This window comes from Vibrio sp. 1069, from assembly GCF_033340555.1.
Genome location: NZ_JAWOWP010000010.1, coordinates 57,672 through 115,342 on the forward strand (window position 1 = coordinate 57,672; position 57,671 = coordinate 115,342).

The following is a 57,671-nucleotide window of genomic DNA, read 5'->3' on the forward strand; positions in this document are numbered from 1 at the left end:
CTCCAGGTAAAGGTGGCCAAACTCACCTAGGTCTTCCTGTATTCAACACAGTTCGTGAAGCAGTAGAAGCGACTGGCGCAACAGCGACAGTCATCTACGTACCAGCACCTTTCTGTAAAGATGCAATCCTAGAAGCGATTGACGCGGGTATCGAGCTAATCGTAACGATTACTGAAGGTATCCCTACTACAGATATGATCGACGTAAAAGTGAAGCTAGAAGAAACTGGCGTTCGCATGATTGGTCCTAACTGTCCGGGCGTTATCACTCCTGATGAGTGTAAGATCGGTATCATGCCTGGTCACATCCACAAGAAAGGCAAAGTAGGTATTGTATCTCGTAGCGGTACTCTAACTTACGAAGCAGTTAAACAAACCACTGACGAAGGTTTCGGCCAGTCTACTTGTGTTGGTATCGGTGGTGACCCAATCCCGGGTTCAAACTTCATTGATATCCTAAAACTGTTCCAAGAAGACCCTGAGACAGAAGCGATCGTTATGATCGGTGAGATCGGTGGTACTGCAGAAGAAGAAGCAGCAGCATACATTAAAGAAAATGTAACGAAGCCAGTGGTTTCTTACATTGCTGGTGTAACTGCGCCTCCTGGTAAGCGTATGGGCCATGCTGGTGCGATTATCTCTGGTGGTAAAGGTACTGCTGAAGACAAATTTGCTGCACTAGAAGCGGCTGGCGTTAAAACTGTGAAATCTCTAGCAGAGATTGGCCAAGGTCTACGTGAAGTGACGGGTTGGTAATCGACCACACTACTTAATAAGTATTAAAAAGCCTGCGATTTCGCAGGCTTTTCTTTTTCCGTTTCCGTGGATTTATGTTTGTTGTTAGCAAGGTCTTTCGCGTTTAATGCTCAATGCGATTATGCTTTGCTTTTAATCAGCTGGCTCAGCATAAATAAGGATGTTGCGCTGATCACTACGGAAGGGCCGGCCGGTGTATCGAAGTGCCATGATAGGCTAAGCCCCATCAGTACTGCCACTGAGCCAATAATGGATGCGAACAATGCCATTTGCTCTGGTGATGAAGAGACTTTACGTGCTGTTGCTGCTGGGATAATTAGGAGCGAAGTCATGATCAACGCGCCAACGAACTTCATACCTACTGCGATTACTACACCCACCATTAGCATTAACACCAATCTAACTAAGTCTGTATTCACGCCCTCAACAGCGGCAAGTTCTTCACTAACAGTACTAGAAAGCAGTGGGCGCCAGAAGACGTACAAACACGCACTTACCGCAACAACACCTGCGTAAATAAACATCAGATCTTGTGGAGAGACGGCAAGTAAGTCCCCAAATAGGTAGCTCATTAAATCGACGCGCACGTTTTCCAAAAAGCTAACCGATACTAAACCGATAGAGAGTGCACTGTGTGCCAAGATACCTAACAACGTGTCTGTAGCCACAAGTTGTTGCTTTTGCAGAGTGACAAGCAAAACGGCCAGAGCTAAACAGCAGACGAGTAGGGCAAGGTAGAGATTTACATTGAGCAAAAAACCCAGCGCTAGGCCCATTAATGATGCATGAGCTAGGGTATCTCCGAAGTAAGCCATTTTACGCCAAACGACAAATGACCCAAGCGGACCGGCAATGATCGCGATACCAATACCAGCAAGAATAGAAGGTAGGAGAAACTCAATCATGATGGTGATGTCCGTGTTTATGGTGGGAGCATGATATCGCATCACCGCTTACTGGCGTTCCGGATAAATCGTGATGATGATGCTCATGGTCGTGATGATAAAACGCGAGAGACTCTCTCGCAGCATTGCCAAATAGTGCGATGTAAGAAGGGTGCTGAGTAATAGTGGCAGGTGAACCTGAGCAGCAAACATGGTGATGCAGACAAATAACATCGTCCGTTTTCGCCATCACTAAATGTAAGTCATGCGACACCATAAATACGCCACAATCAAAGCGGTGACGAATGCTCTCAATTAAGTCATAGAGATCGATTTGACCTTGGATATCCACACCCTGAGCTGGTTCGTCTAATACCAACAGCTGAGGACGCTGAAGCAGAGCGCGCGCCAGTAACACTCGTTGGTTTTCACCACCGGATAAGCGATGCATATTACTATTAAGTAAATGTTCAGCGCCAACAAGCCTTAATGCATCAATGCACTCCTGCTTACTGTATTTTCCTGCTAAATTTAGGAAGCGGGTTACATTCAATGGAAGGGAGTCATTGAGCTTCAACTTTTGAGGAACGTAACCAATTTTCAGTTTTCTTTGTCGGTTCAACTTGCCGCTTGTTGGCTTTTGAAGACCTAAGATAACTTTGACTAACGTTGATTTTCCCGCTCCATTGGGACCAATTAGGGTAGTTATTTTGCCCTTTTCTAATTCCATACTAATGTTATCGAGAACTCTGCGGCCATCGAACTCGACGCATAACTGCTCAAGATGGACTAAGGAAGACATGAATGAAACTCATTTGCAAATCAATAATGTTATAATGTAACATTATCTCACTTTCCACGCCATATCCCAAGTAAAACTATGAAAAGAGCATTAATTCTTGCTGCCTCAGCAATGTTAACACTTCCAGCACAGGCAGTAACGGTACTGACGAGTATCAAACCTATTCAGTTGTTAGTAACAGAGCTTACTCAAGGAGTAACTTCACCAGACGTGCTATTGCAGTCTAACACATCACCCCATGACTATGCTTTGCGTCCATCGGATGTTAAAAAGGTCGCTTCGGCTGATTTGGTTATTTGGTACGGACATGATCTTGAACCGTTTCTAGAGAAAGTTGTTTCGGATAGATCGAATACTTTGACTATTAGTCAAATTCCAAATCTAGAATTGCGTGAATTTGATAGTGAGCACAACCATGACCATGATGGGCACGATCATGGCTCACATGATCCGCACTTTTGGCTAGGTGTAAGCCAAGCACAACAAGTGGCCAAGGCTGTTGTGAATCAACTTGTATCACTTGATCCGGAAAATGCAGCTCAATATCAAGCGAACCTCAAAAAGTTTGAACTCGAGCTAAAAGACACTGACCAACAGATAAAGCAGAAGCTGGCACCAGTAAAAAACAAAGGTTACTTTGTATTCCATGATGCTTACGGTTATTTCGAAGATCGTTATGAACTAAATCAAATGGGGCATTTTACTGTGAGCCCAGAACGAAAGCCAGGAGCGAAGACCTTAATTCAAATTCGTCAAAAGCTAAGTGGTGGAGATGTGGCTTGTGTATTTTCTGAACCTCAGTTTACCCCGGCTGTCGTTCAGAGCGTAATGAGAGGCAGTGACGTCGCTAAAGGCGAGCTTGACCCGTTAGGGAGTACAATTGAAGCAAAACCTGGCAGTTACTTTACTTTTCTCAACAATATGGCGAATAGTTTTGAGCAATGCTTGAACAAAAAGTCAGATTAAGTGCTGTCGTAATGTAGGAGTAGTCTTTTTAACGTGATCCAGTAGTAAGAATTACAACCTTTGGTAAGGCGAGCCTTTTCTCAGAAAGTAATTGAGATATCATTACCAATAATTATCAGCTCAAAATAACCGTATCAATCCATGCTTTACAAACGATGAACGGTCACTTTCCGAGCACAAATTGATACAAAAGGTTTTCGTCTTGCTACGCCAATTAGCCCTTGCTCTGTTGGGCTTTGTCTTATCCTACCAAGCATTTGCGCTTCATAATGCAAATGCAATCTTTTACCCTTTGCCAACTCAGGCAAAGGGTACTTTTATCGCGGCTAAAAAGTTGTTCTTGGGTGAAAAGGGCGGTTTGTGGATTCATGACGTACACGGACGAGTCCTGTTTTACGATGGTCAAACTATATTACCTAAATCAGGTAGCTTCCTACAAACGTCGGCTAAGCAGTTGGCTTATCATAAAGGTGCTTTTTGGACCTTTATTGAAAATGAGGTCTATCGAACCTATCCAAATCAGGAACGACGTTTAGTCTTTAGTTTAAATCCAGGCTCACAAATAAGAAAAATAGGGTCTTCAAAGAACTATATTTGGGTGAGTGATGGCGCGCATTTCTATACCTACAATATCGACACTAGCGAATTAAACTCTTTCTCTCTATTGCAGCTCTATCAACATAGTAATAATAGCTACGTTTACATTAATGATGCGGTGCTAGTTGAAACGAAGTGGGCACTAGCAACGACTTCCGGCTTCTATCTTTCTGAAGGTGATAAGTTTGACCATGTCGCTGCCTCAGGTCAAAACTACATTGAGAAAGTCTATTATTCACACACGCGAAGAGAAATTTTGATAGGTACATTGCGCGGCGCTTTAATTTTCAACATTTACCAGCCTGATAAAGAAGTGATTAGAATTGGCGGCTCACATGTTTTGACATTCGCAGAGACAAATCAAGAGTATTGGGTGGGGACAGAGCATGGCCTTTATTTGTACTCATTTTTTTCAGGTGAGGTCACCGAAGTCGCGCCTGCAAGTTTTCTTGAGTTAGAGTTAGACAACACGAAGATTTATTCGTTGTTGAGCGACAATATAGGAGGGATGTGGATTGCGACTAACCAAGGTATTCGTTATTACTCGCTATTTAGTAAAAAATTTGAACGAGTGACCTTTAGTAGTTATGACTCACACACCCTATCAGGACGAATTCGGCAAACTATTGAAGGTCCTGATGGTGCGCTTTGGTTTGCTGATGACCGAAAGATTTATCGTTCAGGAAAGAGTGGGATTAACCAAGTCTTAGAGTTGGAGTCGCAGATCAATGAATTTGCGTTTCAAAACGGCAAGCTTTGGCTTGCAACCTCAAAAGGGCTGGAAATATTTGATCTAAATGGTCTCAACAAGATTACATTTCCTTATTTACAGGTTATGGCCGGACATGCCGTAGAGCATGTGACCGTTGATGGTGATGACCGTCTTTGGGTATCAAGCGGATACCATCTTTACAATGTTGATACTGCTGCACAAAGCGTACGAAACTTTGGAAGTGAGTGGCTAGTAAGTCAGTATTTGCCTGCTAAGGTTACGCGCCTATATGATATTGAAGATGCCCTATTAATAGGCACCGATCATGGCGTATACCAATACAGTAATGACAACATCCAGTTTATCCGTTTTTCAGAAAAGTTTGGTGAATCATTAGACATGACCACGGCGGTTGATGGCAGCCAGTGGTTTGCTTCATCTTATGGTGTGTTTAAAACTGATACACGAAGCGATGAAAAACGTGTTGTTGAAATGAGTGAACCCAACGCCAGACCTGCTTGCTTGATCAGAGACAGGCAAGGTGTATGGTTAGCTTCCTCTGTCGGTTTAAGCTATTACCACCTTTCGGGTGAGTTAGTGAAACATTACTCATCGTCATCAGGCTTAATGAACAATGAGTTCCTCCCTGGTATTTGTAGCGTTATACAGCAGACAGAAATTGGTGAGCGAGAGCTTGTTCTGGGGTCGAAGTACGGACTCGTAAAAGCAGAAGCATCCAAGCTGCTTGTATCTAATCCCCCAGAGTCTAAGTTTATTGTTAGCCAAGTTGTGCTTGAAAATGAAGTTCTGCAAGTTGGTAGTGCCGATCTGAATGGGCTCACACTGCCATATGGATCTTCGCTGAGTTTTTTATTCGGTGTGATGCCAAAACCAGACAGTCAAAATTTGTACTATCGATTGAACAACGATGACCCATGGCAAACGTTAGAGGGGGGCCAACTGACACTCGAGCACCTTAGTTCCGGTGAATATCACTTGCAGGTCAGTAATGCGTCTCAAGTTGCCGCTGGAGTCGTTGGTTTAGAATCTCACTTTATCGTCCTTCATCCTTGGTATCTATCGCGATTTGCTATTTTAGGCTTTGTCGTAGCTAGTATTGCGGTCGTTGCAGTACTCGTATTCTGGCGCTCGCGCTACGTTGTACAGGCTAACCGTGATCTAGCAGCTCAAGTGACCCTCAAAACGAATCAGTTAAGACATCAAAGTAGAGTGTTGCTTACGAGCAACCAGCAATTACGTAAACAGATTCAAGTTAGAAACCTACTCGTAGACCATGTAGCTCTATCCATAAAATCAAGCGTCGACTTTATTGTGGCGAAACTACCTATGCCTCTCGATACTGCGACAGAGGATCATTTGGCTAAAACGAATTGGCAGTTAAATGAACTCAAAAGTGTTCCAAGTGATGTAAGTGGTGGGAGTCAGAACTACAACTTGAGTCAGATAACTCAGTCAGTGGTTGATGTATGGCAAGATGACTTTGCAAAAGCGGGTATTTTGGTAGAGCTAGAAGATGAGAGCAAGCAGAGCCGGGTTGCTCTGGAAAGTTTTAATCTTGATGTTATTTTCAATAGCATTTTTGCCAATATCATCAAGCGCTCTTTCCGGGGTCAAACGGTTAGAATTATGCTAGAAAAGGGGCATGATATTGTGTCATTGAGCTTTCTTGATTACGGGACGCAATTACCTAATAAAGTCGCGACTGGGCTTCCATCTAACTTAAATCACTCTGAGTTGAGTATTGACCACCTTGCCCAACTAGTGACAACGAGTGGTGGTTATTTGGCTGTCTTCTCTTCTGATGCTCAAAACAAAGTCGAGATTACATGGCCATCTGCGAAGGAAAGGAGTTATCTGGATGAACCGCAGCAAGAACTCAATCCTGTAACTATTGCAGAAGATCAAGTCACACCAGAGAAAGAGTGGTTGCAAAAAGTCTATCAATTAGTGGCAGAGCATTACCATGATCCTGAATTTGGCACTGCGTCAGCCGCTAAAATGCTGTATATGTCTGAACGCTCTTTGCAGAGGCGTTTTAAATCTGCCTCGTCAAGAACGTTAAAAGACTATGTCACAGAGGTTCGTTTAGAAACGGCGTGTGAACAGTTATTGGCGGGTGAGAAAATCAGTGAAGTCGCCTTTAACTGTGGCTTTAATGATCCATCTTACTTTAGCCAAAAGTTTAAGCTGCATTTTGGTTTGCCCCCTTCCAAGTTTGCTTTGACTCAAGAAAGCCAAGAAATTAACTAGAAAACCTTCATTATACGCTCCCTAGTTAATAGTTAAGATGCTGGGGAGCTGCATACAGTGCTCTATTATTGCTGCAGTTGCTAACGCAGTAAGTTTCATTGTTTCTTCATCACATCTAGCCTACAAATCCATTCTCAACACGTAAGCACGATCACGTTCTATCTGTTAGTCGCGATGTTCATAGCAATAAGCATAAATGGCTTCAAGAGAATGATTTACTGATAGTTGCAACAAATAAATGACAGTTGTATTGCTGTATCAAAAGAGCGTGGTTCATTTGGGGGAGTGATGGCATGCGACATTCGTGAAAACGAAAACTGTGTTGAAAAGATGAATAAGGTAAAGAAGTTTTGAAAGAGGTGAAAAAAAATATCGTGGTATAGCCGGGGGGACTATACCACGGGTGTCAAGGACACCTTCGCTTGCTGCCGGAGTGACATGTTGCCATGCCACCTCTGGAATTTATTAGAGAAGTTGCCCTCTCGATGGAGTAACTATACGAGAGGTTACTTATTTTTCTTATAAAAATAACGCCATGTTTATATGAGAAAAGCGACAACGTTTGGCTTTTTGCTTAAGCCATTGTTTTAATTTGAATTTTTTGTTTTCTGTCTTGGTTTGTGACATTTTTGTTTCGTTAGGTGTCATTTGTAATTGTTAATTTTGACGTAAATAACGAGAGGAAATTTACGAAGTTAACGTTTGAAAGCGTGAAAACATTTACGGAATCTTTGATTTCACACAAGGATTGAAGGGGTATAGGGGAGTAATATTGGCAACCTAAACTTATTAAATAATAATATTTCTCATTAGCAATACTCTTAAGGGCCACTATGAAGTTATCAGAGATTAATCCTGGCGATACGGTGACGATTCGGTTGTTAGATGGTCTTTCATCAGATATCAGAAAGAAACTCATGGTAATGGGGCTGCTTCCCAATACAGAAGTCAAAGTGATTCGACGTGCGCCAATGGGCGATCCTTTACAAGTCGAAGTCCGTGGTGTGTCTGTCGCATTGCGAGAAACAATTGCTCAGAAAATTGAAGTGGAGCGAGTGTAATGCAATATCAAGTGCTAACCGTAGGTAACCCTAATAGTGGTAAAACGACGCTATTTAATGGTTTAACTGGCGCAAAACAGCAAGTTGGTAACTGGGCAGGCGTCACGGTTGAAAAGAAAACGGGACAATTCAAGCATGCTGGGGATGAGTTTTTGCTCACTGACCTTCCGGGTATTTACTCATTAGACAGTGGTAATGATAGTAATAGTATTGATGAATCCATCGCATCGCGTGCGGTTCTAACTCATCCTGCTGATCTCATTATTAACGTGGTGGATGCTACAAGTTTAGAGCGCAGCTTATACATGACGCTGCAACTTCGCGAACTTGGTCGCCCTATGATTGTTGTCCTCAACAAGATGGATGCGCTAAAGCGTGAACGTCAGATGATTAACGTTGCAGAGCTTGAGAAAACGTTAGGTTGTCCGGTTGTCAGTTTATCTGCAACCAATAAAACTCAAGTGGCAGAGTTTAAAGAAAAGCTCCATAAATCCATCGTTCAAGGAGTGCCACTTAAAGAATTGTCTTTGCATTACGGTGAGAAGATGGAGTCGGCAATTCAAACGGTTTCCGCACTTTTTAACGACCAAAACGTCGCTCATCGTGCACTAGCGATTCGTGCGCTTGAAAAAGACACAATGGTGCTCAATAGTCTTTCTGATATTGATAGAAGCAAAGTCTTGGAAGTCATTACGACGTTAGATTTGGATATCGATTTGCATGTCGCGGATACTAAGTACACGCATCTGCATGAACAGTGTAAAAAAGTTCGCCGAAGCGAAGGCAAGTTAAGTCGTAGTGTGACTGAAAGACTCGACCAGTTTATTTTGAACAAGTGGATTGGAATTCCTTTCTTCTTTGTTGTTATGTACCTGATGTTTATGTTCTCGATTAACATCGGTAGTGCATTTATCGACTTTTTTGACATTGGTGTGGGCGCATTATTGGTTGATGGTGGGCATCACTTGTTAGACGGTCATTTGCCTGTGTGGTTAGTGACGGTTCTTGCTGATGGTATCGGTGGTGGTATCCAGACGGTTGCAACCTTCATTCCGGTTATCGCGTGTTTGTACCTCTTCCTAGCGGTACTTGAGAGCTCAGGTTACATGGCTCGTGCAGCATTCGTACTAGATAAAGTGATGCAGAAGATCGGCCTACCGGGCAAAGCATTTGTACCGTTGGTTCTTGGTTTTGGCTGTAACGTACCGTCAATCATGGCAACTCGTACTCTAGACCAAGAACGTGAGCGTAAACTGGCTGCCTCTATGGCACCATTTATGTCATGTGGTGCTCGTCTGCCTGTATACGCGCTATTCGCTGCGGCATTCTTCCCAGGTTCTGGCCAGAACATTGTATTCGCACTTTACCTACTTGGTATTGTGGCAGCGATCTTCACAGGTCTTTTCCTTAAGCACACGCTTTACCCAGGTAGCAGCGACAGCCTAGTGATGGAAATGCCAGATTACGAGCTTCCGACGCTACAAAACGTGGTGATCAAAACTTGGCAAAAGCTAAAGCGCTTTGTACTTGGTGCAGGTAAAACCATCGTTATCGTTGTTGCTATTCTGAGTTTCTTCAACTCATTGGGTACTGATGGCAGTTTTGGTAACGAAGACAGCGAAAACTCGGTGCTTTCTAAAGCTGCGCAAGTTGTTACTCCAGTATTCGCGCCAATCGGTGTTCAAGAAGATAACTGGCCAGCGACGGTTGGTATCATTACCGGTATCTTCGCAAAAGAGGCGGTAGTTGGTACGCTTAACAGCCTATACACCACGCCAAGCGACGGTGAAGACGCAGAATTTGATCTAATGGGCAGCCTAGAAGAGGCAGTAATGAGTATCCCTGAAAACCTAGCCGGTTTGAGCTACTCAGATCCACTAGGCATTGAAGTGGGTGACTTAACTGACTCAAATGCCGTTGCCGAAGAACAAGAAGTCGATGCTTCTATCTTCGGTAACATTAAATCGCAGTTTGCTTCTGGCAATGCCGCATTTGCTTACCTAATCTTTATCCTACTGTACACTCCTTGTGTGGCGGCGATGGGTGCTTACGTACGTGAGTTTGGTCATAAGTTCGCACGCTTTATCGCGGTTTGGACAATGGGCTTGGCTTACCTATGTGCGACGTTCTACAACCAATTGACGCATTTCGCAGATAGCCCAGTAACAAGTGGTATTTGGATGGCTGTGATCGTAGCTATCTTCTTTGGCACATACCGTGTGTTCAAACAAGTTGGTAAGAAACAAAACGGTGCATTAGAGGCGCAAGTAGCATGATTTTAAAAGAGCTTTATCAATACATTGCAGACAAAGGAACCGTCTCCCAGTCAGATCTGGCTAAACAGTTTGGGATGAGTGAAGATGGCGCCGACGCGATGTTAAACGTGTGGATTAAGAAGGGCAAAATTAGCCGCCTAGTCGACACTAATAAAGCTCATGACGTGACTCGTGTTCGCTACTCAGTGACTAAACAAGATGGTTTGTCTCTGACAGTCACCATGTAGCGACTATCAAAATTAGTCACCTAAAAATTATCACGTAAAAACGACAAAGCCGCATCAGCAATGATGCGGCTTTTATTTTGCTGGTTATTGTTTGTGAATACAGCGAAATTAATGTTCTTCAGAGTGTTTAGTCGCGCCTAACTCTAGGAACTTTAAACCAAGACTTAAAACTAAAATCGAAATAGGTAATGTTAAGATCGTCCAATCTAAGCTGTCGAAGTTAATCAGCACGAGCTCTAAGAACTTCACAAACAAGATCACGATGATGACTTCAGCCAAAATGTTTTTTAGATGGCCGATGTTTGGGGTTCTGATCCAATGCAAAACCGACTGCTCTTGTGTTTTCGCTTTAGCTTTGTTGGAAATAAATAGTGTGTAGATGCCGTGAGCAAAGATGAACAAAACTAGTGCGACAAGAAACGTATCCAGTGACTTGATCAAATAAGCGATCGCGATGTCTGCTTTATCTAAATGTGCGAGTGCTTCTGGAGGTGTTTGATTGAGAATGAAGACCGCAAATGCCGAATAGGTTTTTGCTGCACCCATAAGAAAAAGCAAGAATGAAGCAGCCATAGAACAGATAATGGCGATCCAGCTGACGTATCGGAATGTGTTGAAGACTTGTTTCATGATGACCCTCTCTAACTGAGCTGGTAGTCTAAACAAGTTTTATTTTAGTGATAATCCCAGAAAAATGAGAAAGATTGTTACAAATACGTATTAATCTTTCTCTGTCTATTTCAGCCGTATTCAAAGGCGAATTATTTTCGCTAGCAGTGCTTATGCTTTTTGGAAAATAGAACTCAGTGACAGCACATTTTTAATGCGACCAAGCAATTCGTTTTGCTCTTCTTCTGTACGGAATTCACCTTTGGTGTTACCCCAAACCGGTCCCGGCCATGCTACGTCATCTTTGAAGCGAGCAATATGGTGAATGTGCAGCTGTGGCACCATATTACCTAGCGCACCAAGGTTTAGCTTGTCTGGACGGAATGTTGCTTCCAGTGCTTGGCTTACCGCTTGAGACTCTAGCAAAAACTGTTGCTGTTCTTGCATTGGCAAGTGGTGAAGCTCTTTTAGGTTTGCACGTTTAGGGACCAAGATAACCCATGGCACGGCGTTATCTTTATGCAGAAGCGCCACACACAGTGGGAAGTGGCCGATAACGGTGGTGTCTTTTGCCAGTTGAGGGTGCAGTTCAAAACTCATTATGTTGTCCGATTTGAATTGAATGACATCAGTATACGCCAGATAAAACAAAAGGTTGACGCTTTCACGTCAACCTTTGTCATCATTTAGCTTGTGCTACTTAAGCTACCTACGTAAAAGCGGATTACATACGCTCTAGAGTATCAATACCTAGTAGAGACAGACCTTGCTTGATGGTCTTCGCTGTTAGCGCTGCTAGTTTCAGGCGGCTTTGTTTCACTGCTTCGTCTTCAGCAACTAGGATAGGGCATGCTTCGTAGAAGCTAGAGAACTGACCTGCTAGTTCGAATAGGTAGCTACACATGATGTGTGGTTGGCCTTCGCGAGCGACAGATTGAACCGCTTCTTCGAACTGCATAAGCTTAGCAATAAGTGCTTTCTCTTTCTCATCAGTGATTTTGATGTCACCTTGGAGAGCGTCCATAGCAACACCAGCTTTAGCGAAAATAGAAGCTACGCGAGTGTATGCATATTGCATGTATGGTGCTGTGTTACCTTCAAACGCTAACATGTTGTCCCAATCGAACACGTAGTCAGTCGTACGGTGTTTAGATAAGTCAGAGTATTTAACCGCTGCCATTGCAACTGTTTTAGAGATCTTCTCTTTTTCTTCCGCATCTAGTTCAGGGTTTTTAGATTCGATCAGCTGTGCTGCACGAACTTCTGCTTCATCTAGAAGGTCGGCAAGGCGAACGGTACCACCCGCACGAGTCTTGAATGGCTTACCATCTTTACCAAGCATCATGCCGAACGCGTGGTGCTCAAGAGATACTGACTCAGGTACGTAGCCTGCCTTACGAACAATTGTCCAAGCTTGCATTAGGTGCTGGTGTTGACGTGAGTCGATGAAGTAAAGCACACGGTCTGCGCTTAGCTCTTCATAACGATATTTTGCACATGCGATGTCTGTTGTTGTGTATAGGAAACCGCCATCGCGTTTTTGAACGATAACGCCCATTGGTTCGCCATCTTTGTTCTTGTATTCATCTAGGAATACAACTTGCGCGCCATCATCTTCAACGGCAAGACCTTGTTCTTTTAGGTCTGCAACGATCTTAGGAAGCATGTCGTTGTACATGCTCTCGCCCATCACGTCGTCACGAGTCAGTGACACGTTTAGACGGTCGTAGTTGCGCTGGTTTTGGATCATGGTTACATCAACGAGTTTTTTCCACATTTCTGCACAGTACTCGTCACCGCTTTGCAGTTTCACAACGTAGTTTCGCGCCTTTACTGCGAAGTCTTCATCTTCATCGTACAGCTTTTTCGATTCGCGGTAGAAGCCTTCAAGGTCCGCAAGCTCCATAGAAACTTCGCCAGACTCTTGTTGTACACGTTCAAGGTTTGCGATAAGCATACCGAACTGAGTACCCCAGTCGCCGATGTGGTTCGCACGGATCACTTTGTGACCTAGGAACTCAAGAGTACGTACCACCGCATCACCGATGATGGTTGAACGTAGGTGACCAACGTGCATTTCTTTAGCTACGTTTGGTGCAGAGTAGTCAGCAACGATAGTTTGAGCTTCGTCTGCTGCAACGCCAAGACGTGAGTCAGCCAGTGCTGCTTCCGCTTGTTTTGCTAGGAACTCTTCGCTTAGGAAAATGTTGATGAAACCAGGACCAGCGATTTCTGTCTTGCTTGCAATACCATCTAGGTCTAGAACATCCAGTACTTTCTGTGCAAATTCTCGTGGGTTAGTACCCAGTTTTTTAGCAACGCCCATTACGCCGTTTGCTTGGTAGTCACCAAATTGTGGCTTTGCTGATTGGCGTACTGCCGCAGGACTGCCTGCAGGTGCGCCAGCGGCTTCTAGAGCCTGAGATACTTTGTCATTAATAAGTGCTTGGATATTCACACGCGTTTCCTTCAATTCAAGGACGAAGAACTCGGCGAAGTAAGTGCCGAGTTCTGTTGGAGTTCACAAAAATGGGGCTAATGATAACAACTTTATTGCTTTTCATACAGAGAGGAATTGGGGAAATTTATACTTTTTCGATTGAATGGAAATGTGGTTTGGTTTGCGTTTACTATTGCGCTCAGAGTAATGAGATAAATCGCCCCAAAAGAGAACCACAATGACGACTCAACTAGTTGAAAAACGCCTAGCGCCTGAATTGATGATCCAAGATTTGGATGCATTTATGGCGAAGATTGAAGAGTTTGCATCCCTGTTAAAACTGGATCTGAGCTTTGCTCAAGCTGACCATATTGCGTTGCGTATTAACGATACTGATACCGCAAAAGCTGCGCATGAGGCTTGGAGTCAATACGGAAAGGTGATTTCACAAGCGAAAATCAACGGTCGCCCAATTATTGTTATTGAGTTCGATAAAGCGTTGGAAAGTCGTGGCTGGAAGATTGAGTGTCTGGAGCTGCCATACCCTGCGGAAGGCAAAATCTACCCAACTGAAAGCTGGGAACATGTGGAGTTTGTGATTCCGTCTCATGCCGAAACCGCAGATGAGTTTCTTGCTGATTTGAGACACACTTATCCAGCGTTTGGCGCACGCTTTAATGAGTTAGAAGAGCTGGGTGTGAAGATCAAACTGTCGAGCCCGAAAGGGGATGGCGAACGCTTGAACAACCCAACGGTGGCGTTTAAGTATCAAGGCATTTGTATCAAGCTGCACCCGCATTCACTTAAGCGTATTGTGGAGTCTGAGCAGGCGTAACTTGCTTTACGTCGTGCGCTGTTAGTCAGAGGGGTCACTTAAACTCACAGTGTGCGGATATGAGATTCCTGATCTCGCTTAAGCTCGTCGGAATGACGCGCTTGAGTTGTTTGCGTTTGGTTAAGTGATGCGTACTAATTAGCTTTCATGCTCATGCCTCATTTACGTCATTCCCGAAAGCGACGAAGGAGCGTAGTCGGGAATCTCTTACAAGCACTTCAATAAAACATCCACCGACAGATAAAAAACGCGTAACGAAAAGACAATGCCTTCTCAAATTACGCGTTTTTAGCAGCTAGCAATCAGCTGCGAATTTAAAGAATAACCGTCTTATTGCCGTAAACAAAGACGTGGTCATTGATCACTTTATTCAAAGCCTTACTCAATACGTTCTTCTCTACATCGCGTCCCGCTTGCGCCATATCTTGGGCATTGAATGTATGGTCGACAGGAATTACGTCTTGCTTGATGATCGGCCCTTCATCTAAATCATTAGTCACGAAGTGTGCTGTTGCACCGATGATTTTCACACCGCGATCGTAAGCTTGTTGATATGGCTTCGCGCCAATAAAAGCAGGTAAGAAGCTGTGATGAATATTAATGATTTTGTGGTGATATTTCTCAACAAACGTCGGCGTTAATACGCGCATGTATTTAGCTAGCACCAAAAAGTCAGCATCGTATTGATCGATCACTTCTAGCATCTTCTGCTCGTGTTCTTCACGGCTAAGGTTTTCATGGGTCACATGGTGGTAAGGAATGTCGAAGCGTTCAGTGAGAGTTTGCAGTTTGTCGTAATTCCCCACCACAGCGGCGATCTCAACATCTAGGCTTCCATCGTAGGTTTTCATCAGAATATCGCCTAAACAATGCGCTTCTTTTGTGACGAGAATGACGATGCGCTTACGGCGAGAGCCAACCAATTTACGCTTAGCACCTTGCGGGAGAGCTTGGTCCAAGTCGGCAAGAAACGTTTGATCGTTGAAGTACCCCTCCAACTCCGTTCTCATGAAAAAGTGGCCACTGGTATTATCAACAAATTCGTTATTGTGAACGATGTTGAGTTGGTGCTTGTAACAGATATTAGTAATTTTCGAGATGAGACCCGGGGCGTCAGAACAGTGGGTCAACAGTGTTTTCTTTTCCATAAATCAGGTACTTCCATGCATTAATATTTTAGCGTACGAATTTGTTATTATTCCCTGGCGGGTGTAACTGTACTGCCATGTTTCACCATAAATAATCTATTCTTACGTTGGTTTCAACAAAATATCCGCGTGTCGCCGCAAGCTGGTCAGATTGTGGGCTGATGTCACTCCTATTCCTCTGATATACTCTCGATAATTTTTCAAACTCAATACCAAGCATGATCGCAAAAACTTTTTCCTCTGATGGCGCGTTAGGTAAGGCCATTCCTGGCTTTCAAGCTCGTCAGCCACAAATCGATATGGCGGAAGCCGTCAGCAGTGCGATCAAAGATCAAACCCAGTTGGTGGTGGAGGCAGGAACCGGAACCGGTAAGACCTTCGCCTACTTAGTCCCTGCGCTGTTAAGCGGTAAAAAAGTGATCATCAGTACAGGCTCGAAAAACTTGCAAGAGCAGTTGTACCATCGTGACTTACCGCTCATGGTCAATGCGCTTGGTTTTTATGGCCCAGTGGCGTTATTAAAAGGGCGTTCTAATTATCTGTGTTTGGATCGTTTGAGCCGCCAAATGGTCGAAAGCCACACTAATGAATCTGACCCGACGTTATTAACTCAACTGGTTAAAGTGCGTACTTGGTCATCAGAAACCAAAACAGGTGACCTTGGTGATTGCGATGATCTGCCAGAAGACAGCATGATCATTCCGACTATCACCTCAACCAATGATAACTGTTTAGGTAAAGAGTGTCCGAGCTACACCGATTGCTTTGTATTGAAAGCGCGTAAGCGAGCCATGGATTCCGACATTGTTGTGGTGAACCATCACTTATTTCTTGCTGATTTAGCGATCAAAGAGACAGGATTTGGTGAACTGATTCCAGAAGCCGATGTGTTTATTTTTGATGAAGCTCATCAGTTGCCAGATATTGCGAGCGAATATTTCGGCCAGTCAGTTTCAAGCCGCCAAATTCACGATCTTGCCAAAGACATTGAAATAGCCTATCGCACCGAAGCCAAAGATATGCGTCAATTGCAAAAAGTGGGCGACAAACTCATGCAAAGCGCAATGGACATGCGGATTGTATTGGGTGAGCCAGGCTTTCGTGGCAACTGGCGTGAGGCGTTGCAATCAGGTTCTATTAAGCGAGAATTATTGCGCTTAACTGACAGCCTCGAATTGGCGATTGATGTACTCAAAATAGCTTTAGGGCGCAGTCAATTACTGGATACGGCCTTTGAACGAGCCAATTTGATCAAAGGCCGTATCGACCGGGTATGTGATGTCGATATTACCGGTTACTCATACTGGTACGATACCTCACCTCGTCATTTCGCTCTGCACATTACGCCTCTTTCTGTCGCGGACAAGTTCCATGAGCAAATAGAGATTAAACAAGGCGCGTGGATTTTCACGTCAGCAACCCTAGCTGTATCGGGCGACTTCAAGCACTTTACTGAGCGCCTTGGCCTCAAGCCTACAAAGCAATTTTCTCTGCCGTCCCCCTTTGATTATCAAAAACAAGCGCGCCTTTGTGTGCCAAGGTATTTGCCAGAGCCAAACAGTAACGGCTTAGCGGATAAGTTAGTCCGAATGCTTGCTCCGGTGATTGAAGAAAATGATGGTCGCTGCTTCTTTTTATGTACCTCGCACAGCATGATGCGTGAACTAGGTGAGAAGTTCCGAGAAGTACTTGAGCTGCCTGTGTTAATGCAAGGGGAGATGAGTAAGCAGAAAACCTTGGCGGAGTTTATGGAACTGGGTAACGCTTTACTCGTGGCGACGGGCGCTTTCTGGGAAGGGATTGATGTTAGAGGTGATGCGCTGAGCTGTGTTATTATCGACAAATTACCGTTTACCGCCCCTGACGATCCGTTACTCAAAGCCCGTATCGAGGATTGTCGATTACGTGGCGGTGAACCATTTGCTGAAGTACAAATCCCGGATGCAGTGATTACGTTAAAGCAGGGAGTCGGGCGATTAATTCGAGATCAGAAGGATCACGGTGCGTTGATCATTTGTGATAATCGCCTCGTCACGCGAGACTATGGTGGTATTTTCCTCGGAAGTCTACCACCTATCCCAAGGACGCGAGACTTAGATGGAATCAAAGCATTCCTGAAAGCAGAACAATCTGTCACAGACGCAAGTGCTGAGGCATAACCCAATAAATGAGAGTTGTAGAGAGTTAAATGAGCGCAAAAATTCTTGCTATCGATACAGCGACTGAAAACTGTTCAGTTGCGTTGTTGGCTAATGATCAAGTGATTTCACGTAGCGCGGTTGCACCACGCGATCACACCAAAAAAGTACTGCCAATGGTTGATGAAGTACTCAAAGAAGCTGGCCTGACTCTACAAGAGCTGGATGCGTTAGCGTTTGGACGTGGTCCAGGTAGCTTTACTGGCGTTCGTATCGGTATTGGTATCGCACAAGGTTTGGCGTTCGGTGCTGACTTACCTATGATCGGCGTTTCAACGCTGGCTGCAATGGCTCAAGGTAGCTATCGCTTACATGGTGTGACCGATGTCGCTGTGGCTATTGACGCACGTATGGGTGAAGTTTACTGGGCACGTTACACTCGCCAAGCAAACGGTGAGTGGGCAGAGATGGATGCAGAGTGCGTAATTCCACCAGCACGTCTCGTTGAAGAAGCACAAGCAGACGACAAAACGTGGACGACAGCAGGTACTGGTTGGGATGCTTACCAAGAAGTATTAGCAGACCTACCGTTTAATTTGACGCATAGTGACGTTCTGTACCCTGATTCACAAGACATCGTGATTCTTGCTGAACAAGAATTTAAAAAGGGTAATACCGTGCCGGTCGAAGATTCGAGCCCTGTTTATTTACGTGATAATGTGACATGGAAAAAACTTCCTGGTCGCGAATAGTCCGTTTTTCATTAACCTGACAAAAAGCAGGGCGTTTGCCCTGTATTTTTATGGAGTGCTATGGCGTCGATTAATGGCTTGCCTCCTTCTTTGATTCCCGGTGCAAATCGCACTCATAAAGCCAGTCAAAAGAAGCAGGTAAATAAATCACAAACAAAGCAGCCTGTAGGTCAGCCTTCAAAGGTTGCTAACGCCGTGGCGCACTCCATAAAACACGTGGATGAGTCCCAAATTCACCGAGCTCAAGTGCAATATGACCTTCCTGAAGGGGGCGCACGTAAAGCAATGGAGCAGTACATGGATGTCATGAATCGAGCTAAAAAAGAGGAACTGGCTCAATTACTTGGTGTCGATATTTACGTGTGAGATCTCCCCAGCTTGGGGTTACTAATATTGAAAGGTGGTTTATGAAGGTTTTTGGACGGTTTTTTCTCGCATTATTTGCTACGGTTGGTTTGTCTGCGTGTAGCTCTTTGCCAGAGGAGCTAAATGCAAGCACAGAATTGGTCGTTACAGACTATAAAGCGTTTGCTGAGTCTCAGGGGCAAGTGAGTGAAGATGTTCGCCTTGGTGGAATCATCGCTAAAGTGGATAACTTTAAAGATAAAACGCGTCTAGAGATTGTAAACCTTCCTATCAGTGAGTCTGGTAAACCTGATATTGATGAAGAGCCTACGGGGCGTTTTGTCGCCTATTTTGATGGCTATTTAGAGCCTGTCGCCTTTAGTGAAGGCCGTTTGGTGACGGTTGTAGGCAAAGGAGCAGGGGAAGAAGAAGGAAAGATCGGTGAGCACGGTTACATCTTCCCAGTAATTAAGGGGGAAGGGTACCGTTTATGGAAAATTGAAGAACGTGTACGCATGTATGACTCGCCAACCTACTTTTACCCATGTTACTCGATTAACTGCCGCATGTGGCGTAATGATTTCCCGCAAGACGGTAAAGTGATAAAACAGGTCAAATAATCTGCGATGCATGAGCGTCAATTCGAGCTTCCTGCCGGCAAAATGGCAGCCCTTGAGATAGGGAACGAGAAAACGGCTGACTTGTCAGTCGTTTTTCTTCATGGGTGGTTAGATAATGCGGGCAGCTTTAAAGCGCTCATGGAGCAGTTGAATCAACTTAATCCTCACTTACACCTCCTCGCCATCGATCATTTTGGTCACGGTTTATCGAGTCATAAATCTCACGATAATTATTACCCCTTTCACGACTATATTGCCGATTTGTATCAGTTTTTGGACGAATTATCACCAAACAGACTGATATTAGTAGGGCATTCACTTGGTGCTTTAATCGCAAGTTGCTATAGTGCAGCGTTTCCAGAGCAGGTCGAAGCTCTTGTGCAAATTGAGGGAGCAGGACCTCTTACTGAAGATCCTACTAACAGTTTGCCTCGTCTTCGCGATGGCGTTTTAAGTCGAATAAGACAGCAAAACAAGCCAGAGCGAGCCATTGCCTCCTTCGATCTGGCGTTAAAATTACGCATGCAAGCCAACCAATTAACCGCTGAGCAGCTTCTACCGATAGTAGAGCGTGGAACAGAGCAGCGAGGAGATAAATGGTATTGGCGGCATGACGCCAAGTTAAAATGTGCGTCGCTTTACCGAATGGCGCAAGCGCATGCTAACTCGATTACCAGCCAAATACGTTGTCCTCATTTGATTGTATTAGGCGATCAAGGATTTCAGAATTTACCATCTAACCAAGCTGATTGGGGAGAGAACCCACCGCAAGTGGTTTCTGTCAAGGGTGGTCATCACTGTCATTTAGAGCAAATACTCGAGGTCGCAACGCGAATTCTTGGTGTAGTTAACAAAATTTAAACAAGTGTTTGAGAGTTGCGTGCTCAAGCACGTTCGCTGTGCTGTAATAGCTTTCAAAATAAAAAGGACGCTATTTTTTAGCCAGTTATAAACGAGGAGTAACATCGTGGATAAACCATGGCTTTCACGTTATCCAAGTGACGTACCTGAAACCATTAATCCAGAGCAATATGAGTCTTTGGTAGAAATGTTTGAACAGTCTGTACAAAAATATGCAGACCAACCAGCATTCATGAACATGGGCTCGGTTATGACCTTCCGTAAATTGGAAGAGCGTAGTCGCGCATTCGCAGCGTATCTGCAAAACGAGTTAAAACTGCAAAAGGGTGACCGTGTTGCTCTGATGATGCCAAACCTACTGCAATACCCAGTGGCGTTGTTTGGTATTTTGCGTGCAGGTTGTATCGCCGTAAACGTTAACCCACTTTACACTCCTCGTGAACTTGAACACCAATTGAATGACTCAGGTGCGACGACGATTGTGATTGTGTCTAACTTTGCGAATACGTTAGAACAAATTGTCGATAAAACACCAGTCAAACACGTAGTGTTAACCAGTCTTGGTCAAATGCTGCCACGAGCGAAAGGTACGATTGTCGATTTTGTCGTGAAGTACGTTAAGGGCATGGTGCCTAAGTACGATTTACCTGGTGCAATCTCAATGCGTCAGGCTCTACGTAAAGGTCGTCGTCTACAATACGTTAAACCGTTTATGTCTGGGGATGACATTGCATTCCTGCAATATACGGGGGGGACGACAGGTGTCGCGAAAGGCGCGATTCTGACTCACCGCAACATGATTGCGAACGTTCTACAGGCAAAAGGCGCGTACGGACCGGTTTTATCTCCGGGGCGTGAATTAGTCGTAACAGCATTACCGCTGTATCACGTATTTGCTCTTACCGTAAACTGTCTGCTGTTTGTCGAAATGGGTGGTCGTAACTTACTTATTACCAACCCTAGAGATATTCCAGGGTTCGTGAAAGAGCTACAAAAGCATCCGTTTACTGCGATTACGGGCGTGAATACCTTATTTAATGCATTGGTCAATAATGAAGATTTCCACGAGTTGGATTTCAGTAATCTACGTTTAGCCGTTGGCGGCGGCATGGCAGTGCAGCGCTCAGTGGCAGAAAGATGGCAAAAGACCACGGGTTGCTATTTGCTCGAAGGTTACGGTCTAACAGAGTGTTCTCCGTTGGTGGCGGCATATCCGCATGATCTTGTTGAATACAATGGCTCTATTGGTCTGCCGGTACCATCAACAGAAGTTCGTATCGTGGACGAAGAAGGCAACGCTCTTGCGAATACTGAAACTGGTGAACTTCAAGTTCGTGGTCCTCAGGTTATGCAAGGTTACTGGCAACGACCTGAAGCAACGAAAGATACGATTAACGAAGACGGCTGGCTATCAACTGGCGACATCGTTAAGTTCGATGACGAAGGCTTCCTGCATATCGTTGACCGTAAGAAAGACATGATCTTAGTATCAGGCTTTAATGTTTACCCGAACGAAATTGAAGACGTTGTAGCACTACACGGCAAAGTACTTGAAGTTGCTGCTATTGGTCAGCCGCATGAAGTGTCTGGTGAATTAGTGAAGATTTATGTCGTGAAACGTGATCCGAGCTTGACCAAAGACGAAGTGATCGCGCATTGTCGAGAACACTTAACTGGCTACAAAGTTCCGAAGTTGGTTGAGTTCCGCGAAGACTTACCTAAAACCAATGTCGGTAAGATCTTGCGTCGTGTTTTACGCGAAGAGAATGACGCTGAACTTGCGAAGAAAAGCGCATAAGCCGATTTCGTCGAGTCGAGAGATTTAAAAAATGATAGAATGCCAGCGTTTTGCTGGCATTTTTATAGCGAGAAGTATGTGAACTATCAAATTATTACTAAAAACAAAGACCTAGAAGAGGTTTGCACTCATGCCCGAGAGGCAGACGTAGTGATGCTGGATACCGAATTCGTTCGTATTCGCACTTTCTACCCGCAGTTAGGTCTGATTCAGCTTTTCGATGGTAATCGCCTCTCGCTGATTGATCCGACTGAATTAACGGATATGACGCCGTTTGTAGCGCTATTAAAAGATACTTCTGTGCTAAAAGTGCTGCACGCATGTGGTGAAGATTTAGAAGTTTTCCAAAACGCTTTTGGTTGTACACCATTCCCTATGGTGGATACGCAGCTGATGGCCGCTTTTCTCGGTCACGGCCTATCGACAGGCTTCGCATCGCTGGTGGAAGAATATTTAGGCGTAGAGCTCGACAAAAGTGAATCACGTACCGACTGGATGGCTCGTCCACTGACACAAAAGCAATTAGATTATGCTGCCGCAGATGTTCATTACTTGTTACCGTTATACGAAAAGCTGTTCGATAAGGTGACGCAAGCAGGTTGGTGGGAAGCTGTACAGCAAGAAAGTGATTTACTCGTTTCGAAACGTATTCGCGTAACCAATGAAGAGAATGCCTACCTTGATATTAAGGGCGCTTGGCAATTAAAACCTTCTGAGCTGGCGATTTTAAAGCCATTGGCGACGTGGCGTTATCGTGAAGCAATCAAACGAGATTTAGCGCTGAACTTTATCTTCAAAGAAGGTGATCTATTAACGGTCGCTCGTCTTGGTTTAACGAACTTTAAGAAGATGGAAGCAGAAGATATTGATATACGAGCGATTAACCGCCATGGCGCGAAGATTGCCGCGATTGTTAAACAAGCGAAGCAAACACCTTCTGAAGAGTATCCTGCGAAAATTGAGCGTTTAATGGACTATCCGGGTTACAAGCAGGTCTTCAAAAATATGAAAGACTTGGTGAAATCGGCTTCGCAGAAGTCTGGTTTAGCCACGGAGTTCCTTGCCTCTAAAAAGCAGATCAATCAGTTGATCAGTTGGGTTTGGAAAAAAGATCGTGACCCAGAAGTGTTGCCTGATTTGATGCAAGGGTGGCGTTTGGATTTACTCGGCGACAAGATGAACAAAGCATTAAAGTAATGAAAGATGAAAAAGGTTGGCCTCGATGCCAACCTTTTTCGTTCTAATTAGAGCATTCGTCTGGCGAGAGAAACTGATTACTTTTCTTCGTCTGGTAGCTTCACATTTAGCTCAAGAACTGAGATATCGTCGTCTTTGTGCTCAAATGTTAAGTCAACCATATTTGGATCAATTGCCACGTACTTGCTGATCACCTTCAAGATGTCTTCTTTTAATTGAGGCAAGTAAGACGGCGCAGGATCATTTTGGCTGCGGCGCTCTGCGACAATGATTTGCAAACGCTCTTTAGCTAGATTCGCAGAAGTTTTCTTCTGTGGACGGAAAAATTCTAATAATGACATGTCTAGCCTCCAAAGAGTCGTTTAAAGAGTCCTTTCTTCTCCTCAGTAAGGAAACGAAATTCAACCTGATTGCCTAATAAGCGATCAACGGTGTCAGAATAAGCCATACCCGCATCGGTGTTATCGTCAAAAGTGACTGGCACACCTTTGTTTGATGCGTTAAGCACGGCTTGGCTTTCTGGAATCACGCCCAGTAGTGGAATATGTAAGATCTCCTCAACGTCTTCAACGCTTAGCATTTCGCCTTGAGTGACGCGAGATGGGTTGTAGCGAGTCAGTAGAAGGTGCTGTTTTACTGGCTCTAGCCCTTGTTCTGCACGCAGTGACTTAGAATCTAAAATACCGAGAATGCGGTCAGAGTCACGCACAGAAGAGACTTCTGGGTTCGTTGTGACAATGGCTTCATCGGCATAGTACAAGGCCATTAACGCGCCTTGCTCGATACCTGCTGGTGAATCACAAATAATAAAATCAAAGCCCATTTCATCAAGTTCACCGAATACGCGCTGAACACCATCTTTTGTCAGTGCGTCTTTATCACGAGTTTGAGAAGCAGGAAGAATAAATAGGTTGTCCGTGCGCTTATCTTTGATCAGCGCTTGGTTTAATGTCGCTTCGCCGTTAATGACGTTTACAAAGTCATACACGACGCGGCGCTCACAGCCCATGATTAGATCGAGGTTACGCAAACCGATGTCAAAATCGATCACCGCGGTCTTTTTTCCCTTAAGAGCTAGACCAGAGGCGATGGCTGCGCTTGAAGTGGTTTTACCAACGCCACCTTTACCAGACGTTACTACAATAATGCGTGCCATTTTTTTTCCTTTTTAGATTAAATCGCGAGAACTTCTAAATGTAATGATTCATCGGCTTTACTGATCATTACTTTCTTTTGCCAGTACTCGCTTTCAATTTGATCGCTTAACCAGTAGTCACCCGCAATGGATACCAGTTCTGCTTGTAAATCGTGGCAAATAATACGCGCTTCCTGCTGACCACTTGCTCCTGCAATCGCACGACCTCGAAGTGTGCCATGGATATGAATAGAGCCGTCAGCAATGACTTCAGCACCTGCACTTACGTGCGCTAGCACCACCAAATCACCATCTTTTGCGTAGATCTGTTGTCCTGAGCGGACAGGCGTACGAACTACTTTCGTTGGTGCCATTTTGGCAGGTGCTTGGCTTGGCGATTTGCTCGCCGACATAATGGCGAAGCCAGCTTCGGAAGCAAGGTTTTGTACACGCTTGTCTTTACAGCCCGTTACACCGACCGGAATAAAACCGGCATCTGAGATGCCTTGTTTAAGCTTAGGGAAATCAATGTCGCCTTGTACTTTTGCTATATTGATTACCAAAGGCGCGGATGCAAAAAAAGAAGGTGCTTGAGAAACTTTTTCTTGCAAAAATTCGACAGTCTTTGCGATCTCATTGTCAGAAAGGTGTAAAACTGACAATGTAAAACTGCTACCTTTAAGGTCTGGTGAATGGGTCATCGTGGACTTCTTGCCTTTATTGAAAGAGCGTTGCCTTAAACTAGGTATGTCATGTTATATTTCATCCTTTGACGCAGCAAGTTCTCTCGTGGGCAAATAGGTGAATTAATCTCAAATTTGCTATTAAGTTTGCGAGAATTTGACGTTTTCAACCTAATCCGCACTCAACGCGGCTAAATCAGCATAAAAGGCGTGTCATGCTTTGTTCTATTTATAAAAGCTCGAAAAAAGAAGGTACTTATCTCTATATTCCGAAAAAGGATGATTTTTCACAGGTTCCTGACACCTTAATGCAGATGTTCGGTAAGCCTATCGCTGTCATGACGATTAAACTTGATGGCCGTAAATTGGCACAAGTTGATATCGAAAAAGTGAAGGCTTCATTACAAAATGATGGCTTCTTTCTTCAGGTTCCACCGCCGCCGGAGAACCTATTAGAAAAGTACAAAGAACAAAAAGCCCAGCAGAAAGGCGAATAACGTCATCGTTTTTCATCTGGGATTTCTGCCTTGCTCAAGGAGGGCAATATGAAAAAGATACTGGCTACCATGCTTAGCGTTGGTATGTGTACCTCGGCTTTTGCAAGTAGCGAGGGTTTTGATGAATACTTGAATAAGCTGCGTGCTGAAGCTCGTGATAAAGGTATCTCAGAGCAGGTCATTAGTGCTGCTTTTGCTAATGTTGAGTACAAGCCCCGAGCAGTAAAAGCGGACCGAAACCAACCAGAAAAGAAACTGACATTGGATGAGTACATTCCTCGCGCGGTGCCTGAATGGAAGGTGAAGCAAGCCAGACAACTCTACAAAGAGCATTACACCGAGCTAAAGCGTATAGGCGATGAGTACGGTGTCCACCCGCGCTTTATTGTGGCACTTTGGGGAGTTGAAAGTAACTTTGGTAAGTTTACCGGCAACTTTAAAGTGATTGATGCACTATCCACAATGGCATTTGAAGGCCGTCGTGAAGAGTTTTTCCGTAAAGAGACTATGTCGGCACTTCAGATCCTCGATCAAGGCCATATTGAGCTAGAGAACTTTAAAGGCTCATGGGCTGGTGCGATGGGTCAATGCCAGTTTATGCCAAGCTCTTTCCTTCGTTTTGCTGCTGACGGCAACGGTGATGGTAAAAAAGACATATGGCAATCTGAAGCGGACGTGTTTGCATCAACCGCTAACTATTTGAGCAAGTCTGGTTGGGATGATAAATATACTTGGGGTCGCCAAGTTAAGGTTCCTAAAAATATTGATCGCAGCCTAGAAGGGCGCACGGCTGAAAAAGGCAAATACCTTCAAGAGTGGAGCCAATTAGGTATCACAAAATATGACGGTAGCCCGTTGCCAAAACTGGATGAAGACATCAAAGCATGGTTGATCATGCCGGACGACGAGAATGGTCGTACGTATCTGGTTTACAATAACTACAACGTATTGATGAAGTGGAACCGCTCTTACTACTTCGCACTTGCTGTGAGTCACTTGGCTGACCGCATTAAATACTGATCTGCCATCAAACAATTTGGCATTCAGTCTTCAATACAAGGGCTCTTCGGAGCCCTTTGTTTTTTCTATAACCAAATCGAGGTAAAGCGTGTTATCTGAACGTGCCGCACAAATGGTGATTTTCTCCGCTCTTCTTAAACACAAAAGCTTCACAGCTGCTGCAAAGAGCTTAGGCGTGTCGGTGTCTCATGTGAGTAAACAGTTGAGTCAGTTAGAAGCGTCTCTTGGTATCAAGCTTGTTCAACGTACTACGCGAAGCTTTACGCCGACTGAGGCAGGGAAAACCTTTTTTCATCACTGTGAGCAAGTGGTACAAGCGGTGAGCAGCGCCACATTAGAGATGGAAACCCAGCGGGATGAAGTAGCAGGTTTGGTACGTCTTGGGTTGTCGCAATCATTTGGTACCTTACACATTATTCCAGCGATTCAAGAGTTACGCGAACTGTATCCTCAACTTCAAGTGGAAGTACATCTGTTTGACTATAAGGTCGATATGTTAGCCGAAGGGCTCGATTTATGGGTAACCAACAACGAGCATTTGCCTGAAGGTTACATTGCGCAGCGTTTGACGGATTGCCAGTTTGTTGTTGCGGCATCGCCAGATTACTTATTGAAACATGACACGCCAGCAGAACCGGATGACCTATCTGCTCACAACTGCCTCATATACAGAAGCTGGGAGCGTGACTATACGGGGTGGGCGTTTACCAAAGATCAGCAAGAATTGAACGTAAAAGTCTCGGGTAACTATTCAGTGGATCTGGCAGAAGCCGTTCGGGATGCGGCTATTGCAGGTTGGGGTATTGCCTACCTTGCCACTTACTTGCTGGGGGATGAGTTTAGAACGGGTAAGTTAATACAGCTGTTACCTGACTGGAAAGCCAGCCAGTCGATGCCGTTTTATGCGGTATACCCAAGCCGCCAGCATATGCCAAAAAAAATATCCGCAGTGATTAACTTTATCAAACAGAAGATCGGCAACCCTTGTCATTGGGACCAACGTTTGGCGCCTTACATCTCTATTCCTAAATAACAGGATCAATGACGTTGTAGAACGACACATAAGGTGATTCACTTCACAAAAATTTTTCCTGAACCAGAAACATATTTTCCATATGGAAATAATTAAAATAAGCAAACGTTTATCTTCAATAAATTCAATTGGTTATTTTGTTGGTCAGTTATTGGTCGCTTAAACTTTTCACACTGTTAACATCCTCAACTTGCAGCATTTTGAGTCCGCTATACAATCCGGTGCCTTCCATATCCCCCTTCTGTCGGATTCATTTTATGAACTCAATTATTGGTATCGTAGCCATACTATTCCTAGCATGGCTACTTTCTACAAATAGAAAAAATATAAAGCTGAGAACGGTGTCGTTTGCGTTTGCTTTGCAGGTACTGTTTGCGTTGTTGGTTTTATATGTACCAGCAGGAAGAGATGCGCTGAATTCAGTGAGCAGTGTTGTGTCGAATTTGATCAACTATGGTCAAGAGGGCATTGCGTTTTTATTCGGTAATTTGGCGACAGGGGGCTTCACCTTTGCGATCAATGTTCTGGGTATCATCGTTTTCTTCTCCTCTCTTATCTCAGGTCTTTATCACATTGGTGTGATGCCAAAAATCATTAACTTTATCGGTGGTGGTATTCAAAAGCTGCTGGGTATCGGTCGTGCGGAGTCTTTGTCTGCAACAGCAAACATTTTTGTCGGTACCATTGAAGCACCATTGATGGTAAAGCCTTACCTAAAACACATGACTGACTCGCAGTTCTTTGCAGTTATGACAGGTGGTTTAGCGTCAGTTGCTGGCGGAACGTTGGTCGGTTACGCATCACTGGGTGTCGACCTCAACTATCTTATTGCAGCTGCATTTATGTCGGCACCTGCCGGCTTGTTGATGGCAAAAATTTTAATGCCAGAAGATACGGATAAAGCAGCAGATATCGACATTAGCCAAGTTGAAATTCCACGTGCAACCAACGTAGTAGAAGCATTAGCCGATGGTGCCATGGCGGGTGTACGCATTGCTGTATCGGTCGGTGGTACGTTACTGGCGTTTATTAGTGTCATTGCAATGCTAAACGGTATGTTAGGTTGGATAGGTGATCTGATTGGGACACCATTAAGTTTTGAGCTCATCCTAGGTTTTGTGTTTGCGCCAGTCGCTTGGTTGTTGGGTATACCATGGCAAGAAGCAACCACAGCAGGCTCGCTGATTGGTAACAAGATTGTGGTGAATGAGTTCGTCGCTTTCATCCAGCTTGCAGAAGTGAAGTCTCAACTTAGTGAACACTCACAAGCAATCGTGACGTTTGCTTTGTGTGGCTTTGCAAATATCTCAAGCATGGCGATGCTGATTGGAGGGTTGGGCTCTTTGGTACCAGAAAAGCGTGCATTTGTTTCTAAGCATGGTTTCCGTGCGATTATCGCTGGTGTCATGGCGAACTTAATGAGCGCTTCTATTGCGGGCGTGATTTTAAGTCTGTAATTGAAATAGATATCAACAATTAGCAAAAAGGCTCCTTGCGGAGCCTTTTTCGTATCTGAAATTTACGTTATTTGTCTGTGTGGAACTGTTCGCAAGCGAGCATCGTGTTCTCAATTAAACTTGCGACGGTCATTGGGCCAACGCCACCAGGAACAGGAGTAATAAAGCTCGCACTTTCACGTGCTTTGTCGTATTCCACGTCGCCAACTAGTTTACCTGAATCAAGACGGTTAATACCGACATCGACCACCACTGCGCCTTTTTTAATCCACTCACCAGGGATGAAGTTAGGTTTACCAACCGCAACCACGACAACGTCAGCTTGACGCACATGACTCTCTAGGTCTTTGGTAAAACGGTGACATGTTGTTGTTGTGCAGCCCGCAAGCAGCAGCTCAAGTGTCATTGGACGACCAACAATGTTTGATGCGCCAACCACAACCGCATGTTTACCACGTAGCTCAATGTTGTAACGGTCGAGTAGGGTAATGATGCCCTTTGGCGTGCAAGAGCGAAGCTTTGGAATACGTTGCGCAAGACGGCCAACGTTATAAGGGTGGAAGCCATCCACGTCCTTCTCTGGGTGAATGCGCTCTAAAACATGTGTTGTGTCTATGCCCGCAGGAAGGGGTAATTGCACTAGAATGCCGTCAATTTCATCATCATTGTTTAATTCATCAATCAGCGCTAGTAACTCTTCTTCTGAGCTAGACGCAGGAAGGTCAAAAGACTTAGAAACAAACCCAACTTCTTCACATGCGCGGCGTTTGCTACCGACATAAACCTGAGAGGCAGGATCTTCACCAACTAGAACCACTGCTAAACCAGGAGCACGTAGCCCAGCTTCAACACGTGCTTTAACACGTGCAGCCACTTCGGATCGAACAGTTTGGGAAATGAGAGTTCCGTCTATATTTTGAGCAGTCATGACTTTCCTTATAAATTAAGAAGGCAGATTATCTGCGGCGCATTGTCGCAGAATTTCTTATCAACATCCATACGCAAACGTTTGCTTTGTGGTGTTTTTGAACATTAAGCGTTTTAATGGACTTTTTTTAGGCATTCAGATCAGAATGTTATGAAAACCCGTTGATTTACCCGTTTGAACTCGTATAATCCTGTCCCTGTAGCGCGCCCTTAGCTCAGCTGGATAGAGCACGTCCCTTCTAAGGATGTGGTCATTGGTTCGAATCCAATAGGGCGTGCCATTTATTTCGGGGCGTAGCAGGTTAGTACTTGCTACGCCCTTTTTCATTTCTGCTACTTTTAGTCAAGTAACTAGTCAAGTAAGCGTGAAGCTTAATGTAACCCAAAGAAACCCAATGGTTTTTAAACGTAGTTATCCTTGCGTTATTATCAGTGGTCGAAATTACACAGATTCCCTGCATGTTGTTGTCCGAGTATTTGTTTGTCAATAAAACAGCATAGCTCAGCAGTATCTCCGAACTAATCTACTAGCGATTCGTTGTCCAAACCTCTATCTCCTCTTACTTAAAGCCAACCTTTTTCTTTATGAAAAGAAAATCAATCGTCGAAGATGATCTTTACATTACTGGTAGAAGTTTATCGATATCGTAGAAACCTCATTGTAAGGCTTATAATCATAAACCTCAGGCAGTTATCTGGGGGCATAAGCAAAAATGAAGTTCAGAGTAGCGAAGCAATCTTAATAGATAGGCTACACTGCATGCAGTGTAGCTTTGGCTAGGGAAGCGTGGGATTGTATCTACTTAAACCTCAATTAAATCACAGACTAACTAAGGCTCTTTCGATATAATCAGCGCAATTTTTCATATTCAATGTGCTGATTATAATGACTAACAACAATTTCTCTTCAACAGCAGCGTTCTTATGGTCGGTGGCTGACCTTCTTCGTGGTGATTTCAAGCAATCTCAATACGGACGCATCATTCTCCCATTCACACTGCTAAGACGCTTAGAGTGTGTGCTTGAAGCGACAAAACCAGATGTTCTCGCAAAATACGAAGCTGTAAAGGCAATGCCAATTGAGGCACAAGATAAGCTACTGACGCACGCAGCTCAGTTGAGCTTTTACAACACTTCAAAAATGGACTTAAACCGCCTTGGTGAAACAGGTGTAGCAAGTAACCTAGAGAGCTACATTCAATCGTTTAGTCCTAATGCTCGTGAGATTTTTGAGCACTTCGATTTCTTCAATACCATCGACAAACTAGAAGAAGCGGATCTGCTTTACAAAGTAGCGAAATGCTTTGCAACGACAGATCTTCACCCTAATACCATTAGTAACTACGGTATGGGTTTAGTGTTTGAAGAGCTAATTAGACGTTTTGCAGAAAGCTCTAATGAAACGGCTGGTGAGCACTTCACCCCAAGAGACATTGTTGAACTAACAACATCACTACTATTCGCCAATGAAGAAGAGCTAACCAGTTCTGGTTTGGTTCGTTCTATTTACGATCCTACGGCTGGTACGGGTGGTTTCTTATCGTCAGGTATGGAATACATTCATAACCTTAACGACAAAGCCTCTCTTTCTGCTTTTGGTCAAGAGCTAAACCCAGAGTCATACGCAATCTGTAAAGCGGATATGCTTATCAAAGGGCAAAAGGTCGATAACATTAAACTGGGTAATACCTTGTCTAATGACCAACTTCGCACCGAGAAGTTTGACTATATGCTGTCAAACCCTCCATTCGGTGTGGATTGGAAGAAGATCCAGAAGTTCATCAATGATGAGCACAACGAAAAAGGCTTTGAAGGTCGTTTTGGTGCTGGTCTACCACGAGTGTCTGACGGTTCATTACTGTTCTTGATGCACCTAGTAAGCAAAATGCGCCCTGCTTCTCCTGAAAACAAAAACGAAGGCGGTTCACGTATCGGTATTATCTTGAATGGTTCGCCACTCTTTACAGGCGGTGCTGGTAGCGGTGAAAGCGAAATTAGACGCTATATTCTTGAAAATGACCTGCTTGAAGCAATTGTGGCTCTGCCTACTGATATGTTCTACAACACAGGTATTGCAACTTATGTGTGGGTTTTATCATCTCATAAGCCAGCTAACCGCAAAGGTAAGGTTCAACTTATCAACGCTTCAAAAGAACGAGCTAAAATAGGCGGTCGTGGTCGCAGTGGTGGCGGTGAAATTGAAGGTAATGATGAGCACGTATTCTATGCAGCAATGCGTAAATCGTTAGGTAGTAAGCGTAAAGAACTCACACCTGAAGCGATTGATAAAATTGTGCAAACCTATGGCCAGTTTGCCGAAAACGATTTTAGTAAAATCTTTGACTATAAAGAGTTTGGCTATCGCCGCATTACCGTTGAGCGCCCGCTGCAATTAGCAATTTACCCGAAAGACGAACTGCGCCTTGAAGCCCTGCAAGCCGATAACGCTTGGGCAAAAATCGATAACATTACCCAACAAGCCATTCTGGATGCGCTTGCTTGCTTTGAGCAAGAAAAATACTTATCGCGTGATAAGTTCCTCAAACAACTCAAAGCTAGACTAGCAGCCGTTAAACTCAGCGCTGCTCAACTAAAACTTATCGTGAAACATCTTGGTGACCACGATGATGAAGCTGAAGTATGCAAAGCAAAAGGCAAAGTTGAAGCGAACCCTGATCTACGTGATAACGAGAATGTACCATTAACTGAAACCGTTGAAGATTACTTTGCTCGTGAAGTTCTGCCGCACGTTCCTGATGCGTGGATTGATGAAGACAAAACTGATCCTAAAGATGGTGAAGTAGGTATTGTCGGTTATGAGATTCCATTCAACCGCCATTTCTATGTTTATGAACCACCAAGAGCATTAGAAGAGATTGATGTTGATTTGGATGCAGTATCGGCTGAGATTATGCGGTTGCTGCAAGAGGTGCATTCATAATGACAGGTCGTTATAAAGCATATCCAGAGTACAAAGAGTCTGACGTGGAATGGATAAAGGAAATTCCATCCTCTTGGTTTATCAGTGATCTTCGTAGAGGTATCGACTTTCTGACAGATTTCGAAGCGAACGGAAGTTTTTCTGATGTAAAAAAGAACGTGGATCTTGATGCTGATGGAAAATATGCGTGGTATTTGAGAGCTACGGACTTACAAAGTGGCAGAGTTGGTTTCGATACAGGTAATCGTACTGTAGATGAAAAAGCATACAAGTTCCTAAAGAAAACCACTTTACATGGCGGTGAATTGTTAGTTGCTAAACGAGGTGAAATAGGAAAAGTATACTTAGTCCCTGAGCTAAACTGCAAAGCCACTTTAGCTCCAAACTTATATCTTATTAGGCTAAACCAACTGCTAAGCCCTAGGTTTTCACTATATTGGTTCTTAAGTAGCTTTGGTAAGCCTCAGTTAGAGCTTGCTAATAAATCAACTACAATTGGCGCTCTTTATAAAGATGACGTTAGAGCGTGTCAAATTGTGTATCCCACATTCGAAGAACAACAAAAAATCGTCAACTTCCTCGATCACGAAACAGCTAAGATCGACACCTTAATCACTAAGCAAGAAAAGCTGATCGAGCTGTTAAAAGAAAAACGCCAAGCGGTGATTTCTCACGCAGTGACTAAAGGACTTAACCCAGATGCACCAATGAAAAACTCTGGTGTGGAATGGCTGGGTGAAGTGCCAGAGCATTGGGATGTTAGCCAACTGAAGCATCACGTAAATACAGTGAATGGATTTGGTTTTAGTTCAAATGACTTCCAAGATGAAGGCGTACCTTTCATTAGAGCTGGAAATATCAAGAACAAAACGATTGTTAAGCCTGACATACATCTACCTCAGTCGGTTGTAGACAAATATCAACGGGTAATTATGAATGCTGGTGAACTAGTCATCAGTATGGTTGGAAGTGATCCTAAAATCAAAGCCTCTGCGGTAGGACAGGTAGGTCTTGTCCCTTTGTCTTTGGCTGGCTCAGTACCGAATCAAAACGTGGTTATTCTTCGAGAAAAAAGCTCATTAATCAAACAGTTTCTCTTCTACGTTGTTTGTGGGACACCATATAGATATCATTTAGACGTATTTAGTCACAAGCTAGCAAATCAATCCATAATTAGTTCATCTCTGATTATCAATGCCCACTTCGCATTTCCTACATTAGAAGAACAAATGCAGGTTGTTGATTTTTTAGATACACAGCTACAAAAATATGATGCTCTTGTAGAAAAGGCAATTAGTTCGATTGAGTTAATGAAAGAGCGAAAAACAGCTCTTATCTCAGCAGCCGTGACAGGCAAGATTGATGTGCGGGATTGGAAGCCAGCAGAGAATAACCTTGTAGAGGTAGCTTGATTATGGATTTAGATGCCAAATTAAAAAAGCTCAAGGATGAACAAATAAAACTAGCTGAGGAGTATCAATCAAAGCAATCTTACGAATTAGCTTACATTGCTTATTGGTCTGTAGTTGAGCATTTTAGCAAAGAAGTTGGTGAGATCTTCCTTAAGCAACAATTAGAAAAAAAGTTGGTTGAGTGGCAAGATTACCTTTCAGGAAAACAGGAATCTCGGCCTCAAGGAAAGCAAATATCTTTGAAGTTGGAATGTTCGACCATTCCGCCTATGAACCAATTAACAGATCTGCTAGGTGAATTGCCGAAAACGGCTAATTTGCTCAAATCAAAGTCAAAGTATAGAAACAGACGTAATGATATAGCTCACCGAGCCACAAAGTTTGGTAAGGAACAGACTTTTTTGGAATATAAAGAGGCTGTTATTGGTTCTATTGAAGAGCTGGAGTTAGCTGTAAGTCAGTCTCTGGAGGGCGATAGATGAGCGATAAAGCACAAGAAAAAATATTCCAAAACGACATCCTTGACCAAATGCAGTCTCACGGCTGGTTGCTAGGTGAGTCGAACAAGTACAACAAAGAGTTGGCACTTTACCCTGAAGATGTGATTGCCTTTGTGCAAGCAACACAGCCTGAGCAATGGGATAAGCTGGCGCAGCACTTTCCTGACACTGACCGCAACCCAAACGCAACGGCTGACGCTCTGCTCAAATCATTAGAACAAGAGCTAAAAAATGAAGGAACGCTGTGGGTTTTGCGGAACAAACTCAATAACCGTGGTGCGAAGTTTGACCTTTGTAGCTTTAAGCCTGATCACGATTTGAACCCAACGGCAACCGCCCGTTATGAGCAAAATATTCTGCGAGTCGTGCCAGAGCTGGTTTACTCACCCAACGGCTACGATGGGCGTTTAGATTTAACCCTATTTGTCAATGGTATCCCTGTTGCTACCTGCGAGCTTAAATCTGAGTTTAAACAGTCGATTGATAACGCTAAAGTCCAGTATATGAAGGACAGACAGCCGAAAGATCCAAAAACTCGTAAACCAGAGCCGTTATTAACCTTTAGGCGTGGTGCATTGGTTCACTTTGCTGTGAGCCAATACAATGTCGCGATGACCACTCGATTAGATGGCAAGAAAACCTTTTTCCTACCGTTTGACCAAGGTACAAGTGAAGGCGGTAAAGGTAACGATATTCCTGACGATGGTGGCTACGCAACGTCTTACCTTTGGAATGAGATTTTCCGAAAAGATAATCTGTTACTGATCCTCAGCCGCTATATTCATCTTGAAGTGAAAGACGTTGAACACCTAGACGGTTCAATCACGCCAAAAGAAACGATGATTTTCCCTCGTTATCACCAGTGGGCGGTGGTTTCTAAGCTGCTTAAAACGGTGGATAGCGAAGGCACAGGGCATAAATACCTTATTCAGCACAGTGCTGGTTCAGGTAAATCAAACTCGATTGCGTGGCTATCTCACCAATTGGCTTCTAAGCATTACTACACCGATCATCCTGAGCTAAACAAACAAGCTGGGGATAAGGTTTTCGATTCCGTCATTGTCATCACTGACCGAACGGTACTGGATAGCCAGTTGCAAGACACGATTTATCAGTTTGACCATAACGAAGGAATGATTGCTCGTGTTAACCGAGAAGAGGCACAAGGCTCTAAATCTAGCCAATTAGCAGGAGAGCTAAAGGCAAGTACCTCAATCATTATCGTGACAATTCAAACCTTCCCACACGTTTTAGAGGCGATCCGTAAAGACTCAACCCTCGCAGGCCGAAGCTATGCTGTAATTGCCGATGAAGCACACTCCAGCCAGACAGGAACAACCGCTCGCAAACTGCGTGAAGTGCTCATGGCGGAGCAATTGGACGGTGATGAAGAGCTGGACAGTGAAGATATGCTGCATTTATCTCTGGAAGCTCGTAAAGGCTCAAACAAACTCAGCTACTTTGCTTTTACCGCAACACCCAAGGCGAAAACATTAGAGCTGTTTGGTCGCAGACCAAATACCGATGAGCCAGCGAGCGACACCAATAAGCCGTTACCATTCCACGTTTATTCAATGCGCCAAGCAATTGAAGAAGGGTTTATTCTGGATGTTCTGCAAAACTACACCAGTTACCGAGTTGCTTACCAATTAGCGCACAACAACCCAGATTTAGATCACGAGGTGGACAGTAAAAAAGCAGCTTCGAAAATGGCGAAATGGGTTCGCTTGCACCCGTACAACATTGCTCAAAAAGTGGAAACCATCATTGAGCACTTTAACGAGAAAGTGAAACATCTGCTGGGCAGTGAAGCAAAAGCAATGGTTGTTACCAGTAGCCGATTAGAAGCAGTGCGATACAAACTCGCTTTTGAAAAATACGTGCAGGACAAAGGTTACACCAACGTCAATGCCATGGTGGCCTTTTCAGGTGAAGTAAATGATCCTGATTTACCTGATCACCCTTTCACTGAAAATAATATGAACTCTAATCTGCGTGGTCGTGATATGCGTAAAGCATTTGATACCACAGATTATCAGGTGATGTTGGTTGCGAATAAATTCCAGACTGGTTTCGACCAACCGAAATTAGTAGCGATGTATGTCGATAAACCATTAAAAGGCGTTGAGTGTATACAGACCCTTTCAAGGCTAAACCGTACCTACAAAGGCAAGGACAAAACCTTTGTGCTCGATTTTGTGAATGATCCTGAAGAAATTTTGGCAGAGTTTAAGGTTTACTTCCAAACCGCAGAGTTGGCAGGTGTATCCGATCCAAACATCGTTTATGAGCTGATGAAGAAGTTGGATAAGGTTGGCATTTACCAGTGGCGAGAGGTTGAGGCATTTGTTGAGGCGTATAACAACAAGCAAGCGAGCCAAGCTAAATTAGCCAATGTGTGCAAACCTGCCGTTGATCGTTTCTCTGTTCGCTATAAAGAAGCGACACAAGTGCTTCAATCCGCACAAGCGGAACTGTCAAAAGCGAAAATTGAGCAGAACGACAAGAAAATCAAGTTTGCGGAAAACAGCGTCAAACACGCCAAAGAAGCACGAGATATTCTGGAAGTGTTCAAGAAAGATTTAATCTCTTTCTATCGCTTCTACGAGTTTACGTCTCAGATCGTCAATTTTGATGATTATGATCTGGAAAAGCTGAGTATCTTCGCCAAACATCTTTATCCACTGCTTCGCCTTGATGTGGTTGAGGATGAAATTGATTTATCCGATGTGGTAATGACACATTATCGCTTACACGAGCAGCGTGAAGCCGATCTACAGCTTGGCGTGAAAATTGGTGAAGAGCCAAAGCCTTACTTGCCAGCCGCAAAAGAAGGCACTGGTGCCGTTCCGAAAGATCCAAAAACTGAACTACTTAACGAGATTATCCAGAGAATGAACGATTTGTTTATTGAAGATGGTTTGTCTGAAAATGATATGCTCAATTATGCCAATACTATTGCAGGCAAGATCTCGGAAAATGAAGTGGTGATGGATCAGATCCGCAGCAACACCAAAGAACAAGCGATGCTTGGGCAATTCCCAGAATCGATCAACAACGCCATTATCGAGAGTATGGACGTACACAACGAAATGGCGATGAAACTTCTGTCAAATGAGGCTGTTGCGAAAGGATTCGCGGGATTGATGTTTGATGTGTTGATGAAGGGTCTTGGAAAATCAGCCTCAAACTAAACTACTCTATCAAACTAGTGACAGATAATAACTGTTTTGATTGCTGGTGAAAACTATGCTTCAAGGGATTTCTCGTTTGAGTCTTATAGGGTTGATTGCGTATTGGTACCCCTTTGACCTGGGAACTCTGGATGGTTCTCTTTAGCATTTAAGCCGTTAATTATCTGCGGATAGAAAATCCACACTGTATGCGCAGTGTGGTTATTCGTGAACGGCTTGATTTTTAAGCATCCTCTAGTAAGTCTTTTCTATCTTGTGGCAATAAGTCACCAACGTTGCAATCGAGAACTCTCGCAAGTTGGTACAACTTTTCTACTGTAATCCTAACACCGTCTTTTTCAACTTTACTCACGTAGCTTCTACTGAAACCAGCTTTTAAGCTTGCTTCGGTACTTGATAAACCGCATATTTTCCTTCTTTCTGCAATGTTCTTTGAGATCTCTCTTGCTAAGTTATTCATTTTTTATTTCTTTTTTTGTTTTTGCTTACTCAAGTTTACATCACTCCATGTGTATACACTATCTGATAACAGATTGACTGAATAAAGTTGGTATAATATATTATACTCAATCGAAAGAATGCTAGGTATGGCAAAATGAGAGTAGGGACATTGCAGTTGTTTAAAGTTGGTATACAAAGTCTTAAGTATTTGGAGCATGAAGAATATTTTTGCTTGTATGATTATCAAGATATTCTCAAACCATTTTTGGATGAATACTATTGCACTGAAGACGAGGTAGAGCGATTTAGAAATCAATCGTATCGCATTCTCGAAATTTTAGAAGCAGAAGGCAAAGTCGTTCGCCTATGTGGTGCAAGAGTTAACAACCCCAGGTATGTTGCGGTTGGAGGTGAAAAAGTTGTTGAAGAAGCTGATAGCGAAGAGTGTGAACACCATGAATTGACGCTTTTTATTGAAGAACAAGAATATTCAGAAAAACTAAATTTCAAGATCATTGAGATTCACAATCAGATTATGGCGCATACTGAACTCATGGAACGGTTTCCCGCACATAGCCAATATCTACGCGACGCAGTTGATAAGTTGGAGAGTGAAGCAAGGTTTATAGGGTATAAGAAAGAGATTTTAGATAAGATTATTGACGAGTAACTGTGCTTCCTAATTTGTGGTCCGTACTTTGCGAACCAAGTTTTGAAGAAACTATTCACTCCAACCATTTCCTCAGGTGGGTATAGAATGTGATCTTGTTTGCTATTTAAAACTTCAGGTCTTACTTACTCCTAGCTTTAGGTGTATCAGAATTTCGCAATTGTATCAGCGCAACTCTCCCAGTCTTTAATCTGTAAACCTTGCTCCTGTGCAAACTCCTCTAGCATCGTGTCGACTACCTTTGTGTAATGAGGGTAACGACAGAAAAACGAGATATGAGTTTTACCTGCATTAATTGTAGCGCGAACATTGTTCATTCCATTGTCTATATAAAATTGACCTTTGCGATCACACTGAACAGCATTCTGTGCAATAAATTTCGTGCTAGACAGGGTGTTCAGCACCTCCCTTATATCCATTCCCACGCGTGGGAATGGATCATCGTGATGTAGAGTTAGCTTTTAACTTGAGTGTTTTCATTGGTAATTTTTGAAAACTCGCCGCGTTCTTCTAAGCGACCTTCTAAGTTAGCTTTCTTGATAAGCGTTTCTTGCAAGAGGGCAGCAGTTCGCTCAAGTTCTTTTCTCATATTCTGATTTTCAGATTTAAGCTTCGCATTGTTGTCTTCTAAAATCGCGTTTTCACGCTGTAAGGCAAATGAAGAGTCTGAACTGGCTTGCAAAGTTGAGGCTCTGTTTTCAAGTACGCTCACTTCGCTTTTTAAGCGCTCATTGTCGATCTTTAGTTCACTCAGTTGTCCTGGTAGTTCTTTTAGCTCATCAAGTTTGTCTTGAAGCTCTTCGACCAGCTCACTGGATTGTAATGCTTGTAGGCGTTTCTGTTCAGAACAGTGTTCAGCTATCATTACTCGACTTTCTACAATACTAGCAATGTCACTCTCTACAGCTTGCCACAAAGCCGCTATGTCGAGTTTTAGTGCAGTTTCTAGCGGGCTAGAAAACCACTGGGGAACTTCTCGATTATATCGATTCGCATTAGGTTGAGCAGAATCGAGTATTTGAAATGCTATTTGAGCTTTTACATATCTCCCTCCGACGGCTGCTTGCAACTGTGCTGGGTTCTCAAAACATTTTCCTTCGGCCTTTGCGGCTTCGTAAGCGTCAAACATCACGTCGAAGATAATGCCTTTATCGGGGTCTTTGTTCGCGTTATGCATCTCTTGAATAAATTGCTGCTTAAGCTTGGTACGTAAGTCTGTAATGTAAGTACGTTCGTTAGTTTGTATGTTCATTTACTTACTTACGCCTCTTAGTACGGTAGCTCTGTTGTTTGTTCTTCGAGCCATCGTTCAATAGTCTCTCGTTTCCAGCCCACAATTCTCGGACTGATTGCACGAGCTGCTGGGAGACGCCCCTCCTTTCGCCATCTCCACACAGTTACTTTACTTATATTTAGGTAAGTAGCTAAGTCGCTAACTCTTATAAAATTTCTATCTATCATTTTTATTATTCTCGTTTTTGTTTTTATGTTTCTGTTTGATGTAATCGTATGAAAACAAACGCAAGTGTTGTAGATTAAAGAAAAGACACAATAGGGTTTACACTGATGGATAAAGTGGCTGCGGTAGTACTTGAAAAGAAATTAGAGGAAAACCTTAAGAAACTAGAAGCACGATCTAAAACAGAAAACAAAAAGCTAACTCAAAAGAAAAGTCCAAAAGGTATCTCAGTCGTGGATGCTTTTGATATTTCGTTAGAGCGAACAGTATCAAAGGTACTCCTTCTGTACATTCCGTTTTTAAAAACGTTTACAGGTAAGGAGCCTGATACGATTAAAGAATTTGTACGTTTCTGCGGGGGGGTATCCAGCACAATAGATAAGCTCATCGACTTTAGAACTAAAAATATGAGTGATGAGAAAAAAACAACACTTCAAAATCAAGATATTTTAGTCATCGAATATGTCGATGTGATTGAGCAAATGTTGGTAAAAGCTAAGAGTAAAACACCTCAAAGGCCGTCATCTGACAATACTCAAAAAAAACACACTACTTTGGCTTTACCTTTCTGTGCGCTTTGCTACAAACGAGTGAATCAGTCTCCATACTATTGTCGCGATCATCATTCTTCTAGGAGTGCTTTAGCATATAAGAAAGCCATAAGAAGATTGATTTCTGCCGTCTATCGCCATAGTGATGATGAAGATGCGCAAAGTAAGCTAGAAGACCATAAACAAGGCAAAGAAAACCTGGATGCAAGAATTTTTTTCCGTTGGCTTAATTTATTCTCAATAGAACCGAGATTGATTATGTCTGAACTACTCAAACTTGATCGAGATAAAGCTGATTGGCAAAGCTATTCCGAAGCTGTACTTACATTTGCACGCGAGCATTACCCCCATGCTTACAAGCAGGTTCGTGCTACTGGCGACTCGGCCTCTTGTTACGATAAATGGATTGTTGATGTTGCTAGATTGCTTGGAGGGGAAATAGAGGCAAACTTATGGAAAATAAAAGATGCGTATATATGGCTAGATAGCTCTAACAACATACAAAAATCTTTGACACTCTTAAATTGTTTACGCAGATATGAAGCGTTTACGCTAGTTAATAATTTCCCCGTTCTAAGCGGAGCGAAACAAGGCACCAATACTAACACAGCTAAGCGTGAGCAGTTGAAACAGCTATTAATAGAAAGAGATAACGATCCTTCCATCACGATGAATGAGATTGCGAAAAGACTCGGTGTGTCAAGAGCTGCCGTATACAAATTGAAGAGTAAGATCATTTAGCACTAGAAGGTCAACTATAATAATTTGATTGTTAAATAGGTAAAAAACTAAATGTATTCATGCTGGCAAGCAGCATGATTTTTCGTGAAACAATATTTTTATTTAGCTCCTTAAACTTTTATTTTTTAAATAAGGATGAAATTTCTATTTTTATTATGAGTTACTATTCTTTGGGGCCTAAATAAAGCTACATTCCCTCAAAAAAATATGTTATAACTATTATGACTGTTATAACTATTATAACGGTTATAGCTTTAATATAAGGAGCAAGACCGAAAAATTAAAAACAAATGAGCAAAACTTGCTCTTGTTGATTTTTTTTTCGTTGTCGTAGAGCGCAATTGCTGTGTCGCAAACGGCAGTTTTAGTGCTTCGTGTGACATTTTCTATTGCTTCGCACGTAAAGTGAACTTTCGTGCATTGGGGTTTGCACGTAAAGCAGTTTTTCGTGCATCAAAAAATTCCGCTTTGGTATTCAATGCTTTTTTCTAGTTCGCTGTGGCTGTTTTATGCTTCCAGAAAGCCTTCATCCTGATGATTGATTTGTATTCTTTTGGGGATGTAAAGAGTAAGTTCAGGACTGAAATGTTAAGAACAGTGTTCAAACATAACTTGTTTTTTTCATATTAAAAAAACAAAAAACAAAAAACAAAAAACAAAAAATTAATGGCGATTTTAGATATAAGTTTAAGAGAACAGTGTTATTGATAGACCTTATAATTCCTCACTGCTTTTTGGGATTATTTGAGTGCCTATTCTCCGCCAGTTTAATCAGATCTTATTATCAATGCCATGTACATATACATAGTTATCCCCTACAAAGCTTTGCTTTGTGCATCTTCTATCAAGAGTGAACACTGTTCTGCCTCGTTAGTCAGTCAATTGTTCTAAACGATGGAGTCAGATCTCCCATCCAGAAGCTTTGATAAAAATATATACATAGTTTTAAAAATGTTATATAGATAAATTTGCATGCAATTAGTCAGATACATTTTGATCTACCAAATACAACGAGAAAAAATGAGTAAAAACGTCGCACTTTTAGTTGCCGAGGCCCCTTGGTTTTCCTTTAAAACTAACCATGACCAAGCCAGTTGCATTCCGTTCTTTGAAGGAGTGAAAAAGCTGGTTAACGATAGCACTGACAAGCCACAACTGAATATCTACAACTGTAATTATTACGACAACAAATCGCTTGAGAAAGCGCTAGAACATCTCGTTGATACTCGTGAGGATATACAGATTCTGTATATCGGTGGGCATGGAGATGGCAAGCGTATTGCCGATGCTACCATCAACAAAACTACCGAGCTTATCCGTGAGCATGGAAAAAAAATTAAAGGACTAATCGTTAGTTCATGCATGGCTGGATTAACCGACAAACTAGCGATGGCTTCGGAGGGGGCATTTTCTTCCAGTGATCGGTCAATTAGTTGGGTGAATGGCCCCAATTGGATAATTTCTTATAAATATGCAGTCGATTGGTTTCCGTCTGCGTTGGTAGAAACCTCGATTGTGCGAGCTTTTACAGAGCATTATCACCAAGAAGGCAGACTCAACTCAAAAGCAGATATTCTTGGTTGTTTGAATCACGCATTAGCGCCATTTGATCTCCACCAAGAATTCGCATCAGATAAAAGTGACAGTCGCAAAAGCTTGGGAGACACCATTCGCATTTGGATTCGGGCGCAAGGCGCTAGCCAACCAACTGATGTGACTGAAGATCTTCTTGCACAACTTGGTTACTTAGAATTCGAGGCCGAGTGACCTGAATTGTCGTCAAAATGGTGAGACTATTTTTGGGGCTATTGGTATAACTGCCCCAAATTATCCCCCGATGAGTTATTAAACATCTCCCTAGATATTGGATGAGGTGTTTTGATATCAGCAAAACCAGCAAAACCAATAAGAGGAATTCTCATGGCGATTAATCGAAGATACACACCTCAAGATTCGCTGACGATGAAACAAGTAGCCAAGCTTGTTCTAGTTACCTATTGTAATTCGCCTGATTATAAGGACGCAGCAAGAGAACAGGTTGACCCTAAATTTAAATTGCAGGAGACCGTCGTGCAACAGATTTTAGGAATGCCATTATCTGATCAAGATAGAAAACAAATCGTGCGAGAGCTTAACTTACTTGGTTGGGAAGTAGCAATAAACTCATGCTACTGGCTGATTTTTACTATCAGGGACATCCACCTCTGGCATGATGCTGGAACGTTTGTAGATCAATCTCTATTGGATGCTCTCCTCTCGAACCCAGAACCTCATCCTCTAGGTCTAACTTGCGGAATGGATGTTACGGCAAATGAAGTAGCCAAATTTAATGGTTATAGCGAAACAGACATTATTAATGAACTGGCTCAGAACTGCTATCACAAGGCTTCTGATGAGCAAATCGATGAGTTTGAGGCTACGGGAGATGCATCGGTGCTCGGTATTGAAGACGATGATCAGTTGCCTCTTGATACATTTACCTTCTGGCAATACGTTGATTTCTATCTTGCAAAAAAAGGACTCAATCGATTCGCACCTCTAATCCGCTAATGTTGTTAACAACGCCCCATTTTTGGGGCTTTAAGGTTGACGGAATGAACTTGACCACGTTACACAGACCACGTCTTACATCACAGGTAAACCATCTCTATGACTTACTTGAAAGGCAAAAACAGAATTCCCTGAAACTAGAAGAACAAGTTACATTACTGGAGTTTCAGTTGGATTTGCTCAAGCTAAATCAGCAGATAAGCACGGTAGACCAGCTCGGATTAACCCCAGAAGCCCTACACTTAAACAAACACCTCCGCCGACGAATTTTTTTATTCAAAAAGCAGTTTAGTGATGTTGCCACCACTGAGCTATTTCGCAATAAACTACCCAGCGAAAAGTTCGAACAAGTCTTGTTTCTACTTATTGAAACGCTAAACCAAAATATCGATACGTTAGAAATCAGTGGGTGCGTTTCTGTGAAAGAAAGCCGCTACGATACGCTTTGATGTGATGTATACCTCTTTATCATAGCCACTGTTCTTCCGACGATTTAAATTGGTATTGATCTTACTAGAAGCCCTTGAGCGCCTATTTCCCACCAGCTCAGTTTGATTTTAACAGTTACACCTATCTATTTATTCTATTGGCGCAGAGTTATCTAGACTACAGAGTTTTGCTCTGTAGTTTTCTAGTGCGCCGAGCATGGTGTCAACCTAGGAGGCGAAAGTCCTCTACGTGCCTTGTCGAGCAGGAAACGTTAGCCTATGCAAGGGTGTCCATCGTGAGGTGGAATCTGAAGGAAGCAAATGGCAAAACATAGCTTTGACGAACAGAAATCTGGTAGTAGGCATAGTCAACTTGGGTAACCTAGCTAGAGATAGAATAGCCCGAAGTCTCGAACAGAAGTGTGATTATGTAAACCAGGCAGAGCTATGGGAAAGGGTGGCATCTTACCTCGGGGCAAAGCGGTGAGTGGGGGGAGCAATTACTAAGGAAAACTAGTGAGTTGAAAAGCAACTGAGAAGAATTTCTTCCTAGTTGTCGTACGTAAAGGGGGAGCTTCGTGCTAGGCGAAGTCAATCTGGTACGTTGATGTCGAGTAGATGACGCTTGTTACTGAACGATTTAAGAGGATGCAAAGAACAGCTTCATTTATCGTCGATAATCACAACACAGTCAGGTTTCAGTTAGCTTTCCCCTCTAGGTACAGTCGAGTCCTAGCAAGTTTTTGGGTAGAGATAATGTATGAAATAAGCTGTTTTACAATCGGGCTTAATAGTTTTGGCAACAGTTAAACGACAACCAATGATTATTGTGTATTATCAATCGCTGTAATCAGTAAGGTTTATAGCGAGGTACACATGAAGTTCATTCCAGTAAGCGACCTACACCTAGATATCAATAACATCAGACGTGATACATGGATTGACTTCGACAAAGATGCCACCCTTATTATTGCGGGTGACGTGTCTAATGCACTACACGGAGTCTCTTATATTAAGCGTATCCTTTGTACACACTTTAAAAATGTTGTTTTAATCAGTGGTAATCACGAGTGGTATTCAAACAAATGCAAAGAGTCAGTGACAAACATACCATACGCTTCTGCCATAAAGCATTCACCGATCCCTCGCTTAAAAAAACATGCAGACGAAACGCCAAACCTATACTTCTTGGATAACGAAATGGTCGAGATTGATGGCACCAAGATCTACGGTGGGACATTGTGGTTTCCGCTACTCTCTTTGAATAAAGAAGAGCAATACAATTACGAACTACTAATGAACGATATGAATTTCTTGAACAATAGATTGGTCGATGAAATGCACCATGCCTTCATCGATAATATGCCTGAAAAGGTAGATATCGTTGTGTCTCACCACCTACCCAACAAAGCTTCATTTGCTAGAGAGTCAGACGCTAATAGCCGATACGCCCCTTTCTATCATGCCAATTTAAGTGATGACATTATTAATAGGGCTAAAGTTTGGATAGCTGGTCACCAACACGAGCCCATTGAAAAAATGATTGGTAATGATGTGCTCTTTATTTGCAACCCAAAGGGATCTGGTCCTCTTAAGCCAGGAAAGATGAATAGCAAATCCTACAACGTTAATTAACGTACAGGCCCCTCCTTGTCGATGCACAAGGCTAAAATTGTAGCAAACAAGCTTAGAGTTGTTGCAATAGCAATCACTATTTTTAATTGCATCGAATCTTACCTTTAGCGGCTTAGCAATTTTGGCCACAGTAGTTAGAGTTCTATACATTAGGAAAGGTAATACAAACTGCGATGATTGAAATTACGTTCAATTGCGCGTTATCTAACTTTGTGGCAGCTCTGAGCTAGCTACACCAATTAGCTCGAAGATGGACATTTTTAATTTACGTCGACGGACTAACTTTCACCCTATTAATAACTTTTAGTATCCAAAAGCATAATCAGGCACTGCTTATCACTGTTACAGAGATTCAAGAAAATGAACAAAAACTTCCATCTTCAACCAGTTGTGTTAGATTCATGTTATGCACTTTTTCAGCATAATATGCAAACCATCCTTATAAATACTTGTACCCTGAAATAAATTTCAACTCAAATCGAAACTTATAACTAAATCTACCGTTAAAAAACCTCTAAGATTTTCTTATAAGTCTCGTGTCTGGCAATACTACGGCCTTCAGACAAGAGAAAGTTCTTCAGAACGTCGTAAGCTAGCGGATTATTGGCAATTTCTCTGGCCAATTGCTCAGGTATTATTCCTTTTGAATCTTCAATCTTTAGTAGCTCAGGTCTCTTTTCAATTAATAGTTCAATTATAGGCAGATCGCCCATGCGAGTAGCCGTATGTAACGCTGTTGCACCTTCTTCGTTAATTAACGTTGCATCACAACCATGCTCTAGTATGAGATAAGCTGATTTTAAACATCGACTAGCTGCTGCTGCATGAAGGGCTGTTCTACCCGTGAAATCTTGAAGATTCGGATCTGCGTTAGCCTTCAACAATGCTTTTACCGTTTGATAATCTTTGTTGTTTGCAGCAAACATCAAAGGCGTCTGATACTTAAAGTCTGTAATATTAACGATTTCTGGCCATAATTCGATGATTTTCCTGATGCCTGTAACCATCGCACTAAATACATTACTAATTTCATTAGCAATATCGACTTGTACCATCTGTTTATAATAATTTAATTTAGTACGCATTTCATAGCTCATCTTCATCATTAGCAAAATGATGCTATCTGCTTGTGGATATTTCAGTTGTTTCTTTTTTAAAGCTTTGTGTTTTTTAAGTACTAGCTCAATAGAATATCCATTTTTTATACACTCTGCGAAATCACGACTAAACTTTTCCATATCGCTAGAACAAGAAGAAAAAAGCGGTTGATAGTTAGGATAGCATTGATACAACTTGTCCCAAAAATACTCATGTAACTCACGAGAAACGTCATAAATATTAGATTCTCCTTTCAGTCCGCCCCAGTAGTACATGTCTCTAAAGTACTTTTCGTGATTATTAGGAATGAGTTTTTGGTTTGCTATAGCCAATGCGAATGCATCTCTAGCTAACAATCCTCTAAACTTTCCAAAGCTGTATTTCTTACATTCATCGATAGCCAAATTAAGATTTTTTTCTGCTTCTTTAAGCTTATTCTGTGCAATATAATGAAGTGCTTCATAACGTAGTATATTTGCTTTTGAAAATTCAAAATCATCACAGTTTTTCGCCTCATCTAGTAAAGCAGATACCTTTTCTTCGGTTTTTGAACCAAACTTCTTAAGGAGTAGATGAGTTTCTAGTTCAAATAATATTCGCCTCATCGACTCTGTAGGCGTGGCTTCTAGAGATTTTAACCTTTCAACAATCATTTCACCTATATTAGGATTTGAATATTGATTCATCTGAACGATTCTAGCCCCATATACTAGCTCAAAATCATCAATATTCTGTAATTGTTTAAATGGAGCTTTGTTTTGTTTTAGCTTATCTATTAAAACATCTCTACGCATAAGGTGATTGTTTGAATAATCACCTTCTTCTTTTATAAGTTTACACATTTTTTCAAATTCATCTTGAGACGTAGGAAAGACATTATCTAATATATCCTCTTCTCCAGAACGGCTAAAAATACAATTAATTCTATCTAAAGTACTCCATGGGATATCGTGTTCATTGTCTGAGGTAAAAAGTCGCAATAAATCATACCTATAAAAAGAAGGAAATTGCTCTTCAAAATACTTATTTTCCGCATGGTCTCCTAAACTTCCCTTTTGAATATGGGCTTTAAAAGTCATATTATATACGTAGTTGTAAAGTTCAACTAATTGGAGTGTTTTATTTTCATTTAAGTCAAAACATAGCTTATCGACTCCAGGTGTTAAATACTTAACTAATTGCTCATACCCCTCTTGAATAGCTCTGGCTATCAGCAACCTCATACGTATCACTTCAGAGCTTGGTGCCTGATATCGTACTTTTAGTTTCTGTACAAAATCTTGCTGCTCCGCTGCTGGGCATTCACTCCTTAATATTCGCTTTAAGTCTTCACAAGAAATATCTATTTCATGCTGTAAGTCATCATAAGACAAACCTTTTTTTTCAATAAAATCTAGAGCCTGTTCAAATTGCGAAGACTTTTCATCAGGCTCAAAACAGCCACCAAACTGTATATTCACTTCGTCCGAAAACGTTTTCTCGATACTTGATATTTCAGGAGTACTCTTGGATTTTTGCCAATTGTAAAGGTTCCTTAATACTTTTTCGTATTTATCCACACTATCTAGATCGTTGTTTAAATTATTAGCAATAGATGTTTTGGTGTTTTGGATTAAGTCGATAAGCCAATTCAAGACTTGCGGTACAGGGAGAAGAAGTTGCGTAGGTTCAATCGGAGAATCTACGGCTGGAAGATACCAAAACCGCCCGCCAGGCATACCTTCATCCATTTTTGATTCAATTTGCCAAAATACCGTATGTCTCGCTAGAGCTGGTATGATAACCCTGGCTAAATAATGCCAAACGATTTTTCTTTGTGACGCCTTTGAAGAATAAACATTAAGCTCGATGTTCTTATGCATCAAGTAATCGTCTGCAACATTGGAGATCAGATCTTTTTTCGCTCTTTCATCAAGCCCTAAAGCATCCGCTATATCACACAAAATACTTTCCCAAGTATTAGATAAATTATCCATCGTCATCTCGACATATCTAAACTTGCTTTTCGATTTTGAAGTCATCTGTCCATTAGCGCCAAGCGCTTTAGCAATCTGAAGAAGTACCGATTCGAAGGTTGGAAAAGTAGCCACTGAATGTCCTTTTATTGTTTCGTTTCCCGCTAGAAAAAGAAAATTGAGGGGGGGGGATTTTGCTTTTCATTTTTCTACAGAGCCGATTTTATCATACTGAAGCCATCTGAATACCTGAGAATAAAAAGCATGACAACAGCACAATCTAGAAAAACAAAAGAACTGGTAATCAATTGGCACATGACAGAAGTCTGCAATTACAGTTGTAAATACTGTTTTGCAAAATGGGGACGCCCCAAAGAACTCCATCGTTCAGAACAGGCAATCGCTAACTTATTGGATAAGCTAGCAGACTACTTCATCAAAGGCACTCCAGTCTTAAAAGAAAAGCTGGGGTACGAAAGTGTTCGTCTTAACTTTGCAGGAGGGGAACCAATGATGTTAGGAAATACGTTCGTTACCGCTTTGGTTCTTGCAAAACAAAAAGGATTTAAAACCTCAACCATAACTAATGGACATTACCTAATTCATGGAAAATCACCGTTGCCGAAAGATACTTTAGACATGATTGGAATCAGCTTTGACAGTCAGTACTTAAGTACACGTATGAAAATAGGAAGAAACGATCGAAAAGGAAACTCTCTTGGTGTTAATGATTTAACATATGCTCTAGCGAGCCTCACACAGTCACAAACAGGAATCAAAACAAAGATTAATACTGTAATTAACAGTCTTAATTGGGAAGAGGATTTCTCTAATTTAATTTCTAGTCTAAATCCATACAAATGGAAAGTATTACAGGTCATGCCTTATGGTGATAATGAACTACTAATTTCCAAAGAACAGTTCGATAATTTTGTTCATAGACATAGTGGATTAGGGTTACCTATGTATTCTGAGTCTAATTCTACTATGACAGAATCATACTTAATGATTAGTCCAGAGGGTTGCTTTTACCAAAATACTGCCAATAAATCTGGGTATAAATACAGCGAATGCATTAATTCATGCGGTGTGGAAAAAGCTCTTTCTCAAATAGAGTTTAATCCAATTACGTTTGCTTCAAGATATAAAGAAACCAATATAGACATTGTAGAAATATCATAAAATCTATTAACAAAAATAAAATAAATAAAACTAGGTTCCTTATTATAGGAGCTATAAATAATCACAAAACATTAGATGAGGAACAAATGAATAAATTTATCGTTTTTGAAGGGTTAGATGCATGTGGAAAAACAACATTAAGCTCTCTATATGCGAAAGAAATGAATACTATCGTTCATAATGCGGTAGTCCCTGAAGCTCATAATCTAAGAAAGGTCATTGACTCCTATGAGTCAAAAGAGAGTGCATTTCTATTTTTTTTGTTAAATAACTTATTGAAGAGTAACGAGGTTTCGAAAGTATTAAAAGATGAAGATATCATATTAGACAGATATGTATTTTCAACTTTGGCTTACCAAACAATTATGCTTGGGGAAGATATTGTAAAAAATATTTTTGACACACTTAAAATTAATAAAAAAATACTTCTTCCAGAAGTGATAATTTTTGTTAAAGCTGATATTGAAACAATAAACAACAGAATAGAGACCAGAGGTGGCACAGTTCAGTGGTACGGCGATGCAGTTACGCAAAATAATAGTGTTGAATCAGCATATCACAAAGTTTTTAAGTGGTTTGATATTCCAATTGTAGAGGTCGATACATCAGAAAAATATGGCCGTTCGGTAGAAGAAAATTACCTACTAATGAAAGATCAGGTCGAGCACGTTCTTTCGGGAGGGAGTAATTTGTACAGTTTCTAGTTCAATATCTCTCGGTGATATTGCATGAATATGCAGACGCAAATTACTTGTAAAGAAAGCCGTTTCTGCTTATGTTTGGAAGAAAGTGAGGACTACTGCTCCGTGATCCGACATAAGCAAATGTAAGGTGAGATTCTAGCTAAATTTAACTGCGATTTATTGCGCAAACTCATAAAGGGGCATTTTCGAGTCACAGAGTCCGCGCTCCCATTTGTGATAACCAAGCTTGCTTGGGGTGATTAACCTTCCTCTTTCCCCTAAAAGGCGGCGCAATGTATCCCCAATTTGAACATCTTGAGAAATATATTACGTAATCAATCTGTGCATTCTGCCATTGGTCAGTAACAACGGTGTTTTCATCAAAGCATTCTACTGACTTTACTTGAATTCGGTAGAATTTGTTCCCGTCAGAAATAAGCACATCGGTCTTCATGCCATGATCGATCATGGGCATAAATACTTCCCAACCATCTTGCAATAGCCAGCTTGCCAATAGGGTTTCGTAAGAGATGCTTTTGTAGTGTTTTTTAGCTTCAGAAGAAGTGTGGAGTGTTCTTACAGGCATAGTAATATCCTAATTACATGCTGAGTGTCTTTTTAGCACAAGACAGCCAGCGAAGCCTCCCTTATAGGATAACTTCAATTAGGATTCACAATGGCTCTATTGAGATCTCATCAACTAGTAATGGGAGCTGCCCCTAGTCTTCTACCTGTTTGGTTACCTTGACTATTAATACTAGTGTTCACGTAGCGTGAGTGAATCGGTCAGTGTTCATATTAAAATAAACAAAGATCCTGATTTCGTCAATTTAACTAATGGCGAGAAAGCTTCACTAGACAGACAAACTGGCAGGAACCCAGAACAATAGACACCACACTGATTAGAAAATGTAGGTCCAACGACTTTCCGCAAAGTTTGATGGAAAAACATCCTGAATTGAAAGGGGTCAAAACCGTGTTTACTATGAGCTGGCACTTAATAAAGATCACATTGGATGATTAGTCCAATGTGTATAAAGAGCTAGATAGTTGGAAAGTTATATGTCATTTGCGCACTTGAGCATGCCTAGACGTTCATTCAATGCCTTTTCCCAAGCTTCCAAGGCAGCTCTTTTTTCATCTAGGTATTCATACATATCGTAGTGTTTTGAGGAAACATCAGAGAATGCGTGACCTTGTATGCGATCTCGAATTTCTTTTGACAGCTTTATTGTCGCACCGAGAGTTTTTACTGTTCTTCTAAAGTCTCTGCCGATGAAAGGTCTAATCTCTTTTGTTCGGGATTTATAAGTTAAGAGCGCTTGAGCAATTGTGTTTGTGGGCATGTGCTCAAGATGTTCCGTTTTCTTATAAAAGACGTATGGACTATCTTGGGTTGCATTATCCTTTAACTCTTGAAGGATTTTGATCGCTGTTGTGGTCAAGGGAATCACGTGGGGAATGTTAGTTTTAAAGTTGCCTTGTTGAACAGTTAGGTACTTATCTTTGAAGTTAATATCACGCCACTCAAGCGTTACGATTTCGTATGGTCGCTGCCCTCCAAGATAGAAGCAAAGTTTTATTACTTGGCGAGTTTGATAAGCTAAATCGAGGTCTTCATATCGATGATCCATATCCCAGAGTAGTCGTTCGACTTCTTCCCAGCTTAAGAAATGTGTCCCCGCTTTTTCTGCCCACGTCTGCTTAGGTATGTCTGCGATAGGATTTCCTGAAATACCAAATTTTGTATTACGGTTTTTGTAAGCAGGATCACTGTCATAGAAGCGACCAAAGTTGAAAGCGGCATGAAGGATAGAACGTATTTTGTTGCTTTTAGCGGCATACCCAGCTTCAATCGGAACCGCTAATATGTAGATAAAATCTTCAGCTTTAAAATCCTTCGCCTTACGTTTGATATCTAAGTAAGGAAATACGTTATCTACAATTTTTTTCATTTCATCTTGATAAGTTCGCTTTCCTTCAATTCTCTTGTGTTCAGCATGGAGTGTGATTAATTGCTCAAAGCTACCAAGTTCGTTTGCTTCACGCTCTTCTCGAGCTTTTTCTTCAGCTCGGTACTTTAGCTCGGCTTTTGGGTCGATTCCTTGAGATAATAGGTCACTGTATTCTTTGCACAGATCACGGGCATGGGAAAGGGTCATACCTGGAAATTTCCCAAGAGATATAAATTGAGCTTTTGAGTCTTTGAAGTAGCGGAACTTAAAGTTGATTGAACCCGAGGGCATGACTTGAACTCCGAGACGACCTTTGCCTCTCTCACCTGATTTGTCCCAAGTGTAGTAAGGAGACTTTCTTGGTCTTAGTCCTTTAACTTCTTTAACGGTTAACATGCGCACCTTCATACAAAACAAGAGTAACTTGACTAACATTAAAACTAGTCAAGTTGTTAGTCAAGTAAGGTGGTGGTTTAGTGTAGTTAAATGTAATCGTAAATGATATGGTACTTGAGATTTAGTTTTGTAAGTTATTGATTTTTATTACTTATGTAATCTTGAGTAATTAAATGCGACTCTGTAACAACATCACTTCTAAGGATGTGGTCATTGGTTCGAATCCAATAGGGCGTGCCATTTATTCAAAAGCCCCGATAACTCTTTGAGTTGTCGGGGCTTTGTCGTTTTTAGGTTTTTGGCTGTAATTGCCACTCTATCTACAACTTTTGAATGGCATTCTAGCCATTGCAATTTCTAGCAATTAATATGGACGCATATTAATTACCTTTCGTTAACCTTTATGCCTGCCACTTCTAACTTTTATGACCGATACGCCGACTCTTTCGCGAAGCAATACACATCGATCCAGTTTGAGGATGTCCACGCGAGTTGGAGAGTCTTCTGGCCCCAGGCTGGAGATCGTGTGTTAGATGTTGGCGCGGGCTCTGGTCGAGACGCTAAATGGATGGCTGAGCATGGGTGTGAAGTTGTTGCGATTGAGCCTGCTCAAGCACTTCTAAGGCTTGGTAAGTCTTACTGTGGCGATTCCGTTACTTGGCTTGAAGATGCATTACCTAAGCTTGAGAAAACCATTAATCTTGGCTTTCGCTTCGATTTAATTCTTGTCAGTGCGGTATGGATGCATCTTGCGCCTACGCACCGTGAACGTGCATTTCGCAAACTTGCAAATTTGTTAGCGCCTAATGGTCGATTGGTGATTAGCCTTCGTCACGGTGACTTTTCTGACGGTCGTAAAGCTTATCCCGTATCGGTTGAAGAGCTCGAAAAGTTTGCAAAGAATAGCGCTTTAATGGTGAGAAACGTATCTCTCGATGACGATCAGTTAAAGCGAACGGGTGTATCTTGGCAAACTGTAGTGATGTCTTTGCCTGATGATGGTTCCGGTGATCTGAATAAGGTTCGCCACATTATCGTCAATGATTCCAAATCGGCTACCTATAAGCTCGCACTACTACGTACTTTACTACGTATTGCAGACGCTCATTCTGGTGCAGTGGTTGATCGCAGCGAAGGTAAAGTTGCAATCCCATTAGGATTAGTTGGCTTATATTGGATTCGTCAATTTAAGCGTTTAATCGATAAAGAGAACATCCAGCAAAGCTCGAACTCGTCTAAAGGGCTAGGTTTTATAAAGCCCGATGGCTGGGGCAGACTTTCCCATTTAAGTCCTGATGATCTTGCTATAGGCACGACATTTTTTGGTGAAGATGCAGTGGCGCTTGATAAAGCGATAAAAGACAGCTTAAAAACCATAAAAGATGGTCCCGTCACTTTTACCTATCAAGGTGATAAATCAAACCCTTACTTTGAAATGATTCGTTCAGCTAAGAAGCCAAAACGTTCAATTGTTGTGGATAGCGAGTTCCTCGAAGGTTATGGGCTGTTTGTGTTGGATGAAAGCCTTTGGGATTGTTTTCGATTGTATAACTCTTGGATTGAGCCGCTGGTGGTCAACCAATGGATTATGGAAATGCAACGATTTCGGTCTAATCAAGAGCGGGGTATTCCACTGCAAACGTATCATGATTGTTTGGTCTGGATTGATAAAGACCATGATACGCGAGTCGTGCGAAAGAGAATTGAACAGTTGAAGCTCAGCCATTGCGACATTGTCAGTGTATGGAGTGGAAGCAAATTACGAAATGAGTATCACGTTGATCACTGTTTGCCATTTGCTTATTGGCCCAACAATGATAAGTGGAACTTACTACCAACATCTAAGGTTGAAAACCTAAACAAGCGTGATCGTATTCCTGCTAGCTATCGATTAAACGCATCCAAGCCGCGAATTTTGGATTGGTGGCAGTTAGCTTGGGGAGAGACGGATAATTTGAGTCGGACGTTTTTTACCGAGGCTTCATTGTCGCTACCTAATGTGCCTGCATCTTGTCAAGATTTTGAGCATGTCTTTGAAGCGATGGGATTACAAATTCGTGGTGTTAAAAGTCGCCTTTGTATCGCGGAATGGTAATGTCTTGTTTGCCGTTACAGCGTGATATATGAACCTGATAGGCAACCAACAAAAAAGCGCTGGTTAACCAGCGCTTTTGCATTTACTAAGGGCATTACATCTTTTTAAAGATGATGGAGGTGTTGATGCCGCCAAAGGCGAAGTTGTTACTCATCAAATATTTCACGTCCAGCTCTCGACCTCGTCCGGCGATGTAGTCTAAATCACCACATTGCTCGTCGAGGTTTTCTAGGTTGAGCGTTGGGTTAAACCAACCTGTGTGCATCATTTCTAAACCTAGCCACGCTTCAATCGCGCCACAGGCGCCTAGTGTGTGGCCAAAGTAGCTCTTGAGTGAACTGATTGGCACTTTGCCCAGAGCATTCGCTGTTGCGTTGCTTTCCGCAATATCGCCGCGGTCGGTGGCAGTGCCGTGAGCAGATACATAGTCGATCTTCTCAGAAGGAATGCCCGCGTTTTGCAAAGCCATTTCCATACAGATTTGCATGGTTTCCATCTGTGGTTGAGTGACGTGTGCGGCATCGCAGTTGCTGGCAAAACCGATGATTTCTGCATAGATTTTCGCGCCACGAGCGACGGCGTGTTCGTACTCTTCCAGAACCAGTGTTCCCGCACCTTCACCAATCACCAAACCATCGCGATCGGAGTCATAAGGTCTTGGTGTGCTTTTCGGGTCTTCATTCTTTAGACTGGTGGCAAAAAGGGTATCGAAGACAGCAGATTCCGTTGGGCACAATTCTTCAGCGCCACCAGCAACCATCACCGTTTGGTAGCCGTGTTTGATCGCTTCGTAGGCATAGCCGATTGCTTGGCTGCCAGAAGTACATGCACTGCTGGTTGGGATCACTCGGCCTTTCAAACCGAAAAATAGACCAACGTTCACTGCCGTAGTATGCGGCATCATCTGCACGTAAGTCGTTGCGGTGATCGCTTTAGTGGTTTTCTCATTTAGCATGACACCAAATGCACCGATTGCGTCGGTACTGCCTGTTGATGAGCCGTATGCGATACCCGTTTGACCGTTGGTTAGCACGTCGTTACCAATCAAACCTGCTTGGCTTAGTGCGTTTTCTGTTGCGACGGTCGCCAATTTGGAAACACGCCCCATGCCGCGTACTTGCTTGCGCTTGTAGTGCTTTGGCAGTTCAAAATCTAAAATGGGTGCCGCGAGCTTGGTGTTCAAACCATCATACTGTTCGTAAGAAGGCATGTATTGCGTCGCGTTCTGGCAGTCACGCAGTTTTGGCTCGACAGATTGCCAATCGTTACCAAACGCAGTCACGCCTGACATTCCGGTTACAACAACTCGACGGCTCATACTAGGCCTCCGTTTACCGAAATGACTTGGCGAGTTACATAGCCTGCGATGTCAGACATAAGGTAACTGACTAAACCAGCAACTTCTTCTGGCTCTCCCATGCGGCGCAAAGGAATTTGCGGCATCGCGTGTTCTTTCACGTGTTCGTCTACCATGCCTGTGTCGATAAGCCCTGGAGCAACGCAGTTGACGGTGATTTTGCGTTTTGCCAGTTCAAGCGCGAGTGATTTTGTTGCACCAATTACGCCCGCTTTCGCTGCGCTGTAGTTAGTTTGACCACGATTCCCCATTAGGCCAGAGACTGATGCAAGGGTAACAATTCGGCCGCCTTTGCGCTTTTGCACCATTGGCATAACACAAGGGTGAAGAACGTTGTAGAAGCTATCTAAGTTGGTATGAATCACACCATCCCATTCTTCTT

The 57,671-nt window shown here is 42.6% G+C and carries 49 protein-coding genes and 2 tRNA genes (2 of these 51 cut by a window edge); 33 read left to right on the forward strand and 18 right to left on the reverse strand.

The genetic code is table 11. The features are described 5' to 3' along the window. Positions 1-755 carry the 3' portion of a succinate--CoA ligase subunit alpha gene (gene sucD, locus R7040_RS15525; protein WP_005382181.1) on the forward strand. 118 nt of this gene lie to the left of the window's left edge, so the window shows 755 of its 873 coding nt (coding positions 119-873); its start codon lies beyond the left edge, outside the window; its stop codon occupies positions 753-755. Between the two features lie 119 nt (positions 756-874). On the opposite strand, the gene znuB is transcribed toward sucD, so the two are convergent. Both znuB and znuC read right to left on the reverse strand, forming a co-directional pair. After that, the gene (znuB, locus tag R7040_RS15530) at positions 875-1,660 is read right to left on the reverse strand and encodes a zinc ABC transporter permease subunit ZnuB (RefSeq protein ID WP_005382183.1); all 786 of its coding nucleotides are present in this window, start codon (positions 1,658-1,660) and stop codon (positions 875-877) included. Then, entirely contained in the window at positions 1,653-2,441 is a 789-nt protein-coding gene (gene znuC / locus R7040_RS15535; RefSeq protein WP_017634809.1) for a zinc ABC transporter ATP-binding protein ZnuC, read from the reverse strand. The genes znuB and znuC overlap by 8 nt, the downstream gene beginning before the upstream one ends. 78 nt (positions 2,442-2,519) lie before the next feature. Here znuC and znuA point away from each other — a divergent pair, with 78 nt between their 5' ends. From znuA to R7040_RS15560, 5 genes are all read left to right on the forward strand, one after another. Continuing rightward, on the forward strand, positions 2,520-3,407 hold the full coding sequence (gene znuA, locus R7040_RS15540; protein ID WP_033906913.1) for a zinc ABC transporter substrate-binding protein ZnuA: 888 nt from the start codon (positions 2,520-2,522) through the stop codon (positions 3,405-3,407). A 202-nt stretch (positions 3,408-3,609) separates the two neighbouring features. Then, positions 3,610-6,987 carry a helix-turn-helix domain-containing protein gene (locus tag R7040_RS15545; RefSeq protein WP_318081481.1) on the forward strand — a complete coding sequence of 1,126 codons (3,378 nt, stop codon included), beginning with the start codon at positions 3,610-3,612 and terminating at the stop codon, positions 6,985-6,987. Between the two features lie 833 nt (positions 6,988-7,820). Beyond that, positions 7,821-8,048: a FeoA family protein gene (locus tag R7040_RS15550; protein WP_005382190.1), complete on the forward strand. Its 228-nt coding sequence runs from the start codon at positions 7,821-7,823 to the stop codon at positions 8,046-8,048. Continuing rightward, entirely contained in the window at positions 8,048-10,324 is a 2,277-nt protein-coding gene (gene feoB, locus R7040_RS15555) for a Fe(2+) transporter permease subunit FeoB (protein ID WP_054578018.1), read from the forward strand. The genes R7040_RS15550 and feoB overlap by 1 nt, the downstream gene beginning before the upstream one ends. Further along, positions 10,321-10,551, forward strand: a complete 231-nt coding sequence (locus R7040_RS15560) for a FeoC-like transcriptional regulator (RefSeq protein WP_005382192.1) — start codon at positions 10,321-10,323, stop codon at positions 10,549-10,551. Before feoB ends, R7040_RS15560 begins: the two co-directional genes overlap by 4 nt. Before the next feature lie 108 nt (positions 10,552-10,659). Here the strand turns inward: R7040_RS15560 and R7040_RS15565 are convergent, their stop codons facing one another. The 3 genes from R7040_RS15565 to argS all read right to left on the reverse strand — a co-directional run bounded on the left by R7040_RS15565 (position 10,660) and on the right by argS (position 13,618). Beyond that, positions 10,660-11,181: a YqhA family protein gene (locus R7040_RS15565; RefSeq protein WP_005382193.1), complete on the reverse strand. Its 522-nt coding sequence runs from the start codon at positions 11,179-11,181 to the stop codon at positions 10,660-10,662. Positions 11,182-11,331: 150 nt separating this feature from the next. Next, a complete protein-coding gene (locus R7040_RS15570; protein WP_005382194.1) occupies positions 11,332-11,760 on the reverse strand; it encodes an HIT family protein in 429 nt (142 codons plus the stop codon). A 124-nt stretch (positions 11,761-11,884) separates the two neighbouring features. Continuing rightward, complete coding sequence (gene argS / locus R7040_RS15575) at positions 11,885-13,618, reverse strand: arginine--tRNA ligase (RefSeq protein ID WP_005388349.1); 1,734 nt, start codon at positions 13,616-13,618, stop codon at positions 11,885-11,887. Between the two features lie 220 nt (positions 13,619-13,838). Between argS and R7040_RS15580 the strand changes: the two genes are divergently transcribed. Beyond that, on the forward strand, positions 13,839-14,435 hold the full coding sequence (locus tag R7040_RS15580) for a VOC family protein (RefSeq protein WP_025766980.1): 597 nt from the start codon (positions 13,839-13,841) through the stop codon (positions 14,433-14,435). A 314-nt stretch (positions 14,436-14,749) separates the two neighbouring features. On the opposite strand, the gene purU is transcribed toward R7040_RS15580, so the two are convergent. Further along, positions 14,750-15,583, reverse strand: a complete 834-nt coding sequence (gene purU, locus R7040_RS15585) for a formyltetrahydrofolate deformylase (protein WP_005382206.1) — start codon at positions 15,581-15,583, stop codon at positions 14,750-14,752. Positions 15,584-15,801: 218 nt separating this feature from the next. On the opposite strand from purU, the gene R7040_RS15590 reads away from it, so the two are divergent. The 7 genes from R7040_RS15590 to rnd all read left to right on the forward strand — a co-directional run bounded on the left by R7040_RS15590 (position 15,802) and on the right by rnd (position 23,294). Then, positions 15,802-17,742 (forward strand): ATP-dependent DNA helicase, encoded by a 1,941-nt coding sequence (locus R7040_RS15590; protein ID WP_318081483.1) that lies wholly within the window; start codon positions 15,802-15,804, stop codon positions 17,740-17,742. A 29-nt stretch (positions 17,743-17,771) separates the two neighbouring features. Further along, positions 17,772-18,473, forward strand: a complete 702-nt coding sequence (gene tsaB / locus R7040_RS15595) for a tRNA (adenosine(37)-N6)-threonylcarbamoyltransferase complex dimerization subunit type 1 TsaB (RefSeq protein WP_017819943.1) — start codon at positions 17,772-17,774, stop codon at positions 18,471-18,473. Between the two features lie 60 nt (positions 18,474-18,533). Next, entirely contained in the window at positions 18,534-18,839 is a 306-nt protein-coding gene (locus tag R7040_RS15600; RefSeq protein WP_017819942.1) for a hypothetical protein, read from the forward strand. Between the two features lie 41 nt (positions 18,840-18,880). Next, entirely contained in the window at positions 18,881-19,438 is a 558-nt protein-coding gene (locus R7040_RS15605) for a Slp family lipoprotein (protein ID WP_017819941.1), read from the forward strand. A 6-nt stretch (positions 19,439-19,444) separates the two neighbouring features. Next, positions 19,445-20,299 (forward strand): alpha/beta fold hydrolase, encoded by an 855-nt coding sequence (locus tag R7040_RS15610; RefSeq protein WP_182016623.1) that lies wholly within the window; start codon positions 19,445-19,447, stop codon positions 20,297-20,299. A 106-nt stretch (positions 20,300-20,405) separates the two neighbouring features. Further along, a complete protein-coding gene (gene fadD / locus R7040_RS15615; RefSeq protein WP_005382216.1) occupies positions 20,406-22,097 on the forward strand; it encodes a long-chain-fatty-acid--CoA ligase FadD in 1,692 nt (563 codons plus the stop codon). Between the two features lie 78 nt (positions 22,098-22,175). Continuing rightward, the gene (gene rnd, locus R7040_RS15620; RefSeq protein ID WP_031777213.1) at positions 22,176-23,294 is read left to right on the forward strand and encodes a ribonuclease D; all 1,119 of its coding nucleotides are present in this window, start codon (positions 22,176-22,178) and stop codon (positions 23,292-23,294) included. 77 nt (positions 23,295-23,371) lie between these two features. Here rnd and minE read toward each other — a convergent pair whose 3' ends face one another. From minE to minC, 3 genes are read right to left on the reverse strand one after another with little or no spacing between them, the layout of a single operon-like run. Continuing rightward, positions 23,372-23,635 (reverse strand): cell division topological specificity factor MinE, encoded by a 264-nt coding sequence (gene minE / locus R7040_RS15625; RefSeq protein ID WP_005388332.1) that lies wholly within the window; start codon positions 23,633-23,635, stop codon positions 23,372-23,374. 2 nt (positions 23,636-23,637) lie between these two features. Continuing rightward, positions 23,638-24,450, reverse strand: a complete 813-nt coding sequence (gene minD / locus R7040_RS15630) for a septum site-determining protein MinD (protein WP_005388331.1) — start codon at positions 24,448-24,450, stop codon at positions 23,638-23,640. Between the two features lie 17 nt (positions 24,451-24,467). After that, complete coding sequence (minC, locus tag R7040_RS15635; RefSeq protein WP_005382304.1) at positions 24,468-25,130, reverse strand: septum site-determining protein MinC; 663 nt, start codon at positions 25,128-25,130, stop codon at positions 24,468-24,470. A gap of 197 nt (positions 25,131-25,327) precedes the next feature. Here minC and R7040_RS15640 point away from each other — a divergent pair, with 197 nt between their 5' ends. The 4 genes from R7040_RS15640 (at position 25,328) to R7040_RS15655 (ending at position 29,119) form a co-directional block, all read left to right on the forward strand. Beyond that, positions 25,328-25,609 carry a YcgL domain-containing protein gene (locus tag R7040_RS15640; RefSeq protein ID WP_005382303.1) on the forward strand — a complete coding sequence of 94 codons (282 nt, stop codon included), beginning with the start codon at positions 25,328-25,330 and terminating at the stop codon, positions 25,607-25,609. Between the two features lie 48 nt (positions 25,610-25,657). Next, on the forward strand, positions 25,658-26,629 hold the full coding sequence (locus R7040_RS15645; RefSeq protein WP_005388330.1) for a lytic transglycosylase domain-containing protein: 972 nt from the start codon (positions 25,658-25,660) through the stop codon (positions 26,627-26,629). 88 nt (positions 26,630-26,717) lie between these two features. Next, positions 26,718-27,662, forward strand: coding sequence for a LysR family transcriptional regulator (locus tag R7040_RS15650; RefSeq protein WP_005382299.1), 945 nt, complete (start codon positions 26,718-26,720; stop codon positions 27,660-27,662). 257 nt (positions 27,663-27,919) lie between these two features. Continuing rightward, on the forward strand, positions 27,920-29,119 hold the full coding sequence (locus R7040_RS15655) for a NupC/NupG family nucleoside CNT transporter (RefSeq protein ID WP_005382298.1): 1,200 nt from the start codon (positions 27,920-27,922) through the stop codon (positions 29,117-29,119). Between the two features lie 67 nt (positions 29,120-29,186). Here the strand turns inward: R7040_RS15655 and folD are convergent, their stop codons facing one another. Next, positions 29,187-30,047, reverse strand: coding sequence for a bifunctional methylenetetrahydrofolate dehydrogenase/methenyltetrahydrofolate cyclohydrolase FolD (gene folD / locus R7040_RS15660; RefSeq protein WP_005382297.1), 861 nt, complete (start codon positions 30,045-30,047; stop codon positions 29,187-29,189). A 203-nt stretch (positions 30,048-30,250) separates the two neighbouring features. Between folD and R7040_RS15665 the strand changes: the two genes are divergently transcribed. From R7040_RS15665 to R7040_RS15685, 5 genes are all read left to right on the forward strand, one after another. Then, a tRNA-Arg gene (locus tag R7040_RS15665) sits at positions 30,251-30,327 on the forward strand. Positions 30,328-30,932: 605 nt separating this feature from the next. Beyond that, positions 30,933-32,987 carry a class I SAM-dependent DNA methyltransferase gene (locus tag R7040_RS15670; RefSeq protein ID WP_318096904.1) on the forward strand — a complete coding sequence of 685 codons (2,055 nt, stop codon included), beginning with the start codon at positions 30,933-30,935 and terminating at the stop codon, positions 32,985-32,987. Beyond that, positions 32,987-34,399: a restriction endonuclease subunit S gene (locus R7040_RS15675; RefSeq protein ID WP_213967748.1), complete on the forward strand. Its 1,413-nt coding sequence runs from the start codon at positions 32,987-32,989 to the stop codon at positions 34,397-34,399. Before R7040_RS15670 ends, R7040_RS15675 begins: the two co-directional genes overlap by 1 nt. 2 nt (positions 34,400-34,401) lie before the next feature. Beyond that, on the forward strand, positions 34,402-34,881 hold the full coding sequence (locus R7040_RS15680; RefSeq protein WP_072829011.1) for a hypothetical protein: 480 nt from the start codon (positions 34,402-34,404) through the stop codon (positions 34,879-34,881). Continuing rightward, on the forward strand, positions 34,878-38,093 hold the full coding sequence (locus tag R7040_RS15685) for a type I restriction endonuclease subunit R (RefSeq protein ID WP_213967749.1): 3,216 nt from the start codon (positions 34,878-34,880) through the stop codon (positions 38,091-38,093). Before R7040_RS15680 ends, R7040_RS15685 begins: the two co-directional genes overlap by 4 nt. Positions 38,094-38,316: 223 nt before the next feature. On the opposite strand, the gene R7040_RS15690 is transcribed toward R7040_RS15685, so the two are convergent. Next, positions 38,317-38,553, reverse strand: a complete 237-nt coding sequence (locus R7040_RS15690) for a helix-turn-helix domain-containing protein (RefSeq protein ID WP_182019068.1) — start codon at positions 38,551-38,553, stop codon at positions 38,317-38,319. Between the two features lie 135 nt (positions 38,554-38,688). Here R7040_RS15690 and R7040_RS15695 point away from each other — a divergent pair, with 135 nt between their 5' ends. After that, positions 38,689-39,204, forward strand: coding sequence for a DNA repair protein (locus R7040_RS15695; protein WP_203510509.1), 516 nt, complete (start codon positions 38,689-38,691; stop codon positions 39,202-39,204). 454 nt (positions 39,205-39,658) lie between these two features. Here R7040_RS15695 and R7040_RS15700 read toward each other — a convergent pair whose 3' ends face one another. Continuing rightward, positions 39,659-40,456, reverse strand: coding sequence for a DNA repair protein (locus R7040_RS15700; RefSeq protein ID WP_318096905.1), 798 nt, complete (start codon positions 40,454-40,456; stop codon positions 39,659-39,661). Between the two features lie 17 nt (positions 40,457-40,473). Further along, complete coding sequence (locus tag R7040_RS15705) at positions 40,474-40,665, reverse strand: helix-turn-helix transcriptional regulator (protein ID WP_083148238.1); 192 nt, start codon at positions 40,663-40,665, stop codon at positions 40,474-40,476. Positions 40,666-40,770: 105 nt separating this feature from the next. Between R7040_RS15705 and R7040_RS15710 the strand changes: the two genes are divergently transcribed. From R7040_RS15710 to R7040_RS15730, 5 genes are all read left to right on the forward strand, one after another. Beyond that, positions 40,771-41,955, forward strand: a complete 1,185-nt coding sequence (locus R7040_RS15710) for an HTH domain-containing protein (RefSeq protein ID WP_213967337.1) — start codon at positions 40,771-40,773, stop codon at positions 41,953-41,955. A gap of 1,020 nt (positions 41,956-42,975) precedes the next feature. Further along, positions 42,976-43,722, forward strand: coding sequence for a hypothetical protein (locus tag R7040_RS15715; RefSeq protein WP_143145995.1), 747 nt, complete (start codon positions 42,976-42,978; stop codon positions 43,720-43,722). A 153-nt stretch (positions 43,723-43,875) separates the two neighbouring features. Next, on the forward strand, positions 43,876-44,505 hold the full coding sequence (locus R7040_RS15720) for a hypothetical protein (protein ID WP_045589061.1): 630 nt from the start codon (positions 43,876-43,878) through the stop codon (positions 44,503-44,505). 44 nt (positions 44,506-44,549) lie between these two features. After that, positions 44,550-44,954, forward strand: coding sequence for a hypothetical protein (locus R7040_RS15725; protein ID WP_130193433.1), 405 nt, complete (start codon positions 44,550-44,552; stop codon positions 44,952-44,954). Between the two features lie 855 nt (positions 44,955-45,809). Beyond that, on the forward strand, positions 45,810-46,568 hold the full coding sequence (locus tag R7040_RS15730) for a metallophosphoesterase (RefSeq protein ID WP_053809108.1): 759 nt from the start codon (positions 45,810-45,812) through the stop codon (positions 46,566-46,568). Between the two features lie 503 nt (positions 46,569-47,071). On the opposite strand, the gene R7040_RS15735 is transcribed toward R7040_RS15730, so the two are convergent. Further along, on the reverse strand, positions 47,072-49,756 hold the full coding sequence (locus tag R7040_RS15735; RefSeq protein WP_318096906.1) for an ankyrin repeat domain-containing protein: 2,685 nt from the start codon (positions 49,754-49,756) through the stop codon (positions 47,072-47,074). A gap of 129 nt (positions 49,757-49,885) precedes the next feature. On the opposite strand from R7040_RS15735, the gene R7040_RS15740 reads away from it, so the two are divergent. Both R7040_RS15740 and R7040_RS15745 read left to right on the forward strand, forming a co-directional pair. Beyond that, positions 49,886-50,803 (forward strand): viperin family antiviral radical SAM protein, encoded by a 918-nt coding sequence (locus R7040_RS15740; protein WP_273992128.1) that lies wholly within the window; start codon positions 49,886-49,888, stop codon positions 50,801-50,803. A gap of 86 nt (positions 50,804-50,889) precedes the next feature. After that, positions 50,890-51,507, forward strand: coding sequence for a deoxynucleoside kinase (locus R7040_RS15745; RefSeq protein WP_317410218.1), 618 nt, complete (start codon positions 50,890-50,892; stop codon positions 51,505-51,507). Positions 51,508-51,697: 190 nt separating this feature from the next. Here the strand turns inward: R7040_RS15745 and R7040_RS15750 are convergent, their stop codons facing one another. Then, a complete protein-coding gene (locus tag R7040_RS15750) occupies positions 51,698-52,072 on the reverse strand; it encodes a hypothetical protein (RefSeq protein ID WP_250155558.1) in 375 nt (124 codons plus the stop codon). Positions 52,073-52,544: 472 nt separating this feature from the next. Next, positions 52,545-53,837, reverse strand: a complete 1,293-nt coding sequence (locus R7040_RS15755) for a tyrosine-type recombinase/integrase (RefSeq protein WP_213967338.1) — start codon at positions 53,835-53,837, stop codon at positions 52,545-52,547. Positions 53,838-54,012: 175 nt separating this feature from the next. Here R7040_RS15755 and R7040_RS15760 point away from each other — a divergent pair. Both R7040_RS15760 and R7040_RS15765 read left to right on the forward strand, forming a co-directional pair. Beyond that, positions 54,013-54,077, forward strand: a tRNA-Ser gene (locus R7040_RS15760). Positions 54,078-54,240: 163 nt separating this feature from the next. After that, positions 54,241-55,932 (forward strand): class I SAM-dependent methyltransferase, encoded by a 1,692-nt coding sequence (locus R7040_RS15765; RefSeq protein WP_182016617.1) that lies wholly within the window; start codon positions 54,241-54,243, stop codon positions 55,930-55,932. Between the two features lie 94 nt (positions 55,933-56,026). On the opposite strand, the gene R7040_RS15770 is transcribed toward R7040_RS15765, so the two are convergent. Further along, a complete protein-coding gene (locus tag R7040_RS15770) occupies positions 56,027-57,250 on the reverse strand; it encodes a beta-ketoacyl-ACP synthase (RefSeq protein WP_182016615.1) in 1,224 nt (407 codons plus the stop codon). Then, positions 57,247-57,671, reverse strand: the 3' portion of a protein-coding gene (gene fabG / locus R7040_RS15775; protein ID WP_182016613.1) for a 3-oxoacyl-ACP reductase FabG. The gene runs 301 nt beyond the window's last position; the window shows 425 of its 726 coding nt (coding positions 302-726); its start codon lies beyond the right edge, outside the window; its stop codon occupies positions 57,247-57,249. The genes R7040_RS15770 and fabG overlap by 4 nt, the downstream gene beginning before the upstream one ends.

Coding starts and splice junctions, on each gene's coding strand:
- znuB (WP_005382183.1), bottom strand. CDS start 1,660: ATGATTGAGTTTCTCCTACCTTCTATTCTTGCTGGTATTGGTATCGCG.
- znuC (WP_017634809.1), bottom strand. CDS start 2,441: ATGTCTTCCTTAGTCCATCTTGAGCAGTTATGCGTCGAGTTCGATGGC.
- znuA (WP_033906913.1), top strand. CDS start 2,520: ATGAAAAGAGCATTAATTCTTGCTGCCTCAGCAATGTTAACACTTCCA.
- R7040_RS15550 (WP_005382190.1), top strand. CDS start 7,821: ATGAAGTTATCAGAGATTAATCCTGGCGATACGGTGACGATTCGGTTG.
- feoB (WP_054578018.1), top strand. CDS start 8,048: ATGCAATATCAAGTGCTAACCGTAGGTAACCCTAATAGTGGTAAAACG.
- R7040_RS15560 (WP_005382192.1), top strand. CDS start 10,321: ATGATTTTAAAAGAGCTTTATCAATACATTGCAGACAAAGGAACCGTC.
- R7040_RS15565 (WP_005382193.1), bottom strand. CDS start 11,181: ATGAAACAAGTCTTCAACACATTCCGATACGTCAGCTGGATCGCCATT.
- R7040_RS15570 (WP_005382194.1), bottom strand. CDS start 11,760: ATGAGTTTTGAACTGCACCCTCAACTGGCAAAAGACACCACCGTTATC.
- R7040_RS15580 (WP_025766980.1), top strand. CDS start 13,839: ATGACGACTCAACTAGTTGAAAAACGCCTAGCGCCTGAATTGATGATC.
- purU (WP_005382206.1), bottom strand. CDS start 15,583: ATGGAAAAGAAAACACTGTTGACCCACTGTTCTGACGCCCCGGGTCTC.
- R7040_RS15590 (WP_318081483.1), top strand. CDS start 15,802: ATGATCGCAAAAACTTTTTCCTCTGATGGCGCGTTAGGTAAGGCCATT.
- tsaB (WP_017819943.1), top strand. CDS start 17,772: ATGAGCGCAAAAATTCTTGCTATCGATACAGCGACTGAAAACTGTTCA.
- R7040_RS15600 (WP_017819942.1), top strand. CDS start 18,534: ATGGCGTCGATTAATGGCTTGCCTCCTTCTTTGATTCCCGGTGCAAAT.
- R7040_RS15605 (WP_017819941.1), top strand. CDS start 18,881: ATGAAGGTTTTTGGACGGTTTTTTCTCGCATTATTTGCTACGGTTGGT.
- R7040_RS15610 (WP_182016623.1), top strand. CDS start 19,445: ATGCATGAGCGTCAATTCGAGCTTCCTGCCGGCAAAATGGCAGCCCTT.
- minE (WP_005388332.1), bottom strand. CDS start 23,635: ATGTCATTATTAGAATTTTTCCGTCCACAGAAGAAAACTTCTGCGAAT.
- minD (WP_005388331.1), bottom strand. CDS start 24,450: ATGGCACGCATTATTGTAGTAACGTCTGGTAAAGGTGGCGTTGGTAAA.
- minC (WP_005382304.1), bottom strand. CDS start 25,130: ATGACCCATTCACCAGACCTTAAAGGTAGCAGTTTTACATTGTCAGTT.
- R7040_RS15640 (WP_005382303.1), top strand. CDS start 25,328: ATGCTTTGTTCTATTTATAAAAGCTCGAAAAAAGAAGGTACTTATCTC.
- R7040_RS15645 (WP_005388330.1), top strand. CDS start 25,658: ATGAAAAAGATACTGGCTACCATGCTTAGCGTTGGTATGTGTACCTCG.
- R7040_RS15655 (WP_005382298.1), top strand. CDS start 27,920: ATGAACTCAATTATTGGTATCGTAGCCATACTATTCCTAGCATGGCTA.
- folD (WP_005382297.1), bottom strand. CDS start 30,047: ATGACTGCTCAAAATATAGACGGAACTCTCATTTCCCAAACTGTTCGA.
- R7040_RS15670 (WP_318096904.1), top strand. CDS start 30,933: ATGACTAACAACAATTTCTCTTCAACAGCAGCGTTCTTATGGTCGGTG.
- R7040_RS15675 (WP_213967748.1), top strand. CDS start 32,987: ATGACAGGTCGTTATAAAGCATATCCAGAGTACAAAGAGTCTGACGTG.
- R7040_RS15680 (WP_072829011.1), top strand. CDS start 34,402: ATGGATTTAGATGCCAAATTAAAAAAGCTCAAGGATGAACAAATAAAA.
- R7040_RS15685 (WP_213967749.1), top strand. CDS start 34,878: ATGAGCGATAAAGCACAAGAAAAAATATTCCAAAACGACATCCTTGAC.
- R7040_RS15690 (WP_182019068.1), bottom strand. CDS start 38,553: ATGAATAACTTAGCAAGAGAGATCTCAAAGAACATTGCAGAAAGAAGG.
- R7040_RS15695 (WP_203510509.1), top strand. CDS start 38,689: ATGAGAGTAGGGACATTGCAGTTGTTTAAAGTTGGTATACAAAGTCTT.
- R7040_RS15700 (WP_318096905.1), bottom strand. CDS start 40,456: ATGAACATACAAACTAACGAACGTACTTACATTACAGACTTACGTACC.
- R7040_RS15705 (WP_083148238.1), bottom strand. CDS start 40,665: ATGATAGATAGAAATTTTATAAGAGTTAGCGACTTAGCTACTTACCTA.
- R7040_RS15710 (WP_213967337.1), top strand. CDS start 40,771: ATGGATAAAGTGGCTGCGGTAGTACTTGAAAAGAAATTAGAGGAAAAC.
- R7040_RS15715 (WP_143145995.1), top strand. CDS start 42,976: ATGAGTAAAAACGTCGCACTTTTAGTTGCCGAGGCCCCTTGGTTTTCC.
- R7040_RS15720 (WP_045589061.1), top strand. CDS start 43,876: ATGGCGATTAATCGAAGATACACACCTCAAGATTCGCTGACGATGAAA.
- R7040_RS15725 (WP_130193433.1), top strand. CDS start 44,550: ATGAACTTGACCACGTTACACAGACCACGTCTTACATCACAGGTAAAC.
- R7040_RS15730 (WP_053809108.1), top strand. CDS start 45,810: ATGAAGTTCATTCCAGTAAGCGACCTACACCTAGATATCAATAACATC.
- R7040_RS15740 (WP_273992128.1), top strand. CDS start 49,886: ATGACAACAGCACAATCTAGAAAAACAAAAGAACTGGTAATCAATTGG.
- R7040_RS15745 (WP_317410218.1), top strand. CDS start 50,890: ATGAATAAATTTATCGTTTTTGAAGGGTTAGATGCATGTGGAAAAACA.
- R7040_RS15750 (WP_250155558.1), bottom strand. CDS start 52,072: ATGCCTGTAAGAACACTCCACACTTCTTCTGAAGCTAAAAAACACTAC.
- R7040_RS15755 (WP_213967338.1), bottom strand. CDS start 53,837: ATGTTAACCGTTAAAGAAGTTAAAGGACTAAGACCAAGAAAGTCTCCT.
- R7040_RS15765 (WP_182016617.1), top strand. CDS start 54,241: ATGCCTGCCACTTCTAACTTTTATGACCGATACGCCGACTCTTTCGCG.
- R7040_RS15770 (WP_182016615.1), bottom strand. CDS start 57,250: ATGAGCCGTCGAGTTGTTGTAACCGGAATGTCAGGCGTGACTGCGTTT.